The sequence below is a fragment of the Nitrincola alkalisediminis genome, assembly GCF_009821115.1.
Lineage (GTDB): Bacteria > Pseudomonadota > Gammaproteobacteria > Pseudomonadales > Balneatricaceae > Nitrincola > Nitrincola alkalisediminis.
The window spans coordinates 403,701-461,371 of sequence record NZ_VYTY01000003.1 but is presented as its reverse complement, the minus strand read 5'-3'; the positions used below and the strand labels follow the sequence as shown (position 1 = coordinate 461,371).

Sequence of the window (57,671 nt, the reverse complement as noted above, 5' to 3'; positions counted from 1 at the left end):
AATACACGCGACTGCAATAAGCATTGATCGTATGCACTTGTATTGCGTTGTTTGGTCAAGCCATCCATTGATGAGCCTGAAATATATGCCCAAAGATCCGGTGGTAAATGTCGTTTGGCTTCTATTTCATAGTCACTCAACGAGCAAAGAGAATTCGGTATCCTAGACATAGTACATCCAAAAGGGTTAAATCAACGCAGCCTGTATAAAAAGGAACCCGCGACAACACCCCAGTGCTGCCACGGATTGAGCGTTGAATTCATGAGGATGAAGGGAATCATGATTTCAGCTTACCTAGCTGATCGACATAGTAATGCAAATTATTTTCATTAGCAATTAATTAAAGACCTTTTATCGCTTTTCCTCTGGTCTTAATATTTCTCTGATCCAATCGCTGTATACCGATCTATTACTCTCATCTAGGCGTCACCATCTTAGGTCTGTATTATTTATCGACGTATTGGCTTTACCGCATAGGAATTCGATTGAACACAACTGACACTTTGACACTGCCCAAGTGGCTTATTCTTGTATCCTTTATTGCAGGGATGATGCTCGCCACCGCTGTTCTCAATTACCCCAATGATGGCCGCATCAATGTTTTCTGGATTCTGTTGCTTTGGGTGGGCCTCCCTTTGCTGGGCTCGATCCTATCCACCCTACAACTGGTAAGGGGCGTGAGAAACAGTTGGCTTACTCAGATTCTGAAGCCCTCACGTTACTGGCAACCAAAACCGATCCAAGCTTGGTGGATTATTAGCCGACTGCAAGGGTTATGGCTTGTCTTTGGGATCGGGACGCTCAGCATGTTCACAATCCAGCTGTTTATATCCGACCTTGCCTTCGGTTGGAGTACGACCCTACTGAGTTCGTCTGATGCCCTATTAAAATTGATGCAACTTATCAGTACGCCTTGGGCAGCGCTCTGGCCTCAGGCGGCTCCCGACCTCAATTTATTAGACACGACGCAATTTAACCGTATCGACGCCCATACCACATCCTTTCAAGACGCTAGCCGCTGGTGGCCATTTATCATGGCGAGCATCATCACCTACAATCTGTTGCCGAGAAGCCTGTTAGCGATTGCGACCTACGTAAAGTGGCACCGACTCCACTCATCTGAGTTAAGAATTGCGCCCACTCAAGCACCTGCGGCATCGTCTCAAACCCTGGCTCCTCAGCCATTCGACCAAGCCTATCATCTGGACGACTGGCACGCTGCGACATGTGTGTACTGGCAAATGTCAGCGCCCAACAATAGATATTCATTGGGGCTGAACGATTGGAATGAGGATCAACGTGTCTGGAAGGAGCTTATGGATATGTCGCCTCATTCAATCTTGTGGAAAGTGAAGTCAAGCTGCACCCCCATGGCTGAGCTGAGTGACTGGATAACCGAAGCCAACAGCAAAGGAATTAAGCAAGCACTGCAGGTTCATCACTCCAATCCGGAGACGGATCGTCACAAACTCAGCTGGCAAGCCTTTGCGCAAAAACATGCACTTGTTTGGATGGAGCCCTCTACATGAAACCCTATCCTCATTTTTGTGTCGTGGGTCATCCCAATCAAGGTAAGTCATCGATTGTCTCGACACTGGTCGAAAATGCCCATATCCGCATTGGAGTGGAATCTGGCACCACTCAAAAAGCCGAGCGCTTCGAATTTATTATTCAAAATCAGGTATTGATGGCGCTGACGGACACCCCCGGATTCCAACGAGCGCGACAAGTCTTAGCTTGGCTAAACGAGATCCCCGTTTCACCCGCCCAACGCCCAGAACGTATTCAAGCATTTCTGAACGAACCCAGTCATGCTCAACGCTTCCCTGATGAGGTTGAACTACTTACACCCATTATGCAGGGCGCTGGCATTTTATACATCACGGATGCCGCCAGCGACTTAACCGCAGCAGACGAGGCTGAAATGGAGATTCTTAGATGGACGGGGCAACCGCGCATGGCAATTATCAACCCCATAGACCCCGCCCATCAAGATCCAAATTGGCAAGTCACCTTGAATCAATTTTTTCAATGGGTACGTGTCTTTAATCCCATGACGGCCACCTTGCCAACGCGGATCGCCTTACTCAATGCAATGGCTGAATTATCACAAGACTGGACGCAAGCGATTAAACGGCTGAATCAGCGGCTTATTGAACGTGACCAAGCGCGGATTGAACAAGTCAGCTTGCAGCTTGCGGAATATTGGTGCGAACAAATCAGTTACCGTTTGGCCATCACACCTTTAAACTCCGTCTTACCTACCCCACCAGAAGAGTTGTTTCAACAACATCTAGATCAGTCTGAAACACACTTTTTTGAACAATTACTCACACAGTGGGGACATGCGCACGCACATACAGAAAAAGAGCGTCTATGGCAGGCACAAGACAGTTCTCTCATGAATACAGAGCGCTGGTATCTTTGGGGGCTCAAACAAAAGGAACTGTTGATAATCAGCGGAGCCGCTGGCATGGCTACAGGCGCCGTCATTGATTTGGGCTCAGGGGGTACATCTTTAATGCTGGGCGCTGTTTCTGGAGCCATTATTGGTGCATCAAGTGGATGGTTAGCCAGTCAGCACCTCCCGAAAAAAGTGTTTGGATGGTTGCCTTTATCAAAGGAAAAGCCATTTATCGGCCCCGTGACACATCCAAACTTTCCATTAGTGGTCATGGCTAGGGCGCTGACGTTTACTCAAAGAGTTTGGTTCAAACCCCATGCAGAGAGAGGTCAGCTTGAATTAACATCTCAGGCGTCCGACTGGTCTAAATCGGACCAAATACAGCTGCTGCAATGGGCAAAAGCCCTGCAAAAACAGCAATGGAAAGACAAGCATCAACATCAACTCACGCAATGGATTAAAAACGCCTTACATGAGACCTTAACGGCTAAACTCGCTCAGGAGCAAGAAAAGGTCTGGACGACCGATCCCTAACAGCAAACGGGACATTTACAAGACGCCAAACATTGAAATTTCCAAATGTTGCCATAAAACAGAAAGCACTTTATCGGCCTCATAAAGCGCTTGCTGTTTTCGAATCAACGTCTAAGCATGAATCGCGACCTTAAGCACTCCATCTCGCTGGTGCGAGAACAAATCGTACGCCTCCACAATATTGTCCAAAGAATAATGATGCGTCACCATCGGAGACAAATCCAAACGCCCTGACGAAATGGTCTGCATCAAACGGCGCATACGCTCCTTACCCCCAGGACATAAAGATGTCACGATTTTATGGTCACCCAAGCCTGCACAAAAAGCACCCAGTGGAATCGTTAAATCACTTGAATACACGCCTAAGCTTGAGAGTGTTCCACCTGGCTTTAGGACTTTTAATGCAGCTTCAAAAGTTGACTGCAACCCCAAGGCTTCAATTGATGCATCGACACCCCTTCCCTGAGTAATCTTCAAAATTTCGGCCACCACATCGACCTTCCTAAAATCCAGCGTCACATCGGCTCCCATTTTCACAGCCATTTGTAACCGTTCATCGACACCATCGACGGCAATGATTAATCCAGCTCCTCGCAGACGCGCACCAGCTGTTGCACACAAACCTATCGGTCCCTGAGCAAAAACCGCAACCGTATCCCCTATCTTAATATTGGCAGACTCAGCGCCAGCAAATCCGGTGGACATAATGTCAGGACACATTAAAACCTGTTCGTCAGTCAACCCATCAGGGACGGGCGATAGATTGGCTTGAGCGTCAGGAACCAACAGATACTCCGCCTGAGAGCCATCGATCGTATTGCCAAAACGCCATCCCCCCAGCGGTTTATAACCATGGTGGTGATGCCCCCCATCTTGAGAAGAACAACCGTCCTGACACGCGTAGGATGTAAAACTTGGGCATATCGCACCCGCGATGACCCGCTGCCCTTCTTGATATCCTTGAACATTCTGGCCCAGCTTTTCAATAATGCCAACTGGCTCATGGCCAATCGTCAGCCCCCGTTCCACAGGGTATTCCCCTTTTAGAATATGGACATCTGTGCCGCAAATCGTTGTGGTGGTAATTCGAATCAGCGCATCGTTCGGACCTATCTCAGGAATTGGCTTATCTACAATTTCAATACGGCCGGGTTCAACGAAAACAGCGGCTTTCATCATAACTGACATAATCACCTCTTTTTATTGTGGCTTTATACCTTAAGTAAAGCAGAGTTTGACAAAATCACCTCAAAAAAATTGAAATAGATTTACAAACTCATCTATATCTGACAAAACTGAGTACACCCATTATCAGGTTAGACTCGTCATTTGACGTATCGTGCTGAACTGAAAAAGGACTCGAGGTTTTTGCGTCAATAGATCGTCCACTAAAAGGAGGCATGCATGACTTCACCTTTGATTAAAATGCACACAGCGGCCCTTAGCACACCGATGCGTACCTTAGTGCTCGACTCCCCTCATTCAGGAACCGAGTATCCGAGTGACTTTAATTATGCCGTGGCTCTACAGGATCTACGTCAAGCCGAAGATACGCATGTGGACACCCTATTCAACTTTGCTCCTGATATCGGCATCCCACTTTTAGAGGCGTGTTTTCCCAGAAGTTACATCGATCTGAACCGATCTAGCGATGATATTGACGAAGCTCTACTCAACGCTCCTTGGCCTGAACCTATACTGGCGAGTGAGAAATCAAGATTGGGAAAAGGCCTCATTTGGCGCATACTGGATGACGGACAACCGATATATGATCGAATGCTCAGTATCGACGAGATACAACACCGTATTCAAACGTATTGGCGTCCGTATCACCAAACCTTAAAACAGCTCCTTCAGGACACCTATCAACACCATCAATGTGTTATGCACATTAACTGCCATTCGATGCCATCCGTTGCTGATGTGTATTCAACCGAACACCCAGGTCTTGAACACCCCGATATTGTCTTAGGGGATAGAGATGGCCGCACTGCCGATCCAAGCATTACCGAATTTCTTCGCAATGTGTTTAGTGAGTTAGGCTACACTTGCTGGGTCAACCATCCCTACAAAGGCGTTGAACTGGTGAAAGCCTATTCGGATCCTGCACAGAACAAGCACTCAATCCAGCTTGAAATTAACCGTCGCCTTTACTTGAATGAAGCAACGCGCGAGTTATTGCCGGAATACCGAAGATTACGAACCCATTTACAACAGATATTGCTGGCACTCGATCAGTACATTCATGACCATTTTGTCCCTTAACATTTGATAACTTTGATTTTTTAAGTAGAAAGAGAAGACTTAAGACACTAATATTAGATTCATAAGCGATGTACACGAAAAAGATCACTATTCGTCAGAACGTATACTAATCTTTTATCACGTTTTTTAGTAAGCTGATCACCACCTAAACGATGGAATGCCACTTAATTACACTCAATTAGCACTCTAACCCTACGGCCTCGAATGCAAAAGACATCCATATTTCGCTCCATCATTCTGACTGCTACGATGACCTCTCTCGTTATCTTGAGTGTTCTTTTGTACATTCTGTACCGTGATACGATTGTGCCTATTGAAATCAGCGCAAAATCTGAAGCGTTAGAGCTGGCTCAGAAAGAGGTGACATTACGTTTAGCCGCGAAAGAAGAGTCTGTTAAAGCCATCGTTTCGAGTCTGACCCGTGATCCTCGCATTCGCGAAGGACTTCGCACCAATAATCAACCCTTAGCCTATGCCGGCATTGAAAGTCTTCGTGCTGACTTTGAACGTTTATCGCCCAATCAAGATATTCGTGCGGAAGTCATTACACGCGACCAAACCCTCTTTGCTAAATCCTGGGATCCGACCCCATCAAACGAGCGGATTCCTAACTTACTCGCTGCCTCTGCCTTAACCCTTCAGAACGTGACGGTCAGCTTTGGCATGGGCAATACAGGCTTAGGCATAATTGGTTTTGCCCCTGTGTTTGATGAAGGCCAACTCATTGGCATCGTCTCTGTTAGCCAAGGTATTGAAACGGTGGTCCAAGACCTCAAACGTGAAGGCTTTGATTGGGTCGTATTACTCAACATAGGCAGCATACGAGAGCGCTTTGACGGCGTTGTCCCCCCCATCTATTTAAACAACCCATTTTTTGATCACGAACATATTGTTGCCCACTCGAAATGGTTTGATATAGGTATTGCTGATTACATCAAACAAGTCAGGCCTGATCTTGGTAACTTGCAGGAGCGCTCTGTTGAAATTCATGATGATCGCATCATTTTTGACATGCCGATTTACGAGCACTCCGGTTTTTTACTGGGTCGTAGCATCCTTGTCAGTAGTTCAAAGCCGGTCACCGACCGTATTGAAGAGGGCTTAACCTCCATCACGCGAGTGATTGTTTCGATTATCACCATTTTGCTACTGGTTATTGCCATCTTACTTTTCTTGGTTCGCCAGCAAGTCATTAAGCCAATTGATCGCATGGTCGACGCCATCACCAATGTCATTCGCTCAGGGCATTTTTCAAACGCGATCCCCATTAGACGCATGGACGAACTCGGCGTACTCACACAGCGATTTAATGAGCTGATTGAAAACCTGGAAAAAAGCATCACCGAATCCAACACGGTGATCAGTGAAATCGCCGCCGGCGATTTTAAAAAGCGCGTAAAGGGCGAGTATGTCGGTGACCTCGACAACCTTAAAGCCGGTATCAATGCGGCCGCAGTTAAGTTAAAAGAACAACAGGATCGCGTGCTACAGGCGACGCAAGCGAAAAGCCAATTTTTAGCCAACATGAGTCATGAAATACGCACCCCCATTAATGGGGTCATCGGGATGCTTTCGTTACTTGAACACAGCCCGCTTCCGGATGAGCAAGCCGAACAGGTTCGACTCGCTCAAAGTTCGGCGGAGTTATTATTGGGGCTGGTTAATGACATTCTCGACTTCTCTAAAATTGAAGCGGGTAAAATGAGCATCGAGCATGCCCCGGTTAACCTGCACGAACTTCTGCACAATGTGACCGATATTTTCCAAAATGCGGCGAAAAGTAAAAATGTGATCCTTGAGCTGAGCTTAAATCGTGAAGTGAATGAATACATCACTGGCGACTCACTGCGTTTACGGCAAGTTCTCAACAACTTATTGTCCAATGCACTCAAATTTACCGAACATGGACGAGTCACCCTGCGCGCCACCGTCGAGAATAACTGCTTAAAAATTGGTGTTAAAGACACTGGCATCGGCATGAGTCCGGCTGTCCAGAAAAAGCTATTTCAGAGCTTTTCGCAAGCCGACAGCTCCACAAGTCGCAAATACGGCGGTACAGGGCTCGGCTTAAAGATATCACGTGAGCTGGTTCGTCTAATGGGTGGCGACATGCAGGTTGCCAGTAAAGAGGGCGTCGGCTCACTGTTTTGGTTAGTGATTCCTTACCTTCCTTGTAAACGCCCAGCAGAAGACCAAGCCGGTGAAACAAAATTCCTCGACTATTCGCGCAAACGCATCCTCTTAGTTGAAGACAATATTGTGAATCAGAAACTTGCCATAAAGTTGTTAGAGAAATTTAACATTACTCCAGCGGTTGCAGGAAATGGCCAGATTGCAATTGAAATGGTCGCGAAAGAGCATTTCGATCTGATTCTCATGGACTGTCAAATGCCTGTTATGGATGGCTACACCGCCACTAAATTGCTCAGACAAAATGACTATCGCATGCCAATCGCGGCATTAACAGCGAATGCCACGGCTGATGATCGAAAAGAGTGCATTGCCTGTGGCATGAATGATTTCTTAGCCAAGCCCTACAATCTTAACAATCTTTCACGTTTACTCGAACGCTGGCTCACCTAGGCATCACTCGATTCGATAACGGTCATGACAGGACTTACAGGATTGAAGCGTCTGACGAAATAAGTCCCGTGTTGCGCGATTGTCGCCTGCTGCTGAGCGCTCAGCCATTTGGGCAGTCGTCGCAGCAAACTCGCGCAAACGCGCTTCAAAGTCTTCACGTTCATCCCACATGCGTGCCTGTGTTCGACTTTGTTGTCCCTTTGAGTCCTCGGTAAAACCTTCAAGCGCTAATTCGGCTAAGCGGCTTAAGGTCTCGGCACGATACGCAAACGCCTCGTCATCATAGGCCTGTCGACGATGCAAAGGATTTAACACGCCCAGCTGAAAACTCATCAAGCGAAAGGCCGATTGGCGATACTCCACTGCATCTTCAGGCTTAAGCCTATCCGCACTGACACTGGCCGATGCCAAGGATAGGGTTAACACCGGTACTAGCTTTCGTAACAACATCAATGCTCCCAGTTCTCATCAAATAAAATCTACACACATGCGACAGTCTGACGCAGCCTTGGTTCCCAGAAAAAGCGTATAATAGGTCGGGACAAAGGAGAAGCGCGTGCACCAACATCATCAACACCTGTTACAACTCACGTATATTCGCAGCTTATTGCTCTTTGTGTTATGTGCGATGATCGTGTTTGCGGTCATGGTCTTGCATCTGCACCCCAATGTTGCCATGACGGCTCTAAGTTTGTCCGCACTCTTTGCCGTTAATCTGATGACGGGATTGCGCTTACATTCAAACTGGCCCGTATTGCATCCTGAATTTTTTAGCCAACTCTGTGCCGATGCCATTCTTTACTCAAGCCTGCTCTATCAATTTGGGGGTGCCACGAATCCTTTTATTTCCATTTTGCTCATCCCTCTGATCATCACTGCTAGCACCCTTCCTCTTTTATATACGCTGGCCATGGGCGTGTTTGTCTGCGGGCTTTACACCTCGCTATTGTACCATCATGTATCATTGGTCGAGCTGTCTGCACGGCACCAACACAGCGTAATCCAGCTGTTTGATTTGCATGTCACAGGCATGTGGTTAAGCTTTATTCTGAGCGTTGCTCTCATTAGTGTTTTTATTGTTCGCATGCAGCGCTCACTGCGCCAAGGCGAGCACAAGTTACAGCAAGCGCGCGAGAAAAGCATCCAAGACCAACAACTCCTTGCACTCGCCACGATGGCCGCTGGCACCGCACACGAGCTGGGAACCCCCTTATCAACGCTGAGAATTGTTTTAAAGGACTTAGAGCTTGACCATCCTGAGCTCAAAGATGACATCGAACTTATGCAGCAACAGGTGGATTTGTGTGCCAGTCGCCTGAAAGCACTCACACAAAGCATCGCTAATAATGAAGATATTCCACAGCCCATTACGGAGTTTATGAGCGAACTTCTTAGCACATGGCAGCTTCAGCGCCCACATGCAACGTTTGACTTTACCCAGACTCACAAAGATTCTACTCCATGGATTAACAGTAATGTCTCGTTGCGGCAAGCTCTATTAAACCTGCTCAACAATGCAGCAGATGCCAGCCCAGCCCCTATTCGCATTTTCCTCGACTGGGACACTGACTCCATTTGGTTGAAACTACACGATGAAGGACCGGGACTCACCCCTGAGCAGATGCAAACATTGGGCAAACCCTTCGTCACCACCAAAGGTGGATTGGGTATAGGCTTGTTTTTAACCACCAGTACGTTAACCAGTCAAAAAGGGGATGTACGACTCTACAGTCACCCTCAAGGCGGCACACTGACTGAAGTTCGCCTCGCTATCCACCCAATTGATAAGGCCTAATGATGAATCCAGAACACTTTCTCGTTGTTGACGATGATCCAGTTTTTTCACGCGTACTCGCGAGAGCGCTCACGCGTCGTGGTTATCAGGTTACCCAAGCCAGTAGTGCTGAAGAGGGAATCGAGATAGCCAAACTGCAAGCCTTTGATCTCGCAAGCATCGATCTCAAGATGGAAGGAGCTTCTGGGTTGACCTTGATACGTGATCTACGTCAACTCTACCCAGACATGCGCATTCTCATGTTAACAGGCTATGCCAGTATTGCCACCGCTGTTGATGCGATCAAGCTTGGCGCTAACCAGTACCTGCCTAAGCCTGCTGATGCGGATCAAATTCTGGCAGCGCTTCTTGAAGACAGGGTGAACCCAGACCAAGACATCAACCCCGAACCTATGTCTGTCAACCGCCTGGAATGGGAGCATATTCAAAAAACCTTGCGCGAACATGACGGTAACATCTCCGCCACAGCACGTGCACTCAACATGCACCGGCGCACACTGCAGCGGAAACTTGCTAAATACCCAGTCAAGCGCTAGATCCTTTTTCCAGATAGATTTGAGTAGTTTACTGCTCGTCGATATACACCCGAGCATCAAAAGTACGAATCCAATCTGGATGAAACACCATAACCCCGGTCATGATGATTCCGTTTAATAATCCTTCCGGCATCATAATTAAAGGCAAGTACATGGCGTAATTGAGGTAAATTTCGGACCAGCTATAGACGCCATCTAACCACAGCAGCATCGCCATCGACATTCCGGATATGGCTACGGCCAAGCCCGCACCGAAGAATGCACAAACGAACATATAGACAAAAAAATTGCGCGGGAGCTTTGCTTCAGCAATCCGTAGCACAAGCATCGTTACTAACACTGGTAACACCACCACACAAATAAGGCTCACGGGTAAAGAAGACACACTTTCTACGCCCAATACAGCCATCACTAGCATCGCCAAGCTGCCTGCAAGCACAGCAAAATCCCAACCCAGTATGAGGGTTAAAGTGGTCATCCCTAAGAAATGCACGGTCAAGCCTGCCGAGACACCCGCCCGCATTTGCCACATCAAGACCAACACGAGAATGGCACCAAAAAACATATGCTGTATGCCGCGCTCACGCATAAAAATGCGCCAAGGCAGTGTCATGCACACCCGAGCCAAGATCAACAGATAGATTGCAGTCGCCGACCACACCCACACCAAACTCAATAAACCGTCAGACACACTCATCTGCGTTGCCTTACCATGTTCGTTTAAATAACAAAGCATCCTCTTTGGGATAAGATCCTTCGGCAGGATAATATCCATTACGCACGCCATTCATTGCAAACCCAGCACGTTCGTACAAACGAATGGCCGCCGTGTTTGAACGACGCACCTCTAAATGCAATTGTATAATCCCGAGCGTTGCCAAGTCCTCAATTCCTCGCTCCAAGAGCTGCAATGCCAAGCCTTGTTGACGTGCCGAGGGTAAAGTGCCAATGCGCAACAACTCAGCTTCATCCAACACGCACGAACACAACATAAACGCCTGGATCTGACCCTGATGATGCCATTGCCAAGCCGCACCTGACTTGAGTATACGAAGCCAGAGATTTTCAGACCAAGGATCATCAAAACACTGTGCCTCCAAGGCTCTAACCGCGGGTAACTGATTGGGAAGCAACCGATCAATCATGTTCGCGTTGCCAGCAATGGCTGAAGATCCGCCCACAGCTCGGCTTTCAATTCAGGTATCCGCAATAAAGCCGTCACGCTGTGACTCGACACCGCCGCCACACCCGCACGTAACGAAAAGCGTAATCCACGCAAGGAGTCTAAAGGCTCCGGCTGTTCGAGTATCCACTGGGCCGAGGCTTCGCCCAACAAAAGCACGCGCTTAATTTCTTGGCTTTTCAACATATTACCCAACAGTCGGCGCACTGAACGCAGCGCCTCATCTGGCCCTTGATTGAGTGCAGATCCGACAAAGGCAGGCCAGTGATGGTGAATAGGGTTAATGTCATACCCTTGCACCCCTAAGCTACGTGCCAGAGCAGACACAAAGCGGATATGCGCCGGACTAAAACTCTGACGTCCTTGAGGTGGCAAACTATCAACGATTAACAACTCCCCTAGCGTCATCAACACCAATGAAAACTGAGGCTCTGGATAGCGTTCAGCCAGAGGATTTTGCAAAGGTGCCACAGGCTCGGGTTGATACGACATGTCCAAGGCTGAGGCTGAAGGTGTGGTTTCAGAGAGAGCTGGAGGCGTCGACTCCAGTACCTTCTGTGATGGCGTCCCTTCGGGTGCAAACATGCCCTGCAAAGACTCCAGTGCCCGCGATACTCCACGCGGAGCATTGACACTAGGTGTTACAGGAAGCACTGGCTGCTCAGCAGCAGGTACCTCTGACGTATCCTCAAAGGCATCCTCCCACTGTTCAAAGCGCTGCGTTGGCGGCCAAGTAAATGTCTCGACCCAAGGAGCCGAAGGCGCCGCATGCGGCAACGCTCCCCTCGGTAGCCAACTCTGCACACCGATCGCCTGTAAATAGGTATGGCGCAGCGACTCCTGCGCCACCATACCCTCGGACTCTGGCTCAGTCATTGATTACACCTGAGGATGTGCTTTTTGAACATTCGCATCCAGCATGTTCAGTGCATGAATATAGGCTTTTGCCGATGCAGTAATGATGTCGGTGTCGGCCCCCAAACCATTAACAATACGACCACCTTTTTCTAAGCGCACCGTCACTTCCCCTTGCGAATCGGTACCGCTGGTAATGGCATTAACAGAATAGAGTTGCAAGTTGCCTTCTGAACGTACGATGGATTCAATGGCTTTAAAGGTTGCATCAACAGGCCCACTGCCTTCCGATGTTCCTTGTTGCTCTACCCCTGCCACACTCAAGACAACCTTCGCCACAGGCACCTCACCTGTCTGCGATGTCACCATCAGACTACTGAGCTTAAAGGTTTCATACCCTGCCGTCGCACGCGCATCGCTGACCAGTGCGACCAAGTCTTCATCAAAAATCTCACTCTTTTTATCCGCCAATTCTTTAAAGCGTGCAAAGGCTTCATTCAACTCGGCATCAGAGCTAAAGGTCGTGCCTAACTCTTCCATTCGGACTTTAAAGGCATTGCGGCCCGACAGCTTACCCAGCACCATGCGGTTGGTGTGCCAACCGACACTTTCGGCAGTCATGATTTCGTAGGTTTCGCGGTGCTTTAACATGCCATCCTGATGAATCCCTGACTCATGTGCAAAGGCATTGGCCCCCACAATGGCTTTATTCGGCTGCACGGGAAAGCCCGTAATGCTTGAGACTAAGCGCGATGCCGGTACGATTTGTGTCGTGTCGATGCCCGTTTCCAACTTCATAATATCTTTACGGGTACGCAAGGCCATAACGATCTCTTCCAGAGATGCATTGCCTGCTCGCTCACCCAAACCGTTCACGGTACATTCAACCTGACGAGCCCCCGCCGCCACGGCCGACAAAGAGTTCGCTACCGCTAAGCCTAAGTCATTGTGACAATGCACTGAAAAAATCGCCTTATCGGCATTCGGGATACGCTGCAGTAACTGACCAATGGTGTGACCAAACTCCTGAGGAACCGCATATCCCACGGTATCCGGAATATTGATCGTCCTTGCCCCTGCATCAATAACGGCTTCGATAATACGACACATAAAGTCCAACTCAGAACGGCTGGCATCTTCTAACGAGAATTCGACATCATCAATCAAACTCCGGGCACGCCTTACCGCCGCCACGGCGTTTTCGACCACCTGATCCGGTTCCATTTGCAACTTGTACTTCATATGAATGGGTGACGTGGCAATAAACGTGTGGATACGCCCAGCATTTGCTCCGGCCAAGGCTTCACCCGCCCGATCGATATCAGCAGGCAACGCGCGCGATAAAGAGCAAATACGACTGTCTTTGATGGTGTCAGCGATGGCTTTGACCGCTTCAAAATCCCCCGGACTGGCAATCGCAAAACCGGCTTCAATGACATCTACACGCATTTTTTCAAGTTGACGCGCAATACGTAGCTTTTCATCACGTGTCATGGACGCACCAGGGCTTTGCTCTCCATCACGTAAGGTCGTATCGAAAATAATGACTCTGTTATTGTTCATACTGCGCTCCGCATACTCGAAAAAACGAAATTCACTGAAATAGTGGCCTATTTTATAACAAAATCAGCGCCAACTCTTAACAAAAAGCCAGCGATTTAAATTCATTCATCAGTTAAACGAGCGATTGGTTGATTTGCAAGCCAAAGACGTCATAATTTTAACTATTCAGCTGATACTAGCCATAGGATAGACGATGCCCACTCAAGCCTTTGATCGACTCATTGACCGTTCGAACACCGCCAGCCAAAAATGGGAACGCTACAAAAACACCAGCGTGTTGCCCATGTGGGTCGCCGATAGTGACTTTATGGCGCCACCTGCCGTGCTAGAGGCCTTACATCAGCGTATTGATCATGGAATTTTTGGCTATACCAATCCACCTGCCGAACTCATTGAGCTGGTCATTGCGCGTATGCAATCCCTCTATCAGTGGCCCATCCAGGCCAATGATATTGAATGGCTCCCAGGTCTTGTCTGCGGCTTACATTTAGCCTGCCGTGTCACCGGAGAATCGGGCTCCAGTGTTTTATCCCCTGCTCCGGTTTACCCTCCCTTTATGACGGCCCCACATCTGTCTGATCGGCGCTTGATCAAAGTACCACTAAAGCGGGAAAACCAACGCAGCATTATCGATTTTGATGCCATGGAAGCGGCCATCACAGATGACACAAGACTCATTCTGTTTTGCAATCCACATAATCCGGGTGGCACTCTCTATCGACAAACTGAACTCGAACGTCTAGCTGAATTGGTCCTCAAGCATAATCTGATCCTGTGTTCTGATGAAATTCATTGCGACCTTATTCTCGAACCGGGTTTAAAGCATATTCCAATTGCCAGCCTAAGCCCCGAAATCGCGCAACGTACAATCACACTCATGGCACCGAGCAAAACCTATAACATTGCTGGACTCGGATGCTCCTACGCCATCATCCAGAATCCACAACTGCGCCGTGACTTTCAATGCGTACGCAAAGGGATTGTGCCTGACGTCAACTTACTGGGCTTCACGGCAGCAACGGCAGCACTCAAAGATGGCGATGCATGGAATCAAGCCCAGCTGGATTATTTGCGAGGCAACCGTGATTACTTAATACAGGAGATTAATGCTATACCGGGCTTGCAACTGGATCCCATTGAGGCCACCTATTTAGCCTGGATCGATATCAGTGCTGCTCGTTTGGACAATCCTATACATTTTTTTGAAAGTGCTGGCGTTGGTCTATCGCCAGGAAGAGACTTTGGCGATGATCGCTTTATGCGACTGAACTTCGGTTGCCCGAGAGCCTTGCTGGAAGAAGCTGTCTCGCGCATTCGACGCGCGCTACTGAACCATTTACCAGCCTGAGCCTCTTTCGATGGCTCAGACAGGTTTGGATGCATGGCTCTAGTGAGCCATGCGGCGAATTTACGTGTTCCGTTATTGGCGCAATTTCCAACGCAAGGTTTCACCCGAGCGCAGAGGGACAATCACATCCTGACCAAACGCCATTTCCATCGGCACTTGCCAGTCTTCTTTGACTAGGGTGATTGTGTCTGTATTACGGGGTAAACCGTAGAAATCAGCGCCATAAAAACTGGCGAAACCTTCGAGTTTATCGAGCACCCCTAGATCTTCAAAAATCTCGGCATACAACTCAATCGCTGCATACGCACTGTAGCAACCAGCGCAACCACAGGCACTTTCTTTTGCACCCTTAGCATGAGGTGCAGAGTCCGTTCCTAAAAAGAACTTGGCACTGCCACTGATAACGGCATCTTGAAGGGCTTGCTGATGGATGTTGCGCTTCAGCACTGGCAAGCAGAATAGATGTGGTCGTATTCCCCCCACCAACATATGGTTGCGGTTATACGCTAGATGCTGCACGGTAATGGTGGCACCGACATGATCGCCGTGTGCATTCACAAATTCGGTGGCCTCCTTCGTAGTGATGTGTTCAACCACCAACTTCAGGTGCGGATGACGGGCAACCAAAGGCACAAGAATATCGTCTAAAAACTGTTTCTCTCGATCAAAGATGTCGACATGGTTATGCGTGACTTCACCATGCACTAACAGTGGCATATTCGCTTCGGTTAACGCCGCACAAATATCATCGAGCTTACCTAAATCCGTGAGTCCAGAATCAGAGTTGGTGGTAGCACCTGCAGGGTAGAGTTTGACGGCTTTAACGTGCTCACTCGCCCCAGCCTCTGCAATTATTTGTGGTGTGGTGTTATCCGTAAGATAGAGCGTCATCAAGGGATCAAACTGTCGCCCTTTGGGAACATGCGCGAGAATACGTTCACGATAGGCCAATGCTTGATGCACATCCGTTACCGGTGGCTTTAAATTGGGCATAACAACGGCACGCCCCATTTGCAGTGCTGTCGCGGGAACAATATGCGGTAACACCTCGCCATCTCGAAGGTGTAAGTGCCAATCATCTGGGCGTGTAATCGTTAATACATCGGCCATTTTGCGGTACGCTCCGTCAAATCAATGAAGGTGATAAGTGTATCATACTCCATCCGAGAAGATGACATGACCTTGACAGAGCACATGACGGAAAATGTCATTGAAATTACGCAAACGACCATCATAATAATAAGTATATATACTTATTGTCATCTCGTTCACTCCCGCTCCCCTAACCGTTTTTACGGATGACACGAAATTTTTTAAAGGATCTATCCAATGCTAAAAAAAAGCCTCGTACTGTTTATAAGCTTGGTATTGTTGGGATGCGGTTCGTCGAAGGACGAGCCTGACCTTCCCACCCTACCCGTTGTCAGGCTTTTACAATTGGATCCCGAAGCCATCATTGCTGAGCGCTACTTTCCCGCCCGCTTGGAAGCCTCCCAAGCGGCCAATCTCTCATTTCAGGTTCCAGGACGGTTAGTGCACATTCCTGTCATAAAAGGTGACAAAATAGCGAAAGGTGCCCTCATCGCACGTCTTGAACAAACGGATTATCGCCTCTTGTTGGAGTCTGCACGTGTGGGCTATGAAAAAGCGGAGCGAGACTTGAAACGGCTTCAACAGCTTCATCAACAAAACCATGTCTCTCAAGCTCAATTAGATGAGGCACGCACAGCCTATGATCGCGCCAACGTTGAAAAAGAGCGCGCCGCTCAGAACCTGATTTATACCGAAATTTTTGCGCCCTACGATGCAATTATTGCTGACCGTATGGTGGAAAACTTTACGCAAGTGTCTGCGGGAACACCCGTCGTGCGTATTCAAGACTTGAGTCGTTTAGAGGTTGAAATAGCCGTCCCCGAAATTCTCTTACCTGAGGTCGAAGACCCGAATGGCTATACGGTCACGGCAACCCTACCGTCGCTTCCTGAGCGTCCTTTCGACTTATCCTTTAAAGAATACTCGACCGAACCCAACCCTCGCTCTCGCACCTATCGCGTGACGTTTGAGATGGAAAACCCAGGTGACCTTCGCCTCTTGCCCGGAATGAGTGCGACTGTAAAAGTTGCCCTAAAGCCTAAAGAGCTCCGACGTCCCGTATTGCCTTTACAAGCATTGGTTGGACAAGGTGAGCAAACCCATGTGTTTGTCTACGCCCCTGAAACAGGAACCGTATCCTTACGGCAAGTTGAGTTGGGTCGCTTGTTAGCAGAGGGTATCGAAATTGTGTCAGGTATCCATCAGGGTGAATGGATCGTCGCGGCTGGAGCCGGATTTTTAAGTGAAGGCATGCAGGTTCGCAGTGATCGAGAACTTAAGGAGTCTCGTTAATGGATATTGCACGTGCCTCCATTGAAAAACCCGTCAACACCTGGGTGTTAATTCTCGTTTGCCTTCTGGGGGGTATCTGGGCCGTGTTAACCTTACCCCAATTAGAAGACCCTGAATTCACCATCAAGGAAGCCATCATCTTAACCCCTTACAAGGGGGCATCGGCGATGGAAGTTGAACTGGAAGTGACCGAACAGCTCGAAATTGCCCTGCAAGAGATGCCTCAACTAAAACGTTTAACCTCTCGATCCATGCCCGGGTTATCTGAAATTACGGTAGAGATTGAAGATGCCTACCGCTCAGCCGAGTTGCCACAAGTCTGGGATGAGCTACGCCGTCGTATTCACGACACACAAGCCTATCTTCCGCCGGGTGCGGGTCCATCCTTGGTGAATGACAGTTTTGGGGATGTGTTTGGCTTGCTGTATGCCCTCACGGCACCGGGCTTTGAAGCTTCAGAACTCCGTGACTTTGCCAGAGACCTTCGACGCATCATTTTACAAGTGCCAGGCGTTGCCAAGGTTGCCATTCAAGGGGAACGTGAAGAGCGTATTTTGATCGAAATCCCGCAGACCGTTTTCATTCAACTGGGTTTGAGCCCCCAACAACTAGCAGGACGTTTGCAACTGCAGAATGCCGTGGTGGACGCAGGGCGCAAAACACTAGGAGACCTTGCTATACGCATCGTTCCTACTGGGGATTTTGACAGTCTTGAGCATATTCGCAATCTCTTTATTACCACGCCTTCTGGCGATACGCTGCGTCTTGGTGATATCGCCGTGATCTCACGTGACTACCATGAGCAACCCAGACAGCTAATACGCTTTGCTGGAGAGGATGCGGTCACCTTGGGCATTTCCGCAACCGGGGACAGCAATATTGTCGAGGTGGGTCATGCCGTCGAAGCCGCACTCAGAGCACGCATGACTGAACTGCCTCTTGGTGTGCAGCTGTCGCCTATTTACCAACAGCACACACTCGTTGAAGAGGCACTCAAGGTTTTCCTCATTAACTTGGTCATGTCCGTTTCGATTGTCATCTTGGTGCTCTGCCTGTTTATGGGCTGGCGCGCCGGTGTTGTTGTCGGCAGTGCCTTATTGCTCACCGTCACAGGCTCGCTGTTTTTAATGAAAATCACAGGGCTGCAGATGCAACGTGTATCGCTGGGTGCCTTAATTATTGCCATGGGCATGCTGGTCGACAACGCCATCGTTATTGCTGAAGGCATGCTAGTTCGTATGAAGCAAGGCCGTAGTGCGCGAGAAGCGGCGACGGACATCACAGGTCAAACACAAATCCCTTTGTTGGCGGCCACCGTCATCGGTGTGCTTGCCTTTTCTGGAATAGGCCTGTCGCAAGATGTCACAGGTGAATACACCTTTTCGTTGTTTCTTGTCATAGGTTTGTCCTTACTCTTGAGCTGGATTTTGGCCATTACGGTTGTGCCCTTACTGGCCAGTTTGCTGTTTATCACCGCAAAGACAACGGCAAACGAAGAGACGAATCAAGGCGGCTACCGACGTTTACTCACCTTAGTCTTGCATCACCGACGCCTGACACTCCTGACACTGCTTGTGCTAACCGGTATCAGCATGATGGCGTTTAAGCAGGTTCCGCAAATGTTCTTTCCTCATGCTCAAACCCAGGTGTTTTATGTCAATTACTGGCGCGAGCAAGGCACGGATATCCGGGCAACCGACCGAGATTTGAAGCAGTTAAGTGAATTTATCACGAAATTAGACGGTGTTGAGCAGGTCACCAGTGTTGCGGGTATGGGAGCATCACGAATGATGCTGGTGTACCAACCCGAGCGGACCAATCCGGCTTACGGTCAACTCATTGTCACCGCACGCACAATTGAAGAGATCCCCCAGATCGCCGAAAAAATCAAGATGGAATTAGAAACCTATCCACAGGCACAAGCTTGGATAGAACGCGTGCGACTGGGCCCTGGCAAAGGCGCACCTATTCAGGCACGTTTTTATGGCGATGACCCTCGTGTGCTTCGAGACCTAGCCGAAGACGTCCTGACAATTTTGCGCGACACCGCCTTATTGGACAATCTTCGCACGGATTGGCGTCAGCCCGAACACATTATTGTTCCAACCCTCGCGGATGATCGTGCCAGTGTGTTGGGTGTCAGCCGACAGGACTTAGCCGAATCCCTTTCTCTCTTGACCACTGGGCAAACCTTGGGGCTCTATCGAGAAGGTGATCGTTTAATTCCTTTGCTGCTGCGCGCCCCCAGCAACGAGCGAGGACTTGCCACACAATTGCAGGATCGGATGATTTGGAGCCGTGCAATGGAGCATTTTGTTCCGGCCAGTGAAGTCGTCGATGGTTTTGAACCCCAGCATGAAGAAGCTTTAATCATACGTCGTAACATGCAACGCATGATCACGGTTAGTGCGGACCCCTTAGCGAACGTTAACATCGCATCGGCCTTTAGTGAGGTGCGCGCTCATATAGAAGCCCTTCCATTACCACCCGGGTATCGTTTGGAATGGGGAGGCGAACATGAAAGCTCAGGGGATGCCAAACACGCCCTCGCCCGCCAATTGCCGCTAAGCCTGTTAGCAATGATGGTGATCTCTGTGCTTTTGTTTGCCAAGATCAAACAACCACTCATTATCTGGCTCTGTGTGCCTATGGCTATCTGCGGTGTGACATGGGGTTTACTCCTATCGGGCATGTCCTTTGGATTCATGGCACTGTTGGGGATACTCAGTTTATCTGGTATGTTAATTAAGAATGCCATCGTGCTGGTTGACGAAATCGATCAGCGTATTTTAAATGGAGAAGCCCCAGCAACGGCCCTGATCGATGGCAGCGTGTCACGCTTGCGCCCCGTGGTCTTAGCCGCCGTGACGACAATTTTGGGGATGCTGCCCCTTGCGTTTGATGTGTTTTTTGCAGATATGGCGGTCACCATTATGAGCGGCCTTGCCTTTGCAACCTTATTAACGCTCTTGGCGGTACCGGCCTTGTATAGCTTATTGTTTGGGATTCGGGTGGTGGGGCCGCCTAAGTAGGGGGCTGAGGGAATGGCTAGATTGTGGAAGTGATGCCGTCATCAACAGCCGTGTCAGCACTGCCAACACGGCTGTTAAAGATTACATACACCTTAGCGACCCTACCATCATTTTCTTTTGAGAGTTGCTGATGGCAACAGCAATTGTCGAGCTAGAGACAAACTCATTATTTGCATGTGTTTCAACTATTGTGATTTGACAATCCCAGACATCAACAACCCACCAGACGGCTGCTCAAACATGCTAGCGGTGCAAATTGACTCCAGTTTTGCGCTAGTATCTTTGTAATGCCCTGTCGCAAGCAATAATAATAGCTGATCAGCAAGCGTATAGTTTTTTTGATCTGTAGCCGTTTCAGGAGGCTGACATAGTGGCTCATTTTTCAAGGGGTGGTTTAAATTTTTTAACAGTATGTCAAACAAATCGACACCTGATAATTTTTTAGCATTATTGTCCGAGTAAATATCTTGCTCAGTGGCATAAACTGATCTAAACGTATTTTTAAAATATTCTCTCAACAATACTGAAAGGACATAGTTCGGAAATATTTTTACCGTGTGATTCGGAAAGTTCAGTGGGTATTCTAGACATAATAAATCCTTTTATGCTTTGTAGGTTATGATCATGATTTTTACAGCCATTAAGACTGACCAGATCAACATTAATATTGTTCAGATTATTTTTATAGTCGATAAGATATGCATTATTGATAACCATCAACGATGATTTTAAATTACTGAGTTATTGTAAAACTGGGTAGACAGTGTTTCAAAATTGAGATATCAATCTTTAAGATCGACTAAATAACATAACAGAATTGATGTATTCTACTCTTGCTTTATTAAAGATTTCTTTACAGTGACTCACAGTCGTCAGGTACGCTATTGAGCTATGTTCAATTTCAAATGCTTCTCTAACGCAACTTGCATCACGAAAAGCTTCCCATAAAGACTGCTCTATGTCAAAGAGCTCTATTAGCTCCATCCCTAATTCGTGGTCAGGCTGGTACGATAGAAGGGTTTCATTTTTCCACACTTCAATTACTTCAGCAAGAAGCTCATTAGACTCCTTTAAATTATTTTGAGTACATTTATCTACCTGAGCGCTTGTGATAATGCTCTTACAATGTAAATAACCATTACCAGTATGGCTCTTGACTTCAGCGATGCTGAATGAAAAAACATCACTTAAAAAAAACATCAACAGCAACAAAAATAATACTTTTTCCTTGAATTTTAAAAATAAAATACTCATACCTCCACCCTACTGCCTTTTTCGCTGTCTCAAATAATTAGCACGTCTGCGTCCAGCTTCATACCGCCTGATAGCAGGCGTATTTTCAATATAATAGATTAGCTCGTCAAAACTATTATTCATACCTGCTCGCATTGGGTTTGGACCTCGAGTGAATCCTTGGTAAACAAAGTCAACTAACACATCTCTAATAGCTGGATGTAAACCGCACCAATCAACTCTATTTTGTTGTAGGGAAGTCCATTTTCTGTAATTTCTTTTTGCACGAACTTCATAAGTTGGATATATGTTATCAAACAACTTAACTTGTTGTTGGTGCGTTATTGCTCCGATACTATCTTTATTGTTTTCAACAAAAATTCTAGCAGCCTCACCTATGAGCCCTGCCCCCTCTGCAATGGCCTGTGATTTATGAGCGCTAATCCCAGCATCCACCATATCATTCAAAACGTCTAAACGGAAGCGTTGCCCTAAATCATATCCTCGCCCAATAGTGATACCAGAAGCTGCATTGCCAGGCCAATGTATGACACGACTAAAATATGCAGAGTTTTCAATATCATTACCTTCTGCATCAAAAGTTAACTGTCCTTTCTTTACGATCATACCCATCTAATCAAAACCTAGACTTTTCATATAATATTAATTCATTAAGAATACTGAAATTCACATATACTTTTATGATCGCTACACTTCATGATTTCAGGCTTTAATCCAACATAAATTATGTCCGGATTAATATGCAAAAGCTCCTATCGCTTCCGGCTTAGAGCTGTTCTATTATGAAGATTTTCGACAATATCAGTCATATATAAATAACTACATCTTTAATAAAAGGCTTTGAAACCTAAGTTCCAAAACCTTTTTTTTATTCTATTGTGCATCTATCTATGTCACGTCAATAGACGCACGCTAGAGTCAATTGATTAAAGCTTGATGCCCAACGCGATATCGTAACCCGCTGGTACGCTGCCTTCTGGACGATGTGCTTCATTCCATGGAGTGTACTTCATCTCAATCTTAGTGAAGTTAAGCGTAATAGACTCCTGAGGACGATTATCTTCATCCGCTGAAACACTGTACCCACTTACAAGTGTATTTGTGAGTGTGTATTCCATGTAGGTTTCTACACCATTTGGACTTGTTTGCACCAAATGGATCAGCGCTGTTTTCCCTTGACCGACACAGGCTTCAGAGAAGAAAACAGGAGATGTTTTATCCATTTTGGTGGTCAGAGTAATTTCACTGATGTGAGGAGAGGTAGACTCACGATCTTTACCTTGACCTGTTTTTGTGGACAGGGTACGACTCACATTCCAGTTCATTGAATCACACTCAACCCAGTTTTTATGAGTTGATTCAGTCACATCACCTTCTAAGCCATCAATCTTTAAATATATAGCCATGTAAACATCCTTATAGTTTCACATTTTAAATGGTGTTACGTGTACTCATGTATGAGTCAGTAACGTCATTGATAATAGATACACGACTACTCACAACATGTATCCCTCCTAAAACCCACCCTGTAGTGCGACTTGCATTACAACGCAGAGTTATTTTTCACCTATAGATCCATCTCTTGCTAAGGGTTTCCCTAGCAATGGGATTAAATATGTTGAATCTTTACGATTGATCGGATTTAAACTTGATGGCCTCTTGGAAGTATCCTTCGTGCCCACAATCCATCTGGTGATGACAAAAATCCGAGTTAAAAGAGAACTTTGCAAACCAGTTCCGATCCACTTCTGGAATCTGATTAATCTTACGCGTACTGTAACCAAACTGACTTAATCCAAATACACCCAGTTCGGATATAAATAAACGCCCCTGTTCAACTCGGTAATCTTCGCCTCTTTCGCCATTAACACAAACCTGACGCCAGTCAAATGCGACACCCTGCTTAACTTGAACTTGAGCCGTGAGGTGTATGGAGTTTGAAGCACATCCAGACTCGATGTTCTGTAAAACGGATTGTGCATAAGCACGTAATCCTTGAACACTCGAGTCATAACCTTGGCTTGCCGCTGAATCTGTCAGGACAAGCAAACGCAGTTGTCTGAATTGGTTCAATTGCAAACTGGACTCTACAGGAGCCCATACCAACACATTACCGTGATAACGAGGATGCGATTGCATGTCCTTCGGTTGATAGTTCTCAGGTAACGCAAACCTGAAATTATGTTTAATATCCTTTGCCGAAATCAACGTCGTGTCTGCAACTGCAATGCCGGATAACGCTATCGATGTCCATACTAGACTGAGTAAACGCGTTTTCATTCGCCCCCTCCATTCACGGCAACACCCAACTGCCCCTGATCATCAACCGTGATCTCCAACGAAATTAACTCAACACCACTGCTAAGATGATTCAGTAGGGTCAGTGAGAGTCGGGGCAGCAGTTGTTTCTTAATAATGTGGATAGCATTTCGTGCCCCTGTATCCACTTCTTGGCAACGGGAGACAATCGCTTTTACCACCTCCACACCGTAAAGTAATTCAATACCGTGTTCCATGCGCATGCGTTGGACGACTCGATCTAACTGCAATGCCACAATTCCTTGCAGTGCCTCATCCTGCAAGGGTAAATACGGGATAATGCTCAGACGCCCTAAGAATGCAGGCTTGAAGTAATGCAACAATTCGGGTTTGATCAGGCCATCAATTTTGTCAAAATCTTGGTCCGCCTCAGAGTCATGATGCCATGCCGTAAGCGTCTCGGTACCCGCATTAGAGGTCATGATAATCAGTGTATTGCGAAAATCGATATCACGCCCCTCCCCATCTTTTAACATTCCTTTATCAAAGACTTGATAAAATATATCTTGGATCCCAGGGTGGGCCTTTTCAATTTCATCCAACAAAATTACGCTGTAGGGTTTGCGTCTAACAGCTTCGGTTAACACGCCACCTTCCCCATAACCGACATATCCCGGCGGAGCACCCATCAACAAGGATACTTTATGCTCCTCTTTATATTCTGAGAGGTTAATGACCGTTAGGTTTTGCTCGCCGCCATACATCAAATCCGCCAACGCCAGCGCCGTTTCAGTTTTACCCACACCACTTGTTCCACAAAACATAAACACCGCTAGAGGCTGATTCGGGTCTGCCAACCCAGCTCTGGAAACACGAATACTCTCGCTAACACGATCCAGTGCATGGTCTTGTCCAACAATCCGCTTTCCTAACTCCTGGCGCAAAGACATCACTCGCATGAGCTCATCCGATAGCATTTTACCTGCAGGAATACCCGTCCAAGCTGAAACGACCTCTGAAATAACGTGCTTATCAACATGAGGGCGAATCAGTGGAGCTTCACCCTGAATCTCGTTCAACTCGTTTTGCAGGAGGCTTAACTCCTCCAAAAGAGAAGCTTTTTCGAGTTCTTCACCCAACAACGCGTTACGAATCGAAATCATACGATCAACACGCGTTCGCTCATCATGCCAACGCTGAAGGATTTCGGTTTCACGTATTTCGAAGCTCGCGAGCCTTTCATTTAAACCAGCGAGCGCTTGCTGCTCAGTACCATACAAAGCTTGTTCGCGCTCAAGACGCTGCACCTGAACTCGCAAGGCCTCCATTTCGCCCTGTAAGTCTTCAAGTATGGAGGGATGGCGTTGATACTGCATACTGACTCGCGAACACGCCGTATCCAACAATGAAATACCGACATCAGGAAGCTGGCGACCGCTAATATAGCGTTTGCTAAGGGTAACCGCTGCCTCTATCGCCTCGGCTAACACAATCACCCCATGGTGTGTTTCAAATCGACTGGCAACGGCTCGCAACATTGCACAAGCAACCTCAATCGATGGCTCTTCAACTTTAACCACCTGAAAGCGTCGAGTGAGTGCCGCATCTTTTTCAAAAAAGCGCTTATACTCTGCCCAAGTAGTTGCGGCCAGGGTTCGTAACTCACCTCGTGCTAATGCGGGCTTTAAAATATTGGCCGCATCCCCCTGCCCGTTCGATCCACCCGCTCCCACCAACGTATGTGCTTCATCAATGAATAAGATCACGGGTACCGATGATTGTTTAACCTCGTCCACCACAGACTTCAAACGCTGCTCAAACTCTCCTCGAACACCCGCTCCCGCTTGCAATAGGGTTAAATCGAGTACTCTGATCGCCACTTGTTTTAAAGAATCAGGCACTTGTCCAGCTACAATACGCAATGCCAAGCCTTCCACTATGGCCGTTTTACCCACACCAGCCTCACCCGCCAGTAATGGATTGTTTTGTCGGCGACGGCATAAAATATCAATAACCTGTCGCACTTCAGATTCTCGCCCTATGACAGGATCTATGTCACCAGCACGTGCACGCTCAGTTAGATCGAGTGTATATCGCTCGAGCGCGGACACTTTTTTCGGCATTTCTGGCATTTGACTTGAGTGATTATCAACGGAAAGCTCTGCTTGATCGACTGAAGAGCCTTGTTCAAACTCTTGTCGTGCAAGCCAATGCCCTTCTCTCACAATACGATCTAAATCAACCCTGTCTAAAAAACGACAGCGGGAAATGATTAATAAACGTAAAGACTCTTCTCGAAATAAGACCACAAGGCAAGCCGCAGATGAAATAGCAGGCAGACCATATTCCAGACTGGACAGCATCCAAGCTTTTTTAAAAATATCAATAACTTGTGAAGAGAATGATGGCGCATGGTGATTGCCTTGATCAAAGTGAGCAATGGAGTGTTCCATCGCTTCAATCATTAACGTGGCATTCAATTGATAAGGGGCTAACAAGACAGCTAAGGAATTGGTTTCGGTCCGCAGCAAACCAATGACTAAATGCTCAAGCTCAACAGAGTAATGTCGATGTCCGACCGCAACAGATGCCGCCATTTCAACACCTTGACGAGCGGTATCCGAGAGTTTGCCAATCAATGCCCTTGCATCCATATTTAATTCCCTTTATCGAGGTTGATAATCACAGTTTTATCTACGTCTATGTCGGACTCTGCTTCAGCAGAAACCGTTTGAAAATCTTCATTCACCGTTGACGAGCGATCTGATATTTCAAAGTTCAGACTATTCTCAAAGAAGTTTTCTAACTGCTCGGCAAGATCATTAAACTGCATATTCAACACGCCCACTTCATCCGTCGAATCAACAGGTAAGCGCGTGTAAAAATTGCCTGCATAGAGATTTTGTAGGGCGGAACTCACAGACTGAACTTTATTGAAAAAGTTTTTATAGACCAAATACAACACTGAGGTTACCAACAAGCAAATTAATACAACAAAACCAATCAGGTAGGATAAGGTTTTATTCGCTATGTGCTTGATTTGACTGGGCTGCATACCGACCTGAAGACGTCCTAACACCCTTTGTGCGTAGCTAATTTGAGTTGAAAACAAATATAAATCAGCCTTGGACTCACCTAATGAGTAATGATAAACATCATTTTTTGAGGGCGAAGCCAGCCTAACCACTCCTTCAGGAAAAGATCTTGGATTGCCGACAAGATTTGAATCCGTGGATGCTATAACAATCCCTTCGTTATCAAGTAAATGTAAGTAAACTATCTCGTCTGCACTTGAAAAACGACTGATAATCGCATTCATAGAGTCTCGGTCATCTAACAATACAGGTTCGGAAAGGTGATCATGCATCTGTGAAATGTACATATCACCATACGAAATCAGAGTGCTTTGCAAACTATTCGTTAATTGACTCAAGGTAAAATAGAGCAACACTGCGCATAAAAGCCCGATAGAGCTGGTAATTAGACAGGTATGACGCCAGGTTGTGCTCATTTTTATATTAAATAAAGAGTGGGCTTGCGTTCGGGTCTCAGCTCGAAGCGCCTCCACCTGTTTTAATAATTCTGTCGCAGATCGATACCGAAAAGCCGGATTCTTATGAAGCAGTTTTCGAATTATTTTTTTAAGTGTGGGTGGTATTCGTTTAGAACTAAGGTCAACATCTGATTCTTGAATCAGTGTATCTAAATCCTTTAGTGTACTGGCCTGGAAGGGCAATTTTCCAAAAACCAAATAGTATATTAAAACACCTGTTGAATATAAGTCACTCTGAACGGTAGGGGTATCGCCCTTAAGCTGTTCGGGTGCCATATATAAGGGTGTGCCTATGACAAAGGCATCTTCTATTGCATTTGATTCATTAAAATATGCCACACCAAAATCGGTTAACTGGACATACCCCTCTTCATTGATCAATATATTACTTGGCTTTATATCTCGATGATAAATACCCTTTGAGTGGGCATGCTCAATCGCTTTAAGAAGTTGTGACACGATATCAAGTATTTTTTCCATCGGTGGATCCGGATTATCCACCAACCAAGACTCTAGATTCTGAGAAGCAAAGTATTGCATTAAAATAAAATGCAGCTGATCAATTTGCCCCAGATCAAAGATGGAAACAATATTGGGATGATGAAGTCGACCCGACAACTGTATCTCGTTAAGAAACAAGTCAACTCTATGATTTTCTTTAGAAAACTCAGGCTTTAAGAGTTTAATGGCCAACTCTCGTTGGAGCTTAGGGTCATACGCCAGATACACCTGGGACATGGCACCTTCACCTAACATCCTTATAAGCTGGTATCGTCCCAATGACTCCATTTCTAAACTCGTTCCCTAAAGTTAATTTGCTAACATAAAGACTATGTTCGCAGCATCCGATGCATTCGCTGTGTTTTTGAGCCACGAATTATAACCTAACCTGATTGGATTGGTAACCCCTTTATTTGTTAAATTTAAAGGGGGTATTTCCTTCGCCTTGAGAACGGGTTGTAATGAGACATCATAACCGATACCTAAATACTGCAGGCATACATTAAGCACACGCTTATATAAAGTAGCATCGGGCTGCAAGGACTTAAACTCTTCATAATCAAGTGGGTCAGTCGTAATCAATAGGCTTCGATTACCATCTACAATTTCTGTACCTAAAACACAATCCTCTCCTAATCGGACAGAATTCTGACCTAACCTATTACGCTCAGATTTAGACAAAGAATAATGTTGGGCATAGAACTGTGTTATCTTTACGTTAACCCCAATAACTTTAGTTAATATCGCGTTTAAGCCAACAAGTGTTTTTCGCTGCTGCGAAAAGTAACCACAAAAATAGTTTGATATTTGATGTAGAACGGGCTCAGTTTCAAACAGATGAGCATGAGATCCGGCAAAGCCTGCAATAATATCCTGTCCACGAAAAGATGAACTTTGAGCAAGTCGCTGCCGTCTCTCATGAATAAAAGGGTATCGATTGCGATTCCACGCTGCTAGAAGAAAGCTTAGTGTACGACTGTTCACGGCATCTAGAAACGACTTTAAAGCAGAGTCCCCTTGCCGCAGTCGCTGCTGAATGAGTTCGGTATAAAATGGGGGTAACACTCCATTCGCGCCATAAAATCCAAAAGCACTCACCAATAGATGAAGTTGCTTTGGCTGCTCTGGCTCTACTTTGACATCGAGTACACTCTGCGTTCGAAAGCACAATTCTGGGGCCTGAGAAAAACGAATGAATTCATGATCCAATGGCTGATCGGAGGGTGAAAAGCCAGGGTTAGGGCCAGTCGTCTCAGCATACACACATTCAGCAAGCCGAATAAATTGATAAAAATCATACTCTACCGGGCGATAGCGCAAATAAAAGTTTAAATCAAACATTGATCACCCGTTCTTGGTGGCCAAGAGTAAACGCACTCCTCATGCTGATTGAAACTGACATCTAATTGAGTAAAAGAATTAATTTGGGTATACAACGCCAAAAACCGTTCAAGCACCGAGCAAAAGAGAAATGCGCTCGCGCCCGGAAAGTCATGGGCATTGAGCTTGATATGAAAACGGTGTCCACGACTGAAAAAAAAGACTCCTGATGCTGACACAACCCGTTTCATTTCCATATCGACAGATGCGACCGAAAGGCTATCGATCATTTTTCGCGTTTCCGGACTGTTCTTAAAATCATAAAGCGATAAAATTTCTTTTAGCACCCGCCCTGCAGTTCCCTCTTTGCCCAAACTCAAATAATTCAAGTTAAGGTGAGATATTAACTTCCAATGCTGCCCTTTTTGATGGTCAAAGCTCGCAGGTTTAAAGGCCAAAAGTGTTCTTGCCTTTTCGATTCCAGGTTTTGTTTCCGCTAAGGTTAATGATTTAAGCTTTCCAGACTTCCAAAGCTGATGAGGGCAGTTCCCATTGGTCACTAGGCAATCTAGAAACAATAGAGCCGTATCATCTGAAAGAATATCGAGAGGAAGGTTATGCAGTGAAATCGACAACTCACCACCTTGCAATTCACTTGTTGACGTTTCTTGGTGCAAATGCCAAAAAGGGCGGCTTAAGTCATCAACATCAGCACTACCATCAAAGTCAAAAAAGCGCTTTAATTTAAGAGGTAGGTTTTGTTTATTGGAAAGAGTGACCGTTTTCACAGTATAGACCTGAGTCGCCTCTGGATCTCTCGAATCAGCGACCACTGGATAGGATGTGCGCGTATGGGTAAGACGAACACTCTCTGCTAGCTGGGAATACAGGTTTATAATTGGCGTCGCATACAGTTGAAAATGCGAGGCCTTTACGTGCGGCGCGATTTCGTCGTAGGCATTTTTCAGATAAAAGAATAGACTAAAGCGTGTCGTTTTAAGCTGCATACGCCGCAGTGCAGAGAGATCAAGCTCGAAAAACAGAAATTTTTCAGGAAAAACGAAAAACTCCGACAATAAGCGATAGCCGGGTGAAGACTGCTCCGAATATGCCCATGCCGCTTCCTCATCCTTGAAACCCACCGCCTGTATGCCTGATAAATCAAGCCTCATCGGATGAACGTCAACTTCTGATTCGGCCATCACCCATGAATGAACCTGGTTAAACAACAACTCATAGAGTGGGTATGCAATGTGCTTAGGAGCATTCAAATAGATCCGCACGCGTTCAAGTGGCATGGAGTCTATTGATTGCGTATCCAGTCCCGCTATATCAAACTCAAGATGCAGCAAGCCAGAGATCTGTTGAAGCTGAGCTATTTGAGGGGCAGCAAAAGGCGCTGACTGCAAAGACGCTTGACAGAGTCTAAGTGGTAAAACATCAACATCATAGAGTGTTGTAAAACGACAGGTCTTCGTTTCTGAAACTCTGCCATCTAACGCACTTCCCCTTGGAATATTCACAGGTGCTGACATATCAGACTCAGACTCAAAGCAAATAACCGAATGACTGGGGATAGGCTTCAGATAATGCGGATAAATCAAATCAAAGACTGACTGCGTTAACTCAGGATAGTCATCTTCTAACTTGGCACGTATACGCGCATTCAGTAATGCGGTTGCTTGAATCAAGCGTTCAACATGCGGATCACGCCCTCCTTGATCCGTCATCTGCAACCTGTGCGATATTTTGGGGTATTTTTGAGAGAAAGCCTGCCCAACTCGCTCAAGGTAATGCAATTCTTTTTGATAATAATCAATAAGTTCTTTTTTCATCATGATCGACTCAACCTAAACCGCTTCACGACAGGGACAAATGCTGCATTGAACATGATCAGTTCCGCACCATCACTGAGCAGCAGCATCGCATCAATTTGAAAGGCTATTTGTGCCTGACTAAAGGCCGACTCTTTAATGGTCACTTTTACACCCGTTAAGCGAGGCTCGTTTGTCGCCAGTGTTTTGATCAGTACTTGACGCAAATGCTCTAAGCTTTCTTTTGAAGCAATATTGATGGTTGAGAAATCAACAACACCAAAGCTAAGCAATTGATCAAACGCAACGGATTCGTAGAACTCAACGTTCATTTTTGAGTTCAGCAGTCTATCCACATCGGACAACACAGAATCGATATACGTTTGAGTTTGCTGCCTCGGAGAAAGAGGCTGCTCGACAAGCTGTTCAGGCTCATCATCAAAAAAACTGGTTAGAAACGTCTGCGACATGAACATCCTCTGTTGTTGAATTCGATAAGACATTAAATAGGTTTCGAAATATCGGTTGAGAAAAATACCTCTGTCTCAACACACTCCAGTTGATAATGCGGTGATAGTTTTACAGCACATTTAAACACCCCGGCTTGCCCCGCAAGCTCAAACACCTGAACATCGACCTCTCGCAGCGGATATTTAGCCAGTAAATGCTCAGAGGCATCACTTGTTGACATGGTGTAATTAAGCAACCATCCCTTAAGGTACGACTGACACTCGTCTGCTGACGTAAAACTACCTACTTTGTTTCGCATCAAAATCTTCAAGTAGTGTGAAAAACGTGACACGCACAAAACATACTGAAGCTGAGCGGCGTACTTGGCACTTTCATTTGGAGCTTTAGCCTCTAAACTGGGGGGGCTATGGAGACTTGGCGCGGAATAAACAATCGATTGATCACTGTTTGTTGTCGAGGTTAAGCTAATAAAGCCTATATCTGCCAACATTAATGACAACTCATCGTGAACCAGTGTTTCTGTTTGTAAATAAGGATAATCATCAACCAAACTACTTAATCCACTGACATGCGGATGCAAAGCAGCCTTGTGAAACCGCATTCCGCAGATCTCGGCCAACCATCCTGTTGACTCAAAGCATTTGGCGAGGACCTTCCCTATCGGATACACCGCACTCATCCAAGTGATATTCTCAACCTGACGAGAGCTCAGCGTTTCATTCAGCATAAACCCATTTTTTGACTGCCAATGAATGGGGGTATCAATGACCATCCTTGGCAAAGCCATTGCGATAAATCGTGCATCGGGATGCGCTCTAAACTCATTCCATTTAACAAATTTATGCTGCTGATAGGTACTATGTGCGTTAATTCTCCCTGAAAGATTTTTGAAAGAATCAAGATCTAACAGCTCAGGGTTGGCGCCAAGGATAAAGGGGCAAAAGGCAGCCGCAGCTATTTGTGATAAGGAATACAAATACCCAATGTATGTGTTTAGAGCTGATTGGGTCGGGAGGTCAATTGGATGGTCACAAAGCATAACACCAAAGGGCATTCCGCCTGCACTACCAAACTCTTGACTGTAAACCTTGTCAAAGATCTGACTTTGATCGAACTCCATAGAGCACTCAAAGTCTTTTAGCAACTCGGCATAGGATATGTCTAGCATTCTGACAATCACTGAGGTAGTTGCCGTTTCATCTAACAAATACGCAAGCCCATACCACCCGGACTTTAATGCCTTAAAGTCCGGGTGCGAGACGATTTCATGGAGCAACTGGTTTATCCGATCGTCAATGGCAGCAATTAAAGTACTTAACTCAATCTGCTTCGATGTTAAAAAGTCGACCTGACGCATCCCTGTATACTCCATGTTGACATTCGCTTAAATCAGTCTTGTCCTAACTGAGGAATTTTAGCCACCATACGCATGGAGACCGTCAACTCTTCTAACTGCAACCATGGACGTAGCCAAGCCACAACATTATAGGCACCGGGCTGCCCTGGCACCTCTGTCACTTGAACACGCGCTTCTTTTAGTGGATAACGGGCTTTCATTTCTGGCCCTGAGTTGGGGTTGTCATTAACATACTGGATGAGCCAGCGATTCAACCAAGCTTCAACATCATCGGCATCCATAAAGCTACCAATCTTATCGCGTGCCATCACTTTCAAATAATGCGTAAAACGTGACGTGGCCATCAGATACGGCAAACGTGCTGAAATAGCGGCATTAGCAGCGGCTTCTGGTCGGTCAAATTTTTGAGGCTTTTGAGCCGACTGACCACCAAAAAACACAGCAAAATCCGTATTTTTATAATGACAGAGTGGTAAGAAGCCAAGCTTAGATAATTCAGCCTCGCGACGATCTGTAATACCCACCTCCGTCGGACACTTTAGATCTAAGTCACCATCATCACTGGTGAAAATGTGCGCTGGGAGGTTTTCGACTTTTCCGCCGCCTTCCGCTCCACGAATCGATGTGCACCAGCCAGTCGATGCAAATGAATGAGTTAAGCGACTCCCCATAACGTATGCCGCATTCATCCAACAATAATCATCATGCGCCAATGCACCTGCTTTACCTTCTGGGGTCGTCACACCTTCTTCATAATTAAACTCTTCAACAATGCGTGTGTCGGAACCGTAAGGAAGTCGAGCCAGTGTGCGAGGCAAGGTTAGGTTAATGAAACGCGCATCTTCTGACTCACGAAAACTGCGCCATTTACTGTATTCTTTTGAGTCAAAGACTTTTTCAAGATCTCTTGGACGAGACAACTCATGCCAGCTTTCAAGGCCAAATAAACTATGGTCAGCAGCTGAAATAAACGGACAAAAAGCGGCAGCGGCCACATTCGACATTTTTGATAAGAGTTCGATGTCTTCAGGATGATTGGTAAACTCGAAATCCCCGATGAGCGCTCCATAAGGCTCACCACCGGGTGTACCAAACTCATTTTCGTAGACTTTTTTAAAGGTTTCACTTTGGTCAAACTCAACGGCTCGGTCTAAGTCCTTATACACCTCGCGTTTCGTGACATTCAGAACACGAATTTTCAGGTTGCTACTCGTTTCTGAGTTGTTCACCAAATAGTGTAAACCTCGCCAGCTTCCTTCCAGTTTTTTGAAGGACTCATCGTGAATAATTTCAGATAATTGCGATGAAATTCGGCTATCAATCAGGGCAATCGCTTGGTTAATAGTTTTCGCAATATTACGATCCCAAACAACGGTTCCTTCTTGAACTTCTTCTAATAAATTGCGAATTAAATCTTTAGTGTCATCTGCGCTGGTCTGCTTTGTTGCAGAAATCACACGATCCAGTATATCGCCTTGGTCATCTAACCAACCCTGTTGCGTTGATACGGCTTGTGAATGTGTACTACTCATCATTACCTTCCTTGTTGTCTTCATTTAAACGTGACGCGAGATGCCCAACTTTGTCAGTACTTTGCAGAACGCTTTCTAAGATAGACTCTAACTCTTCCGAACGATCCGACTTGGTTAACAAATCACGCAGTTTATTTCGAGTGTCCAGTAGTTTTTTTAAGGGTTCAACTTGCTCGACTAAACTTCCCGGCTCAAAGTCCTGCATAGAAGTGAACTTCAGATCAACGGACATCAGACTATCATCATCGGTTAAGGTATTTTTTACCTTTAAATTCAAACCTGGTTCCATTTTTTTCATTACATCATTCATGTTGTAACGATCTATCTGAACAAATTTGCGTTCTGATAGAGGCTTTTTAGGCTGAGACGGATTTCCAACAAAATCGCCCATCACTCCAACGACAAAAGGCAATTCTTTTTCAACGGTTTTGCCCTCTGTTTCAATATCATATTTGATATGAACTCTGGGCTTACGCACTTTTTCGAGTTTGTTGTGAATACTATCGCTCATATTTCTATTCCCTTATTAGTTGATGTCTTCAACGCCAGTGATTTTTTTAAAGTTCAAACGTGCACTTTCATCTGTGATCAGCTCGCTAATCAGTTCAGGTAAGCTCAACTCCCCCCATCGATTAATACGCTCTAAGTTATAAGCAATCGGCGAGTGAGGCTCTGTCTCTTTAAAAAAGACAATCAGTTTTCGAATCAGAATAAAGGCATCTTGTCGATTTCGAATATTGACATGATTTGCCTTTATCGCCGTGATAGGGCTCGCTACCTCTAGATTTTCCTGTTTAGATTCAATGAGATCATTCGGTAGTTCCAGGGTTTCTAAAGGGTCAGATAAGGCAGCAAGATGCACAGCACGATCAAGAGCTTGCTGCAAAATGCCTTTTATTTGTGAGGAAGGTGGAGATTCATGACCACAATGATCGTACAAAAACTGTTCAATCCTGGAAAATGTGTCGACACATTGCTCTATAAAAGACAAGGATCCTTGTCGACGTTCATAACTAAGCTCGGCAATCTGAGCTTGCACAGACTCATAATCCAGCATTCCCTTTTGTTTAAGTGCTTCCTTCTTCTGAGGATCTTTGGTTTCTGAGACCTCAAAAGCCTTCACGCAATCCAACAATGAAACCGCAGGGCTGCCCATAAACAAAGGCGCCATTCTCAAGGGCATGATCAAAGCCCCCTCTGAAGACAAACCATTCAGACCTGTTAATGGAAATAGAGTTGATTCAAATCCATCTTCATCTTTAGGGTATAGATTCGGCCAATGTAAAGTCAGCAGAGCCTCTAATTGAGTAAGGCTTTCAGCAAGGCCCTTAAATCCATCAAGTCGCAAAGCGGATTCAATCACCCAGGCCATCACCTCTAAATCTTTGCTAACGTTTTCTAACAGAAAAACGGATCGTTCGAATAAGGGCTGCCAAGCTGGATAACCTGCATAAATATCCTCAACACTCAGGGCTTGACGCTCTTTATTTCGTAACAGGTTTCTTAGATCTTTTAACGCATACACCTCTTCACGCCAGTGGCCAGAGCGCAGATCCTCACCTTGTGGAAACTCATCAGAAATAGGTTTATGCAACCCTTTTATATCCATATCCAACTCCATTCAAAAAATCCTAATTTAACAAAATAGGATTTGTATCCTTTCACCTGTATTCACCCCTAACGCATTTTTAGGGGTGAGTTAAACGTTCACTCAACTTTAGCGCTCGCTCTAAATAATCTTGAGCACGTTGATGGCTGGGTTCTAAGCGCAACACCTGTTTGAACCGCACAACGGCTTTCTCGACCTCCTGATCGTGAAAGTAACTAACACCCTCTCGGTAAGGCTGATCAACCAGCTCTTCGCGTAGCTGTTCATATAACGGCGTATTACGCTCGGCTTCACTCTGCGCCCGTAATCGTTGATAGGCTAAAGATGATTGACCCTGCTGATGCAACTGCTCAGGTGTGACAGGTGGTACAACAATTTCGACACGCGCACTCTCAGATGCCTCATCGGGTACAACCGCCACGGGTTCAGTCGGCACTCTAGACGGGGGAACGGGTTGAGATCGGACTACGTCAGATCTTGGCCTTTCCCCCCTGGTGACTTGACGAACGGGTCGAGCCTTTTGAAAATGCTCACCAATAACCGGAAGCAATGCCAACTCAGGCGCAAGCACAATCTCTATTTGAGGGTAATGTTCATTAAAGGCTTGGTTGTAACGTTGCAGCAATACAGCGTAGTGCTCAGTGCCATATATTCGCTTTGATAATTCGAGAAAGTTTGCCTGTCCGTTGACAAGGTGTGTCTTGACGTCGGTTCGCCCTTGACTGCCTTGGCTCAATAAGCCAAATAAGTTCTGAGACTCAACCTGCGCGGCAACCACACGGCTGTTTTCATTAAACGGGTCTGCGAACAATGACATCCCTAAGTATTCTATAGCTGACTCAATTTCATCATTGAAATAAAGCGCATAAAACTGATTTAAATTCGCTCTCCCGCCCGCTCCGGCATTTTCGCTTAACAAACGGACACCCACCTGATGAAACCCTTTATAGAATCTCATCAAGTCCTCATCGGTAATGGTAACTTCATCAACCTCATGCAACTCCTTTTCAGGCATCGTATTGCACGCCGCCAGTACACAGATACAACTTAGCCACCAGAGGTTACGCATCACGATCTCCAACTATGACAGCACTCAGATTATCAGATGTCTCACGTACAACGCCTGTGTGAATGAGTGTTTTCAATGCCGAGGCGTAGTCATCGGCGTAATACAATAATTTACCCAGCTCCATTTGATCCATAACGTTGTAAAGTCCATCCGTACACAGTAGAAATACATCATTTTGTTTGACATCCAGAGCTTGGATATCGATTTCAATCTGCTCACTCACACCCATAGCACGTGTCAAAATGTGGCTTGCAGGATGCGTTGTTGTACTCTGCCCATTCACCTCATCCAGTAAACGCTGAGATTTCAGTGCTTCGTATTGCGTGTGATCAATCGTGATTTGCTCAAAATAGACATCCCGCATACGATACAGGCGACTGTCGCCGGCCCATAACACATACCCCTTATCCTTCGATAGAAGCAAAAGGACAAAGGTCGAGCCCATGATCTGCTTGGACTCGAACATCTCAGAGGCAAGGGAGTAAATAATTTGATTGGTCGTCTTTAAAAGATCGATGACTTTATTGAGTAAATCATCAATATTATCGATCTCATCTGCGTGTAAATCCTCTAAGGATTGAGTAATCAAACTACTGGCGACCCCCCCTTCAGAATGACCGCCCATCCCATCGGCAACACACCACAAGCCCAAGGCATCGTCTGCGTAAATTCGGTCCTCGTTACATGCCCTTACTGGACCTGCCAGGCTGTCTCCGACACTAATCCATCTAGACACAGAGGTTTTGATCTCGGGTAGCGGGTTGGGGAACAATTGTTTATCCGTCATGAATTGCCGACTCCAAGGCTAAAAGGGATTGATAAAAATCAGCCGACGGTAGTCCCATGCACATGATCTCTAGGCTGGGCTGATCCAACGCCCACCAATAGGACTGAACGCCCTCAAGTAGCGGGATGGAGTCGTTTGACTGAGCGGACATTGGCAAGTGAGCAAGCGAGCTATCCTGCCACGGCGTAAGTAAATCCTTTGATAATAAAGCGACTACGGACTGATAATGTACTTCTATGGATTGCCGCTGATGCAGTGCATTCACCTGTTGATCGACAAGCGCATTGAGGACATTTTGCATCGCTCTGGGATTAAAATTCACCAAGGCGTTTTCACCCGTCAGCTGGACACCGCTCAGCAGAGGAAAATAGCGCCCCACAGCATCAACACTGGAGGTCATAACTCCGATATACATCATCGGCTCAGGTCGCTGAAATGCGATAGCATAGCCGCAAGGACTGGCATTTAAATATGCACTCAACCATGCCTCATACCCAAGCGTTGCTTGTGCCTCGGACAAAAGAGGTCCTAACCAGTCATATAAAGTGGCCTCAACAGACTCAGGTAAATTGAGTAACACATAATCTCGATGAGCGGGCAACTTGCCATAGATACCAATAGATTTCATGATCAATGACACCTGATGGATTTAAATAGATTTGCATCAAACGGGTTGTAGACGCTTCCCGCAATCAACTCGAAAGACAAGGGAACACCTTTACGCGTTTTGAACTCCAGTAAATAACGTTCACTGTCCAATGATGTGATCTGCCCTTTATCCAGCAGTCTAAACAATGACCACTCCCCCCGTTCTGTCAACGACTCCGCATTTTCATGCGTTTCAATAACCAAACGTGCAAATGACTGAGTGCTAAGATTTGCGGAAGGCCACGTAAAGCGACGGCCTAATTTGGGACCGTGTGAATAGCTTAATTCTTCGTTATCAACCACCAAAGTGACCTTTAGAATGCTAGGATCAACATCCCTTGGCACCAACTCAAAACTCAGAGACGGCGTTTGCCCACCCGGGCCAAAAAACATATTTTGAATTCGATGACTTAATTCGATTTGCCGAAGGACTCTATTCACCTCCATGGACTCGAAACCCGTAATTTTTTGCCAACGCCATGGCGTGCGTGATCGATCAACATATGGTGCTAAAAACTCTTGAAAATAACGGTCAACGATTCCACCAGATGCAAAATAGGTGGTTAAGTCTCTTAGGGTCATTTCGCGAGAAGCATGTGCTGAAAAGGGATATCGATCTTCGATCATATCGCGGCACGCGGGCACTACGTTGCTTGACCATTGATTTTGGATATAACTGCGCGCTTGCGCTCCGGTTTGAGCTTTCGCAGAGTTAATCAATTGAGCCACCCACCCCGATATAGGCTCGGGTAGACGTGACATCTCATTTTCCAAACGCGTCACCACGTCACTCACTCCCTGATGCTGACTGGCTTGCATCCATGCGGCTCGCTCTAAATTGATGCTACTTTGTAAGCCCTTTAAAAAGACGCTCAACTCATTTAGCTGCACATAGAGTTGCGACAAGCGTTCAAACTGCCCAGCCTCATTGGGGTGGACTAACTGATGGAGATGAAGCAAAACAGGCATTGCCTCTAAGGATAAAACATCGAAATTGGCTTGGCTTAACAAGGCCAGCTCGTCAAGTGAATTAAAATCAAGCCCTTGCTCAACCAGTGTTGCTGGGGATACAAAGAGTGCCGAGAACTCAGTATTTTTTCGAACCACGCTTAGCAACTGAGTGAGCGGAGAGCCTGCTTGAGTCAAGGTTTCTATCGTGCGGATTTTTGCTTGTGAGTCGGACGTATCCGTTAGCTCAATCGATTGCAACGTCTGCAACCACGCCTCTTGATACTGCTGCAAATACTGCCTGAATACATCCGCTCTATAACGTTCCTCCAATATTGAGTCATAACCTAACACCTGCGCATCTTTTGCGATAATTCGAGCAAGTGGATCTGTTTGTTCAGCAAAAAAAAGCTGAGCAGCTTGATGTGTAAAATGGCTATCGATTAACGTATCTTGAATCCCTTTACCCTGAACAGAAAAAATCATCGCCCCCTGAGTACCGACTAAATCCAATAAATGATACGGTCGTAGCTGCAATCGCTTTGCTTCGTGCTGTACTTGATCCAACAAGCGGGATGCCGCGGGTTGCTGCAAAACTCTTCGTTGTGCATGTTCCAGCAACTCCTGATTCAATGTGGGTGCATAGTGATTCGGTAAAATAGACAGCAAATGAAAGATATGCAGACCTAGACTGTCACCGAGTATTTGACCGTCTTTAGATACAACCAAGCGCAAGTAACGTCGAATAAAATCATCGTCCTTTTCAACAGTTCCTCCCAAGATTTGATACATTGTCAAATCATCGTAGGTCGTCTCAGATGCATGAATCAATCGATTTTCAATAAAAAACATAAAGCGGGGAAGTAAGATATTCAGCAAAGAGCGCTCGTACAATGCGATGGCTTCATTCTGCATTTTGCCCGTCTGATTTAACCCAGCGCCTTTGAACCAAGGCCCCCTGTCATTTAAGCTTGCATAACCAAAGGGCAAATGACGTGTTTTATGTAGCACTGGCAGTATGCGTTCTAAACTATGATCGCTTTCCGGTAGGCTTTGGCTTAACTGATCAATCTCAACAATCGCTTCGTCAAACTGATGTAAATACTCCATATTCTTTAAATAACTTTGATACCACAAAGCCGACATACCGACGGTTGCCAATAACATGAATGTACACGTCATGACATAGAGTGCTGATTGTATTTTTTCAAATCGTCTGTTCTGCCCAGCTAACCCCCCTTCCTTGAATACAACCTCTTGAAGCAAATGCTTTATAAAAAAGCTTTTACCTTGACGTTTATCCGCTGATCTTGCTCGCCCTAAATGCGCAGATAAACCACTGATCACTCGATCCAACATACTGCCGTCTTGAGTACCACTGGTAAAATACGCCCCCCGTAACATAATAGGCTGTTCAAATCGAGTCGCTGTAAAACTGCTATCAATCAATAACGCTATTCGATCCTGCAGGGACGCCATCATTCGCGGAAAAATATACGCCGCATCTCGTTTAGACTGGTCAGACTCTTGTTTAAGCACATCCAATACTTTGACCTGCAAACGCTCAACTAATAAGCGATGCTCAATCAAATAACCGCTGACTGGGTCAACGTCCTGCTCGGTTAGCTTGAAGGTCGTCCCAAACACTTGCTCTCGACCTTCAGTGTCTAAGGTCGCAAAATATTCATCAAAACCCGGTAATAAATCGAGTTTGGTGAGAACCAAGTAGACTGGAAACTTAATCTTAAGCGTGTCGTAAAGCTCATACACCCTACGCTTAATCATCTTTGCATCCGCAATCAGATCAGCTTCATCCTTGCTAACTAAATCACCAACACTGTATGCCACGATAATGCCATTAATGGGTCTACGCTTTCGATACTTCACAAGAAGCGATAGGAAGGTATTCCAGTCTTTTTTATCTCGATCAACTTGGTTATCTTGAGTTGTAAAACGACCGGCTGTGTCAATCAAAATCGCTTGATCGGTAAACCACCAATCACAACTTTTAGTTCCTGCCGTGCCTCGAACTGAAGCACCAAAACGATCCATTAAAGGAAAGTGTAATCCGGAATTAATCAATGCCGTTGTTTTACCTGCTCCAGGAGGGCCGATGAGCATATACCATGGCAAGTTATAGAGATAATGCCCCTTAGTAGCAGGGTTTTTTAGTTTTTTTAATACATGAATGGCCTCTTCAAACTTCGTCTTAAACTCAGTCGGATCCGTCGACTCACTTTCTGGCCGTGAGGGGTCTTCTACGACCGCCTTTTCTAATTTTTGATTACGATTACGATCTGCAATCCATCCCCTCAACTTGTAAGCAAAGCTCATCACAAATAAAGATGCGATCATGCTCGCACGTGCCCACATCGATTGAAAAGGCTCAGCGCCTCCCATCGTTAACGCAGGTAAAACAAACCAAATCATTAGGCTTATCAGCCCAAGTGCAACTAAACTCAATAAGCTCCCGACACTGAGAAAAGTGCCAAAAAACATTTTCATTCAGATATCCCTTTCATTATCGCCAATCCGTTTCTGGTAAAAGTACAAGCTCAACCCGCCGATTTTGTGCACGCCCTTCCGGTGTTGCATTACTTGCGAGCGGCTGAGTATCGGCTCTCGCTTCGATTTGATAACGTCCATACTCTTGACCCGCCTGTTCCAGTAGGCGCTTGACCTGCTCCGCGCGTGCTTGGGATAAGTGCCAGTTGGATGGAAATCTGATGGTGTTAATTGGAATGCTATCGGTATGCCCCTCAACTAAAACTCGTCCTTGCTCGCTCATCAACTCCCTACCCATGTAGGAAATCAGCGCTGCATATTCAGGCTCAAGCTCCGCACTGCCCGAACGGAAAAGCAAATCTGAATTAATAACAATGCGGATCTGCTGCGAACGATCGGATAAACGAATTTGATTCTTCTCAATCTCAGGAGCAAATAAACGACTGACCCGAATAAATACAGACTCATTTACCTGTGGCAGTTGCACTCTAAACTGACTGTGCTGCTCGGTGAGTACTCTGGATGCACTGCGTAATGCAGTACTCGATTGATCGTTAACATGAATCAACAAGTAAAAATACACCATGCACGCCATGGCGACTAAAAAGACAGCGGCGACCCAAAGTGGTAGAAAATTGCGCAAGGCTTTAGCAAGCGTATCCTCCCCTTTCCAATGTGGGGACAGTGTTTTGGGCATCGTTCCTCTAATCTGAGTCAACGTGTGATAGAGGCTTTTCTTAAGCTCATACAATTGGCTGAGACGATCGGCTTCTACGCCATACTTTCCTTCAAAACCCAGTGCCAAACAAATGTAAATCAACTCCAATAAATCGATATTCTTGTGCGGGTTCTTATTTAAGTTGCTAAGAATGACAAATACGTTTTCACCCCCCCAGGTTTCTCCATGATAATGACTTAGAAGGCAATGTCGGCTCCATTGAGCCTCTTCACCTAGAGGTGTGTTCATGACAAGTTCATCAACAGTTGCGCACAAAATATACCGCGCAATTTCCACATCCTTCGAGTCTAAATTGGCTTCATACGCTGATCTTTCGAAGGACTCGACCATGGCGATCAACTTGCTTCTGAGCTGATCCACAGTGAGCTCAGTCGTTTGGGTACGAATGGATGGCAACAGAGATAAAATTTCGAACGCACTGTTCTCCAGCACATTCAATCCACTTGATAGCTGTGAAACCTCCTCGGCCGAGAGGATAGACGACGAGACTTCCTTTTGAACCTCTGGGCTCGTGTCAAACCGTCCACGCCCTCCCGGGGTAGGAATCATAACTGTTCTATCTTTGATAAAGGCCATTGATCATCCCTGAATTAATATTTTATCGCCCACAAATCCATTTCCAGATTTGGAAACTGCTCACCAATATGAAGTGCGATTGACCGATTCGCACTAATGCTGTCCCAGTGCTTACCTTGAGCTTGCAATTCGAAATATACGGCACCTCCATAATAGGGAATTTGTCGTGGAGCTACGGGCATAGGTTCAACTTTTATGCCTGGCAGGTGACGATTAACAAGTTGTGTAATCAATTCCACTGGACCTATTTTTAAATGTGTCGGTAGCTTATTTCTCAAGACTTCTTTTGGCATATCCGAGGTAACAACCAAGATGTATGCGCGATCAGACAACTCATTGCTCGGAATCTGACCAACACGAACGCCATACCCTTTCATCTCAAGTTCAATGCGATGGGCATTTTGCTCCAATAGGGTACTCAACGATCGATTCAGCTCCCGAATCAACTCAACAAAGCAAGCCTTGAGTTGCTTATGATCATAGCCCCTAAGGTCTTTTGGCAGCCGAGTATCGGATGTAAATGTTGCGAGCTCCGCAGCAAGACTCAGACCTTGCTCATACACAACCATAGGATGAATGTGTTCTAATTGACTGTAGTGATCAAACAAAACCTTATAGCGATTTGAAATCTGTAACAGCATAAGATCCGAAATATCCGCGGCCCCTTCGGTTCCTGCATTCAGGATTCGCTGAGCGTACAGCTGACTTCGCAGCGACAAAAGCCCTGCAATTTCGTGTACATAAGAAGTTAACGTTGTGTTTCCCCTAGTATGAAGCGTAGGCGGTACAAACTCCCTCTCTAATTCTATTGTGTTGCCTGATACGGATCGGACTTGAGCAATCCTAAGCGTTGTCATGTGTTGATGCACCAGCCGCTCCGGTAATAACCGCAGTTTTTTGTGCGCGACATCAATATCTGCTACCTGGCTGCGCCCAGCAACTGAATCTACAATGCTATGCGTTTCAATACGATACCGAGCATGGCTGACCTCCTGCTGTGATCGATCCATCTCCACTGCCCCCTTCTTCCATAAGGGTAAACAGAGATTAATCAAATCCCCTTCTTTCAATTCACTAATATCCAACGCATCAGGGAGCGGATCAGTGCCAGGCATTTCAAAGGGCGTTCCGTCTTCAAAAATGCCAACACATTCACTTATCATAATCTTGCCAATCTTCAACGCGCCCTGATCAAGAGCCAAATGCATAACGCCCCATGCACAACCACCCAGAGAGGTTGTTTTTAAGTTCACAAACTTTTCAAAATAACGATCTTGCTGCTGAAAATGCTGTGGACGCATGAACATCCCTTCGGTCCATGCAACCTTTTTATACCAATTCATTTAAATACTTCTCTTTATGTTTCAAAAGAAACGACTGTTCCATCAAGATGAACACGCAGCTGAACACGATTATTAAAACTCAAATACTTAGCAAGAAAACCGCGATTATCACCAATCTGTATTACGTCGCGCCAAACTGCGCGATCAATATCCTGAAAAGCGGCCACAACACCAACGTAGCGAATAACTTCATTAATCTCGAAATGAACAGGCATAATCTCACCCGGCCTCAACACAACAGATTTTTCTAAATCTGCAGTGCTTCGCATGTTTGCATGATGAAATTCAAAATAATCGGCTCGCTTAAATTCTCGATCATTCGTCATCAGAAAAACCTGAACTTCAACAGGAAAAAACAAACCTGCATCATTAGGGTTAAGCCCATCTGAAGCAATGAGCTCAATATCCACAAAAAACTTTCCTTCCTGCGAACTCACCACGCGCAGCACTTCCATTGGACTGCAGCCCAATAGAGTCATAACCATTACGAAACCAATAAGAAAATGCTTAGTTTTCAGCGCTGATTCTTTTAAGCTGCTGCTCATAGGCTACACCAAACTCCTTGATGAAAAATCCTTGAATATCATCACGCATACTTGCCTGCAAATCCCCGTAGAAATCTTTGTACTCTTGCCAGTGATTTACTTTTTTTAATCCAGGAACACCTGATAAATGTCTAGGCTTTTTATTAAAGCGCGCTTCCAGTTTTTCGGGATTAATACGCTCCATCAGTTTTATTAAAGCCTCTTGAACTCCAGACATCATGGCTAATTGATGTGCTTGTATGTCTCTAAAACTATCCGAAACTGCCTGATCACTCGTTAAATAGGCTGAAGAGGAGGAAAATAAAGCAATATTGAGCGCCTCTCGACCTGTAGGCGAAAATTTAAATGGATTATTATCGGTTGGCTGTATCATTGTTTGTTGTAAACGAAACTCTCGCTTTACCATCGAGCGAGTTGCCAGGGTCTGGATCATTCCATTTGAAAAATACTTTATAAGAACGCCTAATCGATCCGCAACATCTTGAGGATTCGTCACTAAGGCAGGATCAATCCCCGCTGTCGATAATATTTGGCTCAATAGTGTCTGATCGTTTTCATTTAAAGCATGAGCGCTGCGCTCTTGAATACGCATCACCCCTTCCGAGTGATTGGCACCCATATCTTCAATCGTTTCATCCGACTGTTCGCTTTCCCACTCTTCTATTAATGGCTGCTGTATCGGTGACATATCTACAACGGGATTTTCTTGTTCTGGCGTTTGCAACCTCTGATGCACGAACTCCTGTGGCTGCTCCACTGGCGCTTCGAGCACAGGCTGCTCTACAGATAACTTTTCTAAATCAATCTCTTGTTCAACAGGAGTCTCGTCGAAAGAATCCTCTACACTTGGCTCTTCAAGCCAATTCTCAGGCAGGAGTACTGGGGACTCAATAGCACTATAAGACGTGGAACGCGTCAAACTCACATGTTCTGGACTGATATGATCAGCCGCAAATGAAGATGATGTTTTCATGGCACCTTCCACTGGTGTTTGATCTACCAACATTTCGCTTAGCGCACTACCCGGAGCTGAGTCACATAACGGATTTGTCAAAGAGTCGGCTTTTCTGACCGTCGACTCATCAATCGAAGCTCGAATCGTATAATCGCCAATCCGTATTAGAGTTCCATTATTTAATACCGCGCAACGGCCTCGACCAATCGGCTTTTCACTATGGTTCAAATACACACCATTGGTACTTAAATCTGAAATAATAAAGCGATTATTTTTACGATTTATAATACAGTGCTTACCGGATAAATATAAATTTTCATCCGGCAAGACCCAGTGGTTATCGATAGCACGACCGATAGACAAAGGCTCTGCCTCTATAAAAACAGAACTTTTGCTTTGTAACTCCGCTTGCTGTTTGCTGACGACACTCAGCTCCATCCGCATCTTGAACTCCTTTCAAGCTCCATTAAAGAGGGTGTATTAATCCAAAGGATATTGGGGCTTGTTTAAACTGATCCCAATTAAAATGACACCATCAATTCAACTCGGCGATTCGCCGCACGTCCTTTTGCCGTTCGGTTATCCGCAATCGGATGGGCAGGGCCATAACCGGCTGTCGTCAAAAACATTGGATTAAATCCTTGCTGACGTAAAAAGTCTGCAACCTGCTTAGCACGATTTTCAGACAAGACTTGATTATATTCAGCATTACCAAGATTATCGGTATGCCCTATCACATTTACTCTTAGATTTGGTATGTGCATTAAAGCTTGACTGACATCAACCAATGCCGCCTGAAGCTCATGACTTAAACGTGAACCATCAAAACTAAATGCTTGAATGCTTGGAAACTCTATTAATAAAGTTTCATCATCTGTTTGTTTAAGCTCTAAATGGGGAGATGTCATCAGTGCATCAACAACCGAATCTAACACATCCGTTGTTTGTACTTGCTCTGTTTCAACATTTTGAGGGGTTTGCTGAGATGGGTTTGAAGAACAGCCAGCCAATACATAGCAGGCCAAGCCAATAAATATGGCTTTTTTCAGATTTAATTCCATGTTCTTTCCTAATAACGTTTAAACTTCAGTCCTGAGCGCAATCATTGCTGGAAGCTATGGTAAATAAATTTTCCACATAAATCTAGCGTTAAGTTGTTTAAAATCCCTATCGATAAATCAAAGATGTTGGGTAATAACAAAATCATCAGTTGCTAAAACAGAAACCCCATATAAAACGCCAATTCCCGCTCCAAAACCTGTTGCTGATGCAAAGCCAATCGAAATCCATGTGCTTCATCGGCAAAGTAAATGGCCTCTACAGCCTTACCCGCTGCTTTCAAAGCCGCCACCATGGCATGGGTTTGCTCTGGCACCACGACGGGGTCTTGTAATCCTTGAAAGAAAATAACCCCCTCCGCTTGTAAGGCATGTGCAAGGTGGACAGGTGAACGCTCCGGTTGACTCATTTCCGACTCATCTCCCACCAACCAACTTAAGTAATGAGACTCGAATTTATGGGTATGCGCATGCAGAGGCAGCAGATCACTGACACCGTAGAGACTAGCACCCGCCTTAAAACGCGCAGAGTGAATCAGTGCCATCAGGGTGGTATAGCCGCCTGCACTTTGACCACGAATAAACAGTGCATCGGGGTGAGCCAGTCCATCGTTCACGAGTTGATCAACCAAGTGCTCAACATCTTCAACCTCAGCCCGCCCCCAGCCGCCCGCCAAGGTGCATCGAAATTCGCGTCCATAACCGCAGGATCCACGGTAATTAATATCGGCCACGGCAAAACCCGCCGATGTCCAGTATTGAACACGGGGGTTTAACACGGGATAGGTTGCCGATGTCGGACCTCCATGTGTAAGCAGAATTAAAGGCGGTGCGCTCGGCTCCTGTGTCAGTTGTGAAGGCGGTGTGAGGGGCGGATAGTAAAAACTTTGCACGTCACAAGCGTTTGTGGTTTTGATCCAATAGGGCTGAGGTAAGCTCACTGGATGATCGGGCGTGTCCGCACCCACGATGATCTTCCAAGTCAATTCGACAAGATCCAAAGCGACGACACCTGGATAACGATCTTCACTCTCTGCAACACAATACGCATGGGTTGAGCTTAGGCTCAGACTGCTGAGACGTGAAAAGGGCAAGGTGACCGAATGCTTAGCCTTGGTTTGTGCATCAAAACGCCAATAGCGACTGTAGCCTTGCTCCTGCACCAGCGCATGGAGATGCCCTTGCTCATCCCACGCGAAGGTGCTCAAACCCAGTGCCCAAGGGGCGGTTGTAAACTCGACGGGCAGGATCTCATCCAGCAAAGGCGAAGCTTGGGGATAGCCCTGCTCTGTTTGCTTAAATACATACGGATTCCACCAATTGTCGGGATCACCCAGCGCCACCAAGTCACCGTTGGGCAAAAAGCGAGGCTGTAACCAACTGGCATTATTGGCTAGCTGAGTCTGTGTGGAAATGACAGGATGACCATCCTCCAATTGAATTAACTTGAATTGCGTGAACAGCCAGGGTTGATGCGGATGTTGCCATTCGATCCAAACCAGCGTCTTGCCATCCGGACTCAAACGCGGGTAAGCATAGAAGTCGGCACCCTGCAGAATATCCAAAACGGCTCCAGTCGTGCAGTCAATCGAGACAATACTTTGTTGCGGCTCGGACGCTTCATCCACCGCTATCTCACAAACTGCCAGCAGACGTTGGTGTTGTCCATCATAGACAAGGTCAGCAAAGCGCCGCTGTGGCGTCGAGGTTAAAGGGACACTCACCTCAGGGCACGAAAGGATAGGATCGTCTGCGGGATAAGGGCTGATCCAAATTTGCTGATCCGCGGCATTGACCCAAGCAAAGGCATTATCCACCCGTGTCCAAGCCACGCCGCCATACTCATTCACACGGCTGCGTACACTCGACTCTTCAGGTGTAATGGCCGTGACGCTGCCTAGTTGACTAAAATAAAGACGGTTACGGCCTGTAACAGGGTTTGATTCAACCCAAGCCACCCCCTGAGGCGTGGCTGCCAGCGAATGATATTCTTTAAAGCCCTTAACGACCTTCTCGGCTGAGGGCACGGCCATCATGCCTTATCCTTTAAAAAACACGCGAGAATTTCGTTCATTGCGGAAGGTCATCGCCGTCGATACATCGCCCTCCGCCGCCAAACGCGCCTCTACAATAAGCGAATGATGCTCTGATTTCGCACAGACGGGATCGGCATTGTGCATATCCCCTGTCAGCATATACGCCTGACAACGGCAGCCGCCAAGGTCGTCATCCTGTTCATCACAACTGCGACAGGGCTCCTTCATCCAGCCTTTGCCACGGAAATAGTTAAAGCCTTCAGAGTCATTCCAAATATGAGACAGGCTATGATCCTTCACATTCGGGAAGGTCAAAGGCAGCATACGCGCACTGTGGCAGGGCAAAGCTGTACCATCCGGCGTCACCGTTAAAAAGAGTTCACCCCAGCCGTTCATGCATTTTTTCGGGCGCTCCTCATAATAATCCGGCGTCACAAAAATAAGTTTGATCGGATGTCCTTGCGCAGCCAAACGCTCACGGTACTCGTTGGTGATCCGTTCAGCACGTTCCAATTGTGCGCGCGTCGGCAACAAGGCTTCACGGTTTTCAAAGGCCCAGCCATAATACTGGCAGGTCGCCAGCTCAACATAATCGGCCTCTAGCTCTACGCACAGCTCAATAATGCGGTCAATTTGATCGATATTATGACGGTGTGTCACGAAATTCAGCACCATGGGATACCCCTGCGCTTTGACTTCGCGTGCCATTTTCAACTTTTGCGCAAAAGCTTTGGCCGAACCAGACAACATCTGGTTCACCTCTTCATCCGATGCCTGAAAGCTCACTTGAATATGGTCCAAGCCTGCATCATGAAAATGCGCAATCCGCTGTGCATTCAAACCAATACCCGACGTAATTAAGTTGGTGTAATAGCCCAAGCGTCGTGCTTCTGCAATGAGGATTTCGAGGTCTTGACGCACCAAAGGCTCGCCACCGGAAAACCCCAATTGCGCCGCGCCCATCTTGCGCGCTTGTCTAAACACATCAATCCATTGTTCAGTCGTCAACTCCTGTCCGGCCGACGCAAAATCCAGAGGATTACTGCAGTAGGGACATTGCAAAGGGCATTTGTACGTGAGCTCAGCTAACAACCATAGGGGTTGGCGACGCTTGGCAGTTTCAAACATAGCGAATCCAGTTAAGCGTTTGTGCATGGGCAAAGAAATCGTTTACGTCTTGCTCCAACCCCTCAGCCTCTGGGTATTTCGTTAGCAATTCGCGTTGTATTTCCTCAATCGTTTTTTGGCCATCGACCCGCGTTAGAATTTCAGCCGCGCTGGCATTCAGTTGCACCATCCCTTCAGGGTAGAGCAACACCCAAGCCTCTTGTGCTTCTTCCCACTGCAGGCGAAACATGCGATTGATGACAGGAACGGCAGCGTTCATTTAAAAAGCCCTCGATGGTACACCCTTTGATCGGTGACAGTATGATAGGGTGGACGGTCCAGTTCGTAGGCCATGGTCATGGCATCCAACATCGTCCAGAGCACATCCAGCTTAAACTGTAAAATTTCCAGCATGCGGGACTGCTGTTCAGCCGTTTGATAATAATCCAGTGTGATTTTTAAGCCTTGCTCAACATCCCGGCGCGCTTCCGTCAGGCGGTTACGGAAATAGGTGTAGCCTTCCGCATTAATCCAAGGATAATGAGTGGGCCAAGCATCGAGCCGAGATTGATGAATGTGCGGCGCAAACAACTCGGTTAAGGATGAGCTGGCTGCTTCTTCCCAAGTGGCTCGGCGCGCAAAGTTAACATAAGCATCCACCGCAAAACGCACACCCGGTAAGACATGTTCTTCCGAAAGTATTTCCTCACGTGACAACCCTACTGCTTCACCAAGGCGCAACCAGGCCTCAATCCCGCCTTCGGCACCGTCATAACCGTCGTGATCCAGAATTCGCTGTATCCAATGACGGCGCACGTCACGATCAGGGCAGTTGGCCATAATGGCCGCATCTTTAATCGGAATGCTGATTTGATAGTAAAAACGATTGGCCACCCAACCGCGGATTTGCTCGGGGGTCGCCCGCCCTTCATACATCGCTTTATGATAGGGATGCTGTATATGGTAATAGGCGCCTTTGTCACGGAGGGCCTGTTCAAATTCAGATCGACTCAAGGCTTTTTCTAAGGGTTTCATTAAGATCACCACCTCATCCGGTTGCATTCTGTTTTATCACTATCGGGACTCTCAATACCTGTTCTATCCCGTCCCGCTCTATAACTGCACTTGCATACCATCAAACGCAACTTCGATACCTTTGGCATCTAACACGGCTCGCTCGGGTGAGTCTTCAATTAAGATAGGGTTGGTGTTGTTGATATGAATCAGAATCTTGCGCGGTTTTGTCAGCGGCTCTAGAAACTGAATCATGCCGCCATCACCGGACTGAGGTAAATGCCCCATATGAACACCCAGCTTATCGCCGACACCCATAAACGCCATTTCATCTTCACGCCAAAGCGTACCGTCGACCAGCAGACAATCGGCCTCGGCCATCACCTGCGTCAGCGCGGCATCGATATCACGTAAACCCGGGGCGTAGAAAAGCGATTTACCCGTGCGTGTATCCCGAATCAAAACGGCGATATTGTCACCCGGATGAGGATCTAAACGGTGAGGTGAGTAAGGTGGTGCGCTCGATAGAATCGGAAGCGCAATAAATTCAAGATCGTCAATACCCGCGATTTCAAACGGATTCAAAAATTGGTCAACGGCGATAGGGTGATGCGTTAACCCGCCATTCCAATGACTGAGCATTGTAAAAATTGGAAAACTTTGGCTTAGATCTTTATGCACACGAGCAGTGCAATACACCTGATGTGGGCAGCCTTCACGCAACATTAATAACCCGGTGGTATGATCGATTTGGCTATCCATCAACACGATGGCATGAATGCCCGTATCGCGTACGGCTCGCGCGGGTTGCATGGGGGCAAACGCAGCAAGTTGAGCGCGAATATCCGGTGAGGCATTAAACAAAACCCACCGTTCACCATCGGCACTTACAGCGATTGAGGATTGGGTTCGGGCCTGCGCGTTTAGTGTTCCTTTACGGAATCCATCGCAGTTCGCACAATTACAGTTCCACTGCGGGAAGCCACCGCCAGCCGCTGAACCTAGAATCTGGATATGCATTGTTATTATTATCTCATACTGAAGTGGTGCAAAAGCGACCCTCAAAGAGGGCCGCCCCTAGCGCTTAGCGGTTTGCGAAGTACATAGTGACTTCAAAACCTATGCGCAGATCGGTATATGCAGGTTTAGTCCACATAATCGACTCCTTTTTGTTGTTATGGATGTCTTAATTGGCACCCTTTTGATAGTAGGATGATGCGGGTACTGACAACATGGTACTTTGGAACTAATTTTATTGGATGTTTGTCGGGACATCGGGGCTTTTTAAACGCCAGAACGAAATCCACGATACAATTGAAATAGCAACTGAACAAACGATGTTAATCATAACGATTAACATTCAGCTTTGACTTTAAAAACAATGACTTAGATCAATTTTTTTGCATTTTATTGCAATTAGCTCTACACTATTCTCGATGATTAATTCAAAAGACGGAACGCCAATATGAAAGGTGAAAAAGCGGTCATTCAACAGCTCAATAAAGTATTGACCTGCGAACTGACCTCAATCAATCAGTTCTTTTTACACGCACGTATTTTTGGGAATTGGGGCTTCGAACAGCTGAACGAAAAAGCCTACAAAAAATCCATCAAAGATATGAAGCAAGCCGATAAGCTCATTGAGCGTATCCTGTTGCTGGAGGGCTTACCCAACTTACAACATCTTGATCGTTTGCGTATCGGCGAAAACCCTAAAGAAATGTTGGAAGCCGATCTAGGTTTTGTGACCGACGAACTCACGCTGCTAAAAGATGCCATTCTCGTGTGCGAAACTGCGGCGGACTATGTGAGCCGAGAACTTCTCGAAGATCTCCTCGAACACGAAGAAGAGTATCTTGATTGGCTCGAGACCCAACTCCAGTTGATCGATTCACTGGGCACTGAAAACTATTTACAGTCGATGATGTAAGCGGAGGCATAGGATGAAAGGCAACGAAAAAGTAATCACTACACTGAACACCCTGCTCGGCAGCGAATTAGCCGCAATGGATCAGTACTTTGTGCACTCCAAAATGTACCAAGACTGGGGATTGAATAAGCTGTATGAGCGCATCGCTCATGAATTCGACGATGAAAAAGAGCATGCGAGCTTACTGATCGATCGTATCCTGCTGCTCGGTGGCGCACCGGATTTATCCACACGTGGACCCGTTCACATCGGCAAAGAAGTGCCAGAAATGCTTCAATACGATCTGAACCTGGAGTATGAAGTCGGTGCACAGCTGAAAACCGCCATCAGCCTTTGCGAAAGTGTTCAGGATTACCAAACACGCGATATGTTGATGGTGCTCTTAAAGGACACTGAGGAAGACCATGCTCATTGGTTAGAGCAGCAACTTGGTCTGATCACAAAAATTGGTTTACCTAATTATTTGCAATCTCAGATGTAATTATTTGATAAAAGTGTTGCAAATGATAATGATTAGCACTACTATGAAACCTCATTGACAGGTTGAACACGTGCTTAGGTACAAGTTCACGTGCGAAAGCACATTAGACCGTAGAGACGAACTCCACTCCGCCTCTACGGTTTTTTTTCGTCTAGCGCAAATACACACTTTCAACCACTGAGCCTTCACCCGTTGGCCCTAAATCCCTTTATTCGCGTTAGCTCCAACGACTCAAATGATTATCCCAATGCATACTCATAGCATCCTCTGACTGAATCAACTCACGACGAAGATGAATGGCATCCACGCGATAGAGCCCCCCAGCACCACTGCTGACGATAAATTGCCCTGCCTGATTATCTGCAGCCAAGCCACAGGCATCCGCAATTGAAACACTGCCTTGAAACTGTCCTTCAGGCATCTTCCAAAAAGTCACTAAGTTCCCCTTGGGTGCAGACACCGCCGCAAAACGGCCAGACACATCAAAACACGCACTTCCACCATATTGCTTTAACTGACTGTGAATGGCGGGGGGGATATCGAAGACCTGAATAGCCTGAGAGACCTGATGACTGGCAATCAAGGGCATCTGATCCGCAGGATGTCCTTCATATTGCATGGCGATAATCACCTGCCCAGATGGCGATACATCAATATGACGAATTCCACTTTGATGAAACGTCTCATCCAACACCAAGGTTTCAATCAATTCACCGCTGGCAAGGTCGATGTAACTCAGGGAGGGCTGCATATCATCGACATTCACGTTGACTCGCCCCTCAGTCAAAATGCCACCATTGGCCACCACCAACCGTTTTTGATCCGGGGCGATCTTGAGTTCATGAGGCCCAATCCCCCCCGATGACCAGTGTTGATGAACACTGAAGTCATTTTCAATATCACGAACCACAATACTGCCCATCGACTGTTGATCCGATTGCTCGGTGGTAAGCAACCAACGACCGTCTTGCGTGATTTGTGCATGACCGCAGAATTGGTGATGCGCTTCAGCCTCGATTCGTGCGACCTGTTGCCCCGTTTCATAGTTCATCACCTCCAACCAGGTTCCCGGACGTCGCGCCACTGCAAATAACCAAGGCTTAAACGGGTGAGCGATGATTTGATGGGCTCTGTCAGGCAACAAGTAGGTCAACAACGACTCGCCTTGATCTGAAAAGAGCGTTAAGCCCATGTGGCCTTCAGCTGTTTTGACGGCCGATAGCAGCCGCATCGATGCTCGCATCTGATGGCTGGCCGCTTTTGACCTACTCGCCCTCCCTAACAGGGGAGAAGCAAGCACCCAACCTAAAAATTGTCGACGCTTAATCTCCATCACGGCTATTAAACCCCAAACGTATGCCCAATACCTGCATCGCCTTGCCCTGCAACTCTTGCAGAGCGGCGAGCTCATCAGCAATTTTCGACAGTGCCTCGAACTGCTCAAGGCTGACATGGGTTTCTTGTACCTCTGGCAAGGCATCAAGATTCATCACTATCGACTCAAATGCATCGTCAATGCCCTCTGCCAATGCCTTTTGATCTTGTTGAATCAGTAAATCTTTTACGCTAGAAGGTCCAGTCAAACTGAAGAAATGATGCAAGGCTTTCATATTGACCCGCAAATTCTCTATCGATTGTTGACTGCGCCAAGACTCACTTCTCTGCCAACGAGCTTTATCGAACGAGTCCCCCAAAGGCGCCAAAATTTTCTGCTCAAGAATAACCTGCACAGGCTCGACCCAAGACTTCATAAACAACGTGGCGACTTCATCCGCCGTGCGATAATGAGTGCCTTCGCCTGGCTGCAAGAGAACTTGTGAAAACGCCTCCCACTCGGATGAAATCTCATCTGCAGTGTTCGCAACCAATAGAGAAACGCCCTGAATGAAACGACACTCTGGACGAGGCTCTTGGAACGCCGACACCCCCTCCTCAGTGAACAACACGCGCTCGATCACCGGGAATCCCTTCAGGCTAATACCTACACGGCTAAAGAACGCATCATCAAAGACAGTCTCAGGATCCGCCAATGCGGAGCGTAGGTGATTCGGCGTGGTGTTGCGCTTATCTGGCCAGTATTGCAAGGCATAGTTGCGCATATAGAGCGTCACTGGCCCAAAGCCTATATGCTGAACCGCTTGCCAATCCGACATGGCTTGACGATAGGCCGTTTGCGCCAAGACCAAATTCGGCTCTGTCGGCACTTGGCAAAATGCCTCTAGACTCTGTTGCAAGTGAGCCGATGACTCCGCCATCGCGGCATAGCGTGGCATGACATGTTGATGCACAAGCGTTGTATTCACTGCACTCCAATCAGCCTCTTGCGCCATCACAGGTAAGGAGCACACAATGCCGACATACCCGAGGGCACAAACCGAACGCCGAATCGCAGACTTGTATCGATTCATGATAACACTCTCATCGTTATAACGATTCTATAAACAGTAATAATGCCTCTCTTGAGGCCTTGTCCAAGGCTAAAAATCTGTCTCGAACCATCTGTGCTTCGCCACCGTGCCACAGAATCGCTTCAAGCACGTTTCGAGCCCGACCATCATGCAACAAATGTTGACTGCCATTGATTTCAGGCGCTAAACCTACCCCCCAAAGAGGAGGTGTTTTCCACGCTCGTCCCTTGGCATCAAACTCATCGTGATCATCTGCCAAGCCATCCCCCATATCATGCAACAGCAAATCCGTGTAGGGCCAGATTGTCAGATTGGCCAAGCCTTCAGGGGCACTAGAAGCGGTCTGATACGAAGGGCGGTGGCAAGCATGACAACCGACTTCATAAAAAAGCTGGCGTCCCTCTTGATGCCTCTCATCGCTTTCAGGTCGGTCAACGACGGCAAGGTGACGTGTATAAGCGGTGAGAAGATCAACCACTGCATTTGAGGCTTCGACCCCATCAAGATGCGGGCTATTGCCATCCGGCATACCCAGACATTGGATTTGTGCGGGGGTGCAGGCGCCAAAACCTTCAGGGAAAAAAGTCGACGAGATCCCTATATCTTCAAACAAAGCCGCTGCATTTTGCTGATGCAAACTTGGGTGCAACGCTTTCCACCCGAAACGTCCAATCCGGTTTTTTTGATGTTCCCGATCCCATACCCGATTCAAATGACCATTGATTCCCAACTCCAACCAAGCTTCTGAGGCTTCGTTCGCCAGCAAATCGTCTTCAGATATTGCCTCTAACAAGCCTAGGCCATGCATGGGTGGAGCAATGCGAGCGGACATGCGAACATGTGGAGACAAGTCGCCATAGCTTAATGACTCGATTGAATAGATCGGCTTTTGCAGAATAACCTCTTCTCCATCCGCAAAGAACACTGACAAAGGCTCATAGGACACCGTCAATTGTCCTTCGGCAGGCAATCCTTGTACGGAAAAGTTTTGCAGTTGAGCACCGTAGACGGGCTCAGGAATAAGCCCCAATACTGTATACTGTTCCGCCTGTGCAGACGTCATATTCTCAGGTTTCGGAATACTTAACCTCAGCAAGACAGAAACCGCTTTATCTTCATTTCGCTGAGGGTCGGGCGTACGCCCTCGCCCATTTTGTAAATGGCATCCCGCACAGGAGCGAGCATTAAATAGTGGACCTAAACCATCGCTGGCCGTAGTCGATGACGGTGAAGACACCCATAACTTATTGAAGATACTGCGACCTAAGGTCACGCCCATGCGTGTATCGAGCGGGAGCGTGGCCGAGAATTGTTGTAAAACACCTCGGCTCACAGCTCTAGATTGGGTGGCCTCACCCCCTGGGCGTTG

Annotated in this window: 50 protein-coding genes (2 of these 50 cut by a window edge); 11 read left to right on the top strand and 39 right to left on the bottom strand. The window is 46.5% G+C overall.

Annotation, left to right across the window (positions count from 1 at the left end; all coding sequences use genetic code 11):
* Positions 1-170: the 5' end (the start) of an alpha-hydroxy acid oxidase gene (locus tag F5971_RS07580; protein ID WP_193494586.1), read on the bottom strand. Its footprint begins 931 nt before the window's first position; the window shows 170 of its 1,101 coding nt (coding positions 1-170); its start codon is at positions 168-170; the stop codon falls past the left edge of the window.
* A 315-nt stretch (positions 171-485) separates the two neighbouring features.
* Between F5971_RS07580 and F5971_RS07575 the strand changes: the two genes are divergently transcribed.
* Both F5971_RS07575 and F5971_RS07570 read left to right on the top strand, forming a co-directional pair.
* On the top strand, positions 486-1,529 hold the full coding sequence (locus F5971_RS07575; RefSeq protein ID WP_193494585.1) for a DUF2868 domain-containing protein: 1,044 nt from the start codon (positions 486-488) through the stop codon (positions 1,527-1,529).
* A complete protein-coding gene (locus tag F5971_RS07570; protein ID WP_036508181.1) occupies positions 1,526-2,938 on the top strand; it encodes a GTPase/DUF3482 domain-containing protein in 1,413 nt (470 codons plus the stop codon). Before F5971_RS07575 ends, F5971_RS07570 begins: the two co-directional genes overlap by 4 nt.
* A gap of 111 nt (positions 2,939-3,049) precedes the next feature.
* Here F5971_RS07570 and F5971_RS07565 read toward each other — a convergent pair whose 3' ends face one another.
* The gene (locus tag F5971_RS07565) at positions 3,050-4,126 is read right to left on the bottom strand and encodes an NAD(P)-dependent alcohol dehydrogenase (protein WP_036508178.1); all 1,077 of its coding nucleotides are present in this window, start codon (positions 4,124-4,126) and stop codon (positions 3,050-3,052) included.
* A 216-nt stretch (positions 4,127-4,342) separates the two neighbouring features.
* Between F5971_RS07565 and F5971_RS07560 the strand changes: the two genes are divergently transcribed.
* Together F5971_RS07560 and F5971_RS07555 are read left to right on the top strand one after the other, a co-directional pair.
* Entirely contained in the window at positions 4,343-5,203 is an 861-nt protein-coding gene (locus tag F5971_RS07560; protein WP_223116284.1) for an N-formylglutamate amidohydrolase, read from the top strand.
* A gap of 249 nt (positions 5,204-5,452) precedes the next feature.
* Positions 5,453-7,786: an ATP-binding protein gene (locus F5971_RS07555; protein WP_193494584.1), complete on the top strand. Its 2,334-nt coding sequence runs from the start codon at positions 5,453-5,455 to the stop codon at positions 7,784-7,786.
* Positions 7,787-7,789: 3 nt separating this feature from the next.
* Here F5971_RS07555 and F5971_RS07550 read toward each other — a convergent pair whose 3' ends face one another.
* A complete protein-coding gene (locus F5971_RS07550) occupies positions 7,790-8,236 on the bottom strand; it encodes a c-type cytochrome (protein ID WP_036508175.1) in 447 nt (148 codons plus the stop codon).
* Positions 8,237-8,342: 106 nt separating this feature from the next.
* Here F5971_RS07550 and F5971_RS07545 point away from each other — a divergent pair, with 106 nt between their 5' ends.
* Together F5971_RS07545 and F5971_RS07540 are read left to right on the top strand one after the other, a co-directional pair.
* Positions 8,343-9,581, top strand: coding sequence for an ATP-binding protein (locus F5971_RS07545; protein WP_036508172.1), 1,239 nt, complete (start codon positions 8,343-8,345; stop codon positions 9,579-9,581).
* Entirely contained in the window at positions 9,581-10,117 is a 537-nt protein-coding gene (locus F5971_RS07540) for a response regulator transcription factor (protein WP_036508170.1), read from the top strand. The genes F5971_RS07545 and F5971_RS07540 overlap by 1 nt, the downstream gene beginning before the upstream one ends.
* 28 nt (positions 10,118-10,145) lie before the next feature.
* On the opposite strand, the gene F5971_RS07535 is transcribed toward F5971_RS07540, so the two are convergent.
* Genes F5971_RS07535 through F5971_RS07520 form a run of 4 tightly spaced genes read right to left on the bottom strand, consistent with a single transcriptional unit; the run spans position 10,146 to position 13,718 of the window.
* A complete protein-coding gene (locus F5971_RS07535) occupies positions 10,146-10,814 on the bottom strand; it encodes an energy-coupling factor ABC transporter permease (protein WP_193494583.1) in 669 nt (222 codons plus the stop codon).
* Positions 10,815-10,824: 10 nt separating this feature from the next.
* A complete protein-coding gene (gene rimI / locus F5971_RS07530) occupies positions 10,825-11,262 on the bottom strand; it encodes a ribosomal protein S18-alanine N-acetyltransferase (RefSeq protein WP_036508167.1) in 438 nt (145 codons plus the stop codon).
* Positions 11,259-12,176, bottom strand: coding sequence for a uracil-DNA glycosylase family protein (locus tag F5971_RS07525; RefSeq protein ID WP_036508165.1), 918 nt, complete (start codon positions 12,174-12,176; stop codon positions 11,259-11,261). The genes rimI and F5971_RS07525 overlap by 4 nt, the downstream gene beginning before the upstream one ends.
* Positions 12,177-12,179: 3 nt before the next feature.
* The gene (locus F5971_RS07520; RefSeq protein WP_193494582.1) at positions 12,180-13,718 is read right to left on the bottom strand and encodes a 2-isopropylmalate synthase; all 1,539 of its coding nucleotides are present in this window, start codon (positions 13,716-13,718) and stop codon (positions 12,180-12,182) included.
* Between the two features lie 193 nt (positions 13,719-13,911).
* Between F5971_RS07520 and F5971_RS07515 the strand changes: the two genes are divergently transcribed.
* Positions 13,912-15,066: a MalY/PatB family protein gene (locus F5971_RS07515; RefSeq protein ID WP_036508164.1), complete on the top strand. Its 1,155-nt coding sequence runs from the start codon at positions 13,912-13,914 to the stop codon at positions 15,064-15,066.
* Positions 15,067-15,138: 72 nt separating this feature from the next.
* Here the strand turns inward: F5971_RS07515 and pyrC are convergent, their stop codons facing one another.
* The gene (gene pyrC, locus F5971_RS07510) at positions 15,139-16,176 is read right to left on the bottom strand and encodes a dihydroorotase (RefSeq protein WP_036508161.1); all 1,038 of its coding nucleotides are present in this window, start codon (positions 16,174-16,176) and stop codon (positions 15,139-15,141) included.
* A gap of 219 nt (positions 16,177-16,395) precedes the next feature.
* Here pyrC and F5971_RS07505 point away from each other — a divergent pair, with 219 nt between their 5' ends.
* Both F5971_RS07505 and F5971_RS07500 read left to right on the top strand, forming a co-directional pair.
* On the top strand, positions 16,396-17,451 hold the full coding sequence (locus tag F5971_RS07505; protein ID WP_193494581.1) for an efflux RND transporter periplasmic adaptor subunit: 1,056 nt from the start codon (positions 16,396-16,398) through the stop codon (positions 17,449-17,451).
* The gene (locus F5971_RS07500) at positions 17,451-20,483 is read left to right on the top strand and encodes an efflux RND transporter permease subunit (RefSeq protein ID WP_193494580.1); all 3,033 of its coding nucleotides are present in this window, start codon (positions 17,451-17,453) and stop codon (positions 20,481-20,483) included. Before F5971_RS07505 ends, F5971_RS07500 begins: the two co-directional genes overlap by 1 nt.
* Positions 20,484-21,272: 789 nt before the next feature.
* On the opposite strand, the gene F5971_RS07495 is transcribed toward F5971_RS07500, so the two are convergent.
* The 28 genes from F5971_RS07495 to pqqA form a co-directional block, all read right to left on the bottom strand.
* Positions 21,273-21,737 (bottom strand): lysozyme inhibitor LprI family protein, encoded by a 465-nt coding sequence (locus F5971_RS07495; RefSeq protein ID WP_036510673.1) that lies wholly within the window; start codon positions 21,735-21,737, stop codon positions 21,273-21,275.
* 9 nt (positions 21,738-21,746) lie between these two features.
* A complete protein-coding gene (locus tag F5971_RS07490; protein WP_202806845.1) occupies positions 21,747-22,349 on the bottom strand; it encodes a lysozyme family protein in 603 nt (200 codons plus the stop codon).
* A 314-nt stretch (positions 22,350-22,663) separates the two neighbouring features.
* Positions 22,664-23,143: an Hcp family type VI secretion system effector gene (locus tag F5971_RS07485; RefSeq protein ID WP_036510676.1), complete on the bottom strand. Its 480-nt coding sequence runs from the start codon at positions 23,141-23,143 to the stop codon at positions 22,664-22,666.
* 220 nt (positions 23,144-23,363) lie between these two features.
* Positions 23,364-24,017 carry a hypothetical protein gene (locus F5971_RS07480; RefSeq protein WP_036510680.1) on the bottom strand — a complete coding sequence of 218 codons (654 nt, stop codon included), beginning with the start codon at positions 24,015-24,017 and terminating at the stop codon, positions 23,364-23,366.
* A complete protein-coding gene (gene tssH / locus F5971_RS07475; protein ID WP_193494579.1) occupies positions 24,014-26,650 on the bottom strand; it encodes a type VI secretion system ATPase TssH in 2,637 nt (878 codons plus the stop codon). Before tssH ends, F5971_RS07480 begins: the two co-directional genes overlap by 4 nt.
* 2 nt (positions 26,651-26,652) lie before the next feature.
* On the bottom strand, positions 26,653-28,338 hold the full coding sequence (locus tag F5971_RS07470; RefSeq protein WP_281348280.1) for a serine/threonine protein kinase: 1,686 nt from the start codon (positions 28,336-28,338) through the stop codon (positions 26,653-26,655).
* A gap of 21 nt (positions 28,339-28,359) precedes the next feature.
* Positions 28,360-29,391 carry a type VI secretion system baseplate subunit TssG gene (tssG, locus tag F5971_RS07465; RefSeq protein WP_193494577.1) on the bottom strand — a complete coding sequence of 344 codons (1,032 nt, stop codon included), beginning with the start codon at positions 29,389-29,391 and terminating at the stop codon, positions 28,360-28,362.
* Positions 29,379-31,208: a type VI secretion system baseplate subunit TssF gene (gene tssF / locus F5971_RS07460; RefSeq protein WP_036510693.1), complete on the bottom strand. Its 1,830-nt coding sequence runs from the start codon at positions 31,206-31,208 to the stop codon at positions 29,379-29,381. Before tssF ends, tssG begins: the two co-directional genes overlap by 13 nt.
* Entirely contained in the window at positions 31,205-31,654 is a 450-nt protein-coding gene (gene tssE, locus F5971_RS07455; protein ID WP_036510696.1) for a type VI secretion system baseplate subunit TssE, read from the bottom strand. The genes tssF and tssE overlap by 4 nt, the downstream gene beginning before the upstream one ends.
* A 32-nt stretch (positions 31,655-31,686) precedes the next feature.
* Complete coding sequence (tssC, locus tag F5971_RS07450; protein WP_036510699.1) at positions 31,687-33,012, bottom strand: type VI secretion system contractile sheath large subunit; 1,326 nt, start codon at positions 33,010-33,012, stop codon at positions 31,687-31,689.
* A gap of 32 nt (positions 33,013-33,044) precedes the next feature.
* A complete protein-coding gene (tssC, locus tag F5971_RS07445; protein ID WP_036510702.1) occupies positions 33,045-34,544 on the bottom strand; it encodes a type VI secretion system contractile sheath large subunit in 1,500 nt (499 codons plus the stop codon).
* Positions 34,537-35,055: a type VI secretion system contractile sheath small subunit gene (gene tssB, locus F5971_RS07440; RefSeq protein WP_036510705.1), complete on the bottom strand. Its 519-nt coding sequence runs from the start codon at positions 35,053-35,055 to the stop codon at positions 34,537-34,539. Before tssB ends, tssC (F5971_RS07445) begins: the two co-directional genes overlap by 8 nt.
* Before the next feature lie 15 nt (positions 35,056-35,070).
* Positions 35,071-36,165 (bottom strand): type VI secretion system protein TssA, encoded by a 1,095-nt coding sequence (tssA, locus tag F5971_RS07435; RefSeq protein ID WP_036510708.1) that lies wholly within the window; start codon positions 36,163-36,165, stop codon positions 35,071-35,073.
* Positions 36,166-36,232: 67 nt separating this feature from the next.
* Positions 36,233-37,222, bottom strand: a complete 990-nt coding sequence (locus F5971_RS07430) for a hypothetical protein (protein WP_193494576.1) — start codon at positions 37,220-37,222, stop codon at positions 36,233-36,235.
* Positions 37,215-38,009 (bottom strand): PP2C family protein-serine/threonine phosphatase, encoded by a 795-nt coding sequence (locus F5971_RS07425; protein ID WP_193494575.1) that lies wholly within the window; start codon positions 38,007-38,009, stop codon positions 37,215-37,217. Before F5971_RS07425 ends, F5971_RS07430 begins: the two co-directional genes overlap by 8 nt.
* On the bottom strand, positions 37,999-38,637 hold the full coding sequence (gene tagF / locus F5971_RS07420; RefSeq protein ID WP_036510720.1) for a type VI secretion system-associated protein TagF: 639 nt from the start codon (positions 38,635-38,637) through the stop codon (positions 37,999-38,001). The genes F5971_RS07425 and tagF overlap by 11 nt, the downstream gene beginning before the upstream one ends.
* Before the next feature lie 2 nt (positions 38,638-38,639).
* Entirely contained in the window at positions 38,640-42,110 is a 3,471-nt protein-coding gene (gene tssM, locus F5971_RS07415) for a type VI secretion system membrane subunit TssM (protein WP_193494574.1), read from the bottom strand.
* Positions 42,111-42,126: 16 nt separating this feature from the next.
* Positions 42,127-43,398 carry a type VI secretion system protein TssL, long form gene (gene tssL, locus F5971_RS07410; protein WP_193494573.1) on the bottom strand — a complete coding sequence of 424 codons (1,272 nt, stop codon included), beginning with the start codon at positions 43,396-43,398 and terminating at the stop codon, positions 42,127-42,129.
* 41 nt (positions 43,399-43,439) lie between these two features.
* Complete coding sequence (gene tssK, locus F5971_RS07405) at positions 43,440-44,768, bottom strand: type VI secretion system baseplate subunit TssK (protein WP_036510731.1); 1,329 nt, start codon at positions 44,766-44,768, stop codon at positions 43,440-43,442.
* Positions 44,769-44,782: 14 nt separating this feature from the next.
* Positions 44,783-45,313 (bottom strand): type VI secretion system lipoprotein TssJ, encoded by a 531-nt coding sequence (gene tssJ / locus F5971_RS07400; protein WP_036510733.1) that lies wholly within the window; start codon positions 45,311-45,313, stop codon positions 44,783-44,785.
* The gene (gene tagH, locus F5971_RS07395) at positions 45,276-46,712 is read right to left on the bottom strand and encodes a type VI secretion system-associated FHA domain protein TagH (RefSeq protein ID WP_193494572.1); all 1,437 of its coding nucleotides are present in this window, start codon (positions 46,710-46,712) and stop codon (positions 45,276-45,278) included. The genes tssJ and tagH overlap by 38 nt, the downstream gene beginning before the upstream one ends.
* A 77-nt stretch (positions 46,713-46,789) precedes the next feature.
* The gene (locus F5971_RS07390) at positions 46,790-47,329 is read right to left on the bottom strand and encodes an OmpA family protein (protein WP_051514381.1); all 540 of its coding nucleotides are present in this window, start codon (positions 47,327-47,329) and stop codon (positions 46,790-46,792) included.
* Positions 47,330-47,481: 152 nt separating this feature from the next.
* Positions 47,482-49,362, bottom strand: a complete 1,881-nt coding sequence (locus tag F5971_RS07385) for a S9 family peptidase (protein WP_193494571.1) — start codon at positions 49,360-49,362, stop codon at positions 47,482-47,484.
* A 3-nt stretch (positions 49,363-49,365) separates the two neighbouring features.
* Positions 49,366-50,490, bottom strand: coding sequence for a pyrroloquinoline quinone biosynthesis protein PqqE (gene pqqE, locus F5971_RS07380; RefSeq protein ID WP_036510750.1), 1,125 nt, complete (start codon positions 50,488-50,490; stop codon positions 49,366-49,368).
* The gene (gene pqqD / locus F5971_RS07375; RefSeq protein WP_036510753.1) at positions 50,483-50,749 is read right to left on the bottom strand and encodes a pyrroloquinoline quinone biosynthesis peptide chaperone PqqD; all 267 of its coding nucleotides are present in this window, start codon (positions 50,747-50,749) and stop codon (positions 50,483-50,485) included. Before pqqD ends, pqqE begins: the two co-directional genes overlap by 8 nt.
* Complete coding sequence (gene pqqC / locus F5971_RS07370) at positions 50,746-51,504, bottom strand: pyrroloquinoline-quinone synthase PqqC (protein WP_036510945.1); 759 nt, start codon at positions 51,502-51,504, stop codon at positions 50,746-50,748. Before pqqC ends, pqqD begins: the two co-directional genes overlap by 4 nt.
* Positions 51,505-51,582: 78 nt before the next feature.
* Entirely contained in the window at positions 51,583-52,503 is a 921-nt protein-coding gene (gene pqqB / locus F5971_RS07365; protein WP_036510756.1) for a pyrroloquinoline quinone biosynthesis protein PqqB, read from the bottom strand.
* A 64-nt stretch (positions 52,504-52,567) separates the two neighbouring features.
* Positions 52,568-52,639 (bottom strand): pyrroloquinoline quinone precursor peptide PqqA, encoded by a 72-nt coding sequence (gene pqqA, locus F5971_RS07360; RefSeq protein ID WP_003243383.1) that lies wholly within the window; start codon positions 52,637-52,639, stop codon positions 52,568-52,570.
* A 309-nt stretch (positions 52,640-52,948) separates the two neighbouring features.
* Here pqqA and bfr (F5971_RS07355) point away from each other — a divergent pair, with 309 nt between their 5' ends.
* Entirely contained in the window at positions 52,949-53,413 is a 465-nt protein-coding gene (bfr, locus tag F5971_RS07355; RefSeq protein WP_036510759.1) for a bacterioferritin, read from the top strand.
* A 13-nt stretch (positions 53,414-53,426) separates the two neighbouring features.
* Positions 53,427-53,894: a bacterioferritin gene (gene bfr, locus F5971_RS07350; protein WP_036510762.1), complete on the top strand. Its 468-nt coding sequence runs from the start codon at positions 53,427-53,429 to the stop codon at positions 53,892-53,894.
* 217 nt (positions 53,895-54,111) lie between these two features.
* Here the strand turns inward: bfr (F5971_RS07350) and F5971_RS07345 are convergent, their stop codons facing one another.
* The 3 genes in view from F5971_RS07345 to F5971_RS07335 are tightly spaced (at most 16 nt apart) and all read right to left on the bottom strand, a layout consistent with a single transcriptional unit that may run on beyond the window.
* A complete protein-coding gene (locus F5971_RS07345) occupies positions 54,112-55,227 on the bottom strand; it encodes a DUF1513 domain-containing protein (protein WP_036510765.1) in 1,116 nt (371 codons plus the stop codon).
* Positions 55,217-56,302: an imelysin family protein gene (locus F5971_RS07340; RefSeq protein ID WP_193494570.1), complete on the bottom strand. Its 1,086-nt coding sequence runs from the start codon at positions 56,300-56,302 to the stop codon at positions 55,217-55,219. Before F5971_RS07340 ends, F5971_RS07345 begins: the two co-directional genes overlap by 11 nt.
* A gap of 16 nt (positions 56,303-56,318) precedes the next feature.
* Positions 56,319-57,671, bottom strand: partial view of a di-heme oxidoreductase family protein gene (locus F5971_RS07335; protein WP_051514383.1) — the 3' portion only. The gene runs 96 nt beyond the window's last position; the window shows 1,353 of its 1,449 coding nt (coding positions 97-1,449); its start codon lies beyond the right edge, outside the window — the gene reads right to left on this strand; it ends in the stop codon at positions 56,319-56,321.

Bases quoted from the DNA above. Each gene is read 5' to 3' on its own strand.
- F5971_RS07570 (WP_036508181.1), top strand. From the start codon at position 1,526: ATGAAACCCTATCCTCATTTTTGTGTCGTGGGTCATCCCAATCAAGGT.
- F5971_RS07565 (WP_036508178.1), bottom strand. From the start codon at position 4,126: ATGTCAGTTATGATGAAAGCCGCTGTTTTCGTTGAACCCGGCCGTATT.
- F5971_RS07560 (WP_223116284.1), top strand. From the start codon at position 4,343: ATGACTTCACCTTTGATTAAAATGCACACAGCGGCCCTTAGCACACCG.
- F5971_RS07555 (WP_193494584.1), top strand. From the start codon at position 5,453: ATGACCTCTCTCGTTATCTTGAGTGTTCTTTTGTACATTCTGTACCGT.
- F5971_RS07550 (WP_036508175.1), bottom strand. From the start codon at position 8,236: ATGTTGTTACGAAAGCTAGTACCGGTGTTAACCCTATCCTTGGCATCG.
- F5971_RS07540 (WP_036508170.1), top strand. From the start codon at position 9,581: ATGATGAATCCAGAACACTTTCTCGTTGTTGACGATGATCCAGTTTTT.
- F5971_RS07535 (WP_193494583.1), bottom strand. From the start codon at position 10,814: ATGAGTGTGTCTGACGGTTTATTGAGTTTGGTGTGGGTGTGGTCGGCG.
- rimI (WP_036508167.1), bottom strand. From the start codon at position 11,262: ATGATTGATCGGTTGCTTCCCAATCAGTTACCCGCGGTTAGAGCCTTG.
- F5971_RS07525 (WP_036508165.1), bottom strand. From the start codon at position 12,176: ATGACTGAGCCAGAGTCCGAGGGTATGGTGGCGCAGGAGTCGCTGCGC.
- F5971_RS07520 (WP_193494582.1), bottom strand. From the start codon at position 13,718: ATGAACAATAACAGAGTCATTATTTTCGATACGACCTTACGTGATGGA.
- F5971_RS07515 (WP_036508164.1), top strand. From the start codon at position 13,912: ATGCCCACTCAAGCCTTTGATCGACTCATTGACCGTTCGAACACCGCC.
- pyrC (WP_036508161.1), bottom strand. From the start codon at position 16,176: ATGGCCGATGTATTAACGATTACACGCCCAGATGATTGGCACTTACAC.
- F5971_RS07505 (WP_193494581.1), top strand. From the start codon at position 16,396: ATGCTAAAAAAAAGCCTCGTACTGTTTATAAGCTTGGTATTGTTGGGA.
- F5971_RS07500 (WP_193494580.1), top strand. From the start codon at position 17,451: ATGGATATTGCACGTGCCTCCATTGAAAAACCCGTCAACACCTGGGTG.
- F5971_RS07495 (WP_036510673.1), bottom strand. From the start codon at position 21,737: ATGAGTATTTTATTTTTAAAATTCAAGGAAAAAGTATTATTTTTGTTG.
- F5971_RS07490 (WP_202806845.1), bottom strand. From the start codon at position 22,349: ATGGGTATGATCGTAAAGAAAGGACAGTTAACTTTTGATGCAGAAGGT.
- F5971_RS07485 (WP_036510676.1), bottom strand. From the start codon at position 23,143: ATGGCTATATATTTAAAGATTGATGGCTTAGAAGGTGATGTGACTGAA.
- F5971_RS07480 (WP_036510680.1), bottom strand. From the start codon at position 24,017: ATGAAAACGCGTTTACTCAGTCTAGTATGGACATCGATAGCGTTATCC.
- tssH (WP_193494579.1), bottom strand. From the start codon at position 26,650: ATGGATGCAAGGGCATTGATTGGCAAACTCTCGGATACCGCTCGTCAA.
- F5971_RS07470 (WP_281348280.1), bottom strand. From the start codon at position 28,338: ATGGAGTCATTGGGACGATACCAGCTTATAAGGATGTTAGGTGAAGGT.
- tssG (WP_193494577.1), bottom strand. From the start codon at position 29,391: ATGTTTGATTTAAACTTTTATTTGCGCTATCGCCCGGTAGAGTATGAT.
- tssF (WP_036510693.1), bottom strand. From the start codon at position 31,208: ATGATGAAAAAAGAACTTATTGATTATTATCAAAAAGAATTGCATTAC.
- tssE (WP_036510696.1), bottom strand. From the start codon at position 31,654: ATGTCGCAGACGTTTCTAACCAGTTTTTTTGATGATGAGCCTGAACAG.
- tssC (WP_036510699.1), bottom strand. From the start codon at position 33,012: ATGCGTCAGGTCGACTTTTTAACATCGAAGCAGATTGAGTTAAGTACT.
- tssC (WP_036510702.1), bottom strand. From the start codon at position 34,544: ATGAGTAGTACACATTCACAAGCCGTATCAACGCAACAGGGTTGGTTA.
- tssB (WP_036510705.1), bottom strand. From the start codon at position 35,055: ATGAGCGATAGTATTCACAACAAACTCGAAAAAGTGCGTAAGCCCAGA.
- tssA (WP_036510708.1), bottom strand. From the start codon at position 36,165: ATGGAGTTGGATATGGATATAAAAGGGTTGCATAAACCTATTTCTGAT.
- F5971_RS07430 (WP_193494576.1), bottom strand. From the start codon at position 37,222: ATGCGTAACCTCTGGTGGCTAAGTTGTATCTGTGTACTGGCGGCGTGC.
- F5971_RS07425 (WP_193494575.1), bottom strand. From the start codon at position 38,009: ATGACGGATAAACAATTGTTCCCCAACCCGCTACCCGAGATCAAAACC.
- tagF (WP_036510720.1), bottom strand. From the start codon at position 38,637: ATGAAATCTATTGGTATCTATGGCAAGTTGCCCGCTCATCGAGATTAT.
- tssM (WP_193494574.1), bottom strand. From the start codon at position 42,110: ATGAAAATGTTTTTTGGCACTTTTCTCAGTGTCGGGAGCTTATTGAGT.
- tssL (WP_193494573.1), bottom strand. From the start codon at position 43,398: ATGATTCCTACCCCGGGAGGGCGTGGACGGTTTGACACGAGCCCAGAG.
- tssK (WP_036510731.1), bottom strand. From the start codon at position 44,768: ATGAATTGGTATAAAAAGGTTGCATGGACCGAAGGGATGTTCATGCGT.
- tssJ (WP_036510733.1), bottom strand. From the start codon at position 45,313: ATGAGCAGCAGCTTAAAAGAATCAGCGCTGAAAACTAAGCATTTTCTT.
- tagH (WP_193494572.1), bottom strand. From the start codon at position 46,712: ATGCGGATGGAGCTGAGTGTCGTCAGCAAACAGCAAGCGGAGTTACAA.
- F5971_RS07390 (WP_051514381.1), bottom strand. From the start codon at position 47,329: ATGGAATTAAATCTGAAAAAAGCCATATTTATTGGCTTGGCCTGCTAT.
- F5971_RS07385 (WP_193494571.1), bottom strand. From the start codon at position 49,362: ATGATGGCCGTGCCCTCAGCCGAGAAGGTCGTTAAGGGCTTTAAAGAA.
- pqqE (WP_036510750.1), bottom strand. From the start codon at position 50,490: ATGTTTGAAACTGCCAAGCGTCGCCAACCCCTATGGTTGTTAGCTGAG.
- pqqD (WP_036510753.1), bottom strand. From the start codon at position 50,749: ATGAACGCTGCCGTTCCTGTCATCAATCGCATGTTTCGCCTGCAGTGG.
- pqqC (WP_036510945.1), bottom strand. From the start codon at position 51,504: ATGAAACCCTTAGAAAAAGCCTTGAGTCGATCTGAATTTGAACAGGCC.
- pqqB (WP_036510756.1), bottom strand. From the start codon at position 52,503: ATGCATATCCAGATTCTAGGTTCAGCGGCTGGCGGTGGCTTCCCGCAG.
- bfr (WP_036510759.1), top strand. From the start codon at position 52,949: ATGAAAGGTGAAAAAGCGGTCATTCAACAGCTCAATAAAGTATTGACC.
- bfr (WP_036510762.1), top strand. From the start codon at position 53,427: ATGAAAGGCAACGAAAAAGTAATCACTACACTGAACACCCTGCTCGGC.
- F5971_RS07345 (WP_036510765.1), bottom strand. From the start codon at position 55,227: ATGGAGATTAAGCGTCGACAATTTTTAGGTTGGGTGCTTGCTTCTCCC.
- F5971_RS07340 (WP_193494570.1), bottom strand. From the start codon at position 56,302: ATGAATCGATACAAGTCTGCGATTCGGCGTTCGGTTTGTGCCCTCGGG.